This is a genomic window from Pelagicoccus mobilis (assembly GCF_016595505.1).
GTDB lineage: Bacteria > Verrucomicrobiota > Verrucomicrobiia > Opitutales > Opitutaceae > Pelagicoccus > Pelagicoccus mobilis.
Map to the genome: position 1 here is coordinate 1 of NZ_JAENIL010000027.1, position 56,322 is coordinate 56,322.

Below are 56,322 nucleotides of genomic sequence, written 5' to 3' on the forward strand. Positions count from 1 at the left end.
TCGAAGGTTCTAATCCTTTGGTACGGACACAAAAAAGCCGCCTATCGGATTTCTCGAATAAGCGGCTTCTTTAATGGTCGGGGTGAAAGGATTCGAACCTTCGACCTCCTGGTCCCAAACCAGGCGCTCTACCAGGCTAAGCTACACCCCGTAAAAAGGACGGCCAAAAGATTCAGAATCGCGACTCCTGTCAAGAACAAGTTCGAATTCTTTGAGGCTATCTGTCGATTTTCGTGGGATCTCTTGTGAAATAAGGCATTGCGCCTCTGCGGGAAAGCCCTTCTTGTTTCTAAAAATCGCCCTTTGTGGACGCCCTCTTTTGGAAAAAATGGAAAACCTATCTTCTTCAGAACTCGATTCTCCTTCGAAAACGCCCCTTTTCATAGCGATCTCAGCGGTTCTCGTCGCCTTGGTCTCATTGGCTCTTGGCTGGATGGGCCTTTCTCGCGCGACGGCCTTGGAAGCGGAAATTAAACGCTTGGAGGAAGCGGCTAGCGCTGACACGGGACTTGAGCAATCTGTCCAAGCGAATACTGACCGCATCCAAAAGCTGGCGGAGGACACCAATAAATTCTCGAAGGGGGTAAGCGATGCCCTCAAGGCTGCCAACACCGACATCAAGAAATCGCAAAGCGATATCCGCAAGGTGATGATGACTGCGGGAGAGGCGAAGAAGATGGTGATGGATCTTGAGAAGAAGGGCGTGAAGGTCGCGGTCGTGCCGAGCAGCTCCTCTACAACGAGCTCCTCTAAGCCTTCGACCTCGACTCAGCCGGCGGCTCAAAAGGCCCCTGACGCGAAGCCGGGCAAGGCGGGCGTCTACACAATCAAGAGCGGAGACAATTTCAGCAAGATCGCGGCTGCCTACAAGGTGACTTTGAGCCAGCTTCAGGCGGCCAACCCGGGAATCGACTCGCGTCGCTTGAGAATTGGCCAGCAGATCGTGATCCCTGCTCCGTCCAACTAGGCGGCTTCCTTGCTGAGGTTGTAGCTATCGCGACACCAAGCTTCGATGAGTGGTACTGACACGGTCGGATCGTCTTCGGACGGTGATATTCACGCTTGGGACATCCTGGATGAGAAGGATCTGCTTTCCTGTCCGGTGTTTGATCTGGTTTCGCGTCGTTTGCGTCATCCGGTCCGTGGATCGGAAGGGGATTTCTACATTTTAAAGACGCGGGACTGGGTGAATGTCGTGCCTGTGACGCCGGACAATCAGATTGTCATGGTTCGGCAGTATCGTTTCGGGATCGAGTCCGACTCTTGGGAAATCCCGGGCGGGGTAATGGATCCTGGAGAGGATCCGCTCGAGGCGGCGGCCCGCGAGTTGAGTGAAGAAACTGGATACGTGGCTCGATCCTGTCGCTTGATTGGCGAGGTCGCGGCGAATCCGGCGATCATGAACAATACCTGCCACTTCGTCTGGGCGGATGCCGTGACTCTGCAAGCGGAGCTAAATTGGGACGAGCATGAGGAGATTGAGACCCGGCTGTTCCCCATCGACGACGTTTACGCCATGGCCCACCGAGGTGAGATCAAACATTCGCTGGTGGTGGCGGCTCTTTTCCAGTTTTACCCCGAGTGGCTAAGGATTAGAGCGCGTCGTAGATAGTTCATGAATAGAATTTCTAATAGCCCTGATGTTATTAGCTAATCTTTTGTTTGGCTTGGGGCTATAAGTCCCATTCCTAATTGACCCAATAAAGATAAGACAGTACTCGTTTCGGCCCTTGCTAAGGGCGGTCCGTGTTCGGATCGTTTGGACGCGAGTTAATTGACTAGTTTATCCGATGAATATCCTAAACGCCCTCTTCAAGACCTCGCTGGGGAAGAAAGTGATCATGGCGGTCACTGGCTTGATCCTGGTCGGGTTCGTAATCGGCCATTTGGTCGGCAATTTGCAGATCTTCTCTCCGCCGGAAAAGATCAATGCGTACGCGCACTTCCTCCAGTCGCTTGGGGGAGCCCTTTGGGCGATCCGCGGATTCCTGCTGCTGACTGTCGTGCTCCACATCTGGTCAGCGATATCTCTCGTTCTCGAGAACAAGGCTGCTCGCGGAGCTGAAGGCTACGCGGGCCAAAAGACGCTTCGCGCCTCTTTCGCTTCTCGCACGATGAAGTGGAGCGGCTTGATCGTCCTCGCCTTCATCATCTACCACATTCTCCACTTCACGACTAAGCATGCCTATGGTCCTGAGTTGTTCATGGTTGATCTGCACGGCGAGCAGGTTCTCGACGTCCACACCATGATGGTGCTCGGCTTCCAGAAGCCGCTGGTTTCGATCTTCTACTTGGTAGCGATCGCTCTGCTGAGTATCCACCTCAGCCACGGCATCTCTAGTATGTTCCAGTCGGTTGGCCTTCGCACTCGCGCTTGGTCGAACTGCTTGAACAAGATCGCGGTCATCGTGAGTGTTCTCTACTTCCTAGGGAATGCGGCAATCGTCGGAGCGTGCCTCACAGGGGCCGTTGAAGTGCAGAACGCCAAGGTGAAGGCAGCCCTTGCTGCTTGCCAGGCCGACTGCGAAGTCTGCGAATCTCGTATCGCTTCAATCAACTAGATTTTCCCTCCGATGAAACTCGATTCAAAAATTCCATCCGGCCCGCTCGAGAAGAAGTGGGAGAAACACATAATGGAGGGTAAGCTCGTCAATCCCGCGAACAAGCGGAAGTACGAGATTATCATCGTGGGATCCGGCCTCGCCGGCGCGTCCGCAGCTGCCACTCTCGGCGAGCTCGGCTACAAGGTGAAGTGCTTCACTTTCCACGACAGCCCACGTCGCGCTCACTCGATCGCTGCTCAAGGTGGTATCAACGCCGCTAAGAACTACCAGAACGACGGTGACAGCGTGTATCGACTTTTCTACGACACGATTAAGGGCGGTGACTTCCGCGCTCGTGAAGCGAACGTCTACCGTCTCGCTCAGGTCAGCGCCAGCATCATCGACCAGTGTGTCGCTCAAGGCGTCCCATTCGCTCGCGAATACGGAGGCATGCTCGACAACCGTTCATTCGGTGGCGCTCAGGTCTCTCGTACCTTCTACGCTCGCGGTCAAACAGGTCAGCAGCTGCTGCTCGGCGCTTACTCTGCGCTGAACTGCCAGATCGCTGCCGGCAACGTTGAGATGTTCAACGACCGCGAGATGCTCGAGCTCGTCACTATCGACGGTCAAGCCAAGGGCATCATCACCCGTAACACGATCTCCGGTGCGATCGAGCGTCACTCCGCTCACGCGGTTGTGCTTGGTACAGGTGGTTACGGAAACGTGTTCTACCTCTCTACCAACGCTCAGAACTCAAACGCGACAGCGGCTTGGAGAGCGTACAAGAAGGGAGCGACCTTCGCGAATCCTTGTTACACTCAGATCCACCCGACCTGTATTCCAGTTTCTGGTGACAATCAGTCGAAGCTCACGCTCATGTCCGAGTCGCTTCGTAACGACGGTCGTATCTGGGCTCCGAAGAAGAAGGGTGACAAGCGTCCCGCTTCTCAGATCCCTGAAAGCGAGCGCGACTATTACCTCGAGCGTAAGTATCCAAGTTTTGGTAACCTTGCTCCACGTGACATTTCTTCACGTGCCGCGAAGGAAGCTTGCGACGATGGACGCGGCGTAGGTGAAACCGGTCTCGGCGTTTACCTCGACTTCTCAGACGCGATCAAGCGTCTCGGCGAAGACACAATCCGTGCTCGCTATGGTAACCTCTTCGACATCTACAAGGAGATCACTGACGAGAGCGCCTACGAAGTTCCAATGCGTATCTTCCCTGCGGTTCACTACACAATGGGTGGCCTCTGGGTTGACTACAACTTGATGAGCAACGTTCCAGGTCTCTTCGTGATGGGTGAAGCGAACTTCTCCGACCACGGTGCGAACCGCCTCGGAGCTTCCGCTCTCATGCAAGGTCTGGCGGACGGTTACTTCGTTCTTCCGTATACAATTCCTCACTACTTGGCCGACGTACCACGCGAAGCTGCTCCATCCATCGACTCTCCGGAGTTTGTGGCAGCCGAGCAGGATGTTATCGGCCGCACGCAAAAGCTGCTTGATAACAACGGTAAGCAAACCGTTCGCAGCTTCCACAAGCGTCTCGGTAAGATCATGTGGGAATACTGTGGTATGGCTCGTAACAAGGCCGGCCTCGAGAAGGCTCTCAAGGAAATCCCAGCCCTCCGCGAAGAGTACCACGCAGACGTTCGCGTTCCAGGTACCGCAGACAGCCTCAACCAGTCTCTCGAAGTTGCGGGCCGCGTAGCGGACTTCCTCGAACTCGGCGAACTGATGTGTCGCGACGCGCTTGCTCGTGAAGAATCCTGTGGTGGTCACTTCCGCGAGGAACACCAGACAGAGGACGGCGAAGCAATGCGTGACGACGAAAAATTCAACCACGTTGCCGCTTGGGAATTCAAGGGTGTGGATGCCGCTCCGGAGCGTCACCAGGAAGCTCTCGAATACGAGTCCGTCAAGATGGCAACTCGCAGCTACAAGTAATCTTCAGCCAAAGCTATTGTAATGAAAGTTAAACTAAAAGTCTGGCGCCAAGAGAACGCTGACGCGCAAGGCGGCTTCGAAGAATACGAGGCTGACAAGGTAAATCCAAACATGTCCTTCCTCGAGATGATGGATGTCGTCAATGAAGGCATCATCGAGGATGGAGGTAATCCGATCGCTTACGCTCACGACTGTCGCGAAGGTATTTGCGGTACGTGTAACTGTATGATCGACGGCAAGCCACACGGTCCTGAAAACGGTGTTACCACCTGTCAGACCTATATGCGCAGCTTCAAGGACGGCGACACTATCACGGTCGAGCCATTCCGCGCGAAGGCCTTCCCGGTACAAAAGGATTTGATCACCGATCGTTCCGCTCTCGACAAGATCCAGCAAGCTGGCGGTTACGTGACCGTTCGCACCGGTTCTTGCCAGGACGCGAACAACTTGCCGATCGGCAAGGACATCGCTGACCTGGCCATGGATGCGGCAGCCTGTGTGGGTTGTGGCGCGTGTGTGGCGGCCTGTAAGAATGCGTCTGCGATGCTCTTCGTATCCGCGAAGGCAGGACAGCTCAATCTCCTCCCGCAAGGTGCACCAGAGAAGGACAAGCGCGTCCTCAACATGGTAGCGGCAATGGACGAGGCTGGATTTGGTAACTGCACCAACCAGTACGAGTGTTCCGCAGCGTGTCCGAAGCTCATCTCCGAGGAGTTCATCGCCAAGCTCAATCGCGACTTCATCGGCGCGACGCTTCGCAAGAACTTCCAGGCGAAGGCTCTCGACTAAGCCGAACCGCGAAATTTCATTTATCTCGAAAGGCGACTCCTGAGTGGGGTCGCCTTTTTTTTGGTTCACCCCGATTTTGGGGGAGTTTTTTGCCCACGAATTTTTGGATGAGAACGTTTGGCAATGCCAAAGGTGATGGGGATCGGCTGATGTTTTTTGGGGTGGGTGACTGTCCATCCGTCTCCGCTCTTCTGAGACAAGCTTGGCCCGGCAATGACGGAGCATTGCCCTCCTGGCGTCGTTGTTGCCGCTTGGGGCGCGGGGTGCGTTCCGCATTTCTACGCGAAGGGATTTACGAAGGGAGTGGTGGAGAGTTGGTGTATCAGCTTATTGCTTAAGTGCCTCATGAAGAATTTTCTGCTCCCACCGCTTTTCGTTCTATTTACCATCGTTCTGCTCGTCGGTTGCTTGACGACGGATTTTGGGGGAAGCGGGAGCTCTGAGGTTTCCGAGCCGGTCGAAATCTACAAAGGGATGAAGGCGGAGGATTTGCTGGCGGCTTTGGGGGAACCGTTCGAGGTTCGCGAGGCGACTCCGCCTACTGATGGTACGGAGATTTGGGTTTATCGAAAGGTGAGCGAGAATGTCGCTCTGGCAGTTTCTGGCATGGTGGAGACTCCGGGGCCGGAAGTCGGTGGAGTCAGGATGACGATTACGGATGCGGTCTATACTCCTTCTTCCACTCGGTCGGTTGAGGAGACGCTCTTTTTGATGGCGGACGGGGTGATGGTCGCCTGGAAGATCCAGCGGGAGAGTTCAGAACGCTTGAACTAGAAAAGTTCGAGCGCTTCGGCGCTTTCGTAGGCGATCCAGCCGCAGGCGATGAGGAAGCTCCAGATGGCGGCGAGGGCTACGAATTTCTTGAATCGCTTCGTCTTGTCATGACGAGCTAAAGCCTGTTTGCGGAATCCGCTCTGCTGCAGAAAGCTGACGAACTGGACGTTTTTCACGCCATCGTTCTCCTCGTAGCGCCTAAGCATGGCATCCTCCCGAACGGGGGAGCGTCTGAGGCGTGACTTGAGATATTGCAGCATTTTAGAGGGATTAAAACTTTAGAGCTATTTTTAAAGACGACATTTGTTCAGAAGCGTTCAACAGAAATTATTAATTAAGCGCTTATACACAGAACTTTCTGCAGTTTTTTACAAAGACGTGCGGTTTGGGTTCGACTTTGCTCGCTCGTCGGCGGGGGCAAGCAGAGTCGATGCGAGCGTATCGCGAAACTTGATACGGCGATTTTGAAGGGCGAGTTGCCGGAGGCGATTGTGGGGCGTTTGTTGGGAAGCGGAGATCGAGCTTGGAGACCTTTTGTGGTTTGAGCGGTTTGGGGGATCTGGTGGCGACTTGTCATGGCGATTGGAGTCGAAGCCGCCGATACAGACCCTGTTGGGCCTGATGAGTCGCGACTTGAAGAGGGAATGAAGCGTTCTAATGGGCTCTATTGAGCGAGCTAAAAAGAAGTAGTCTCAATCGGGCTGGGGTATATTTTCGTCCCTTTAACGTATAGAATATTCAAATGAGACTCTCGAACATGACATCTCGCACTTTCTTCGCTCTGCTATTTTCGGCAGTTTGCTCCATGCTCTTTGTAGGCTGTGAAACCACGGATTCTGCAGGCGGGAAAAAGGAGGAGCCGCCAGCGACCGTTACGAAAGGGATGACTGAGGCGGAAGTGATTGCCATCCTTGGAGAGCCGCATTCGGTGGATGAAATCGAGCAGGACGGGGTCATTGCCCAGATCTGGCACTACGAGAAAGAGTACGTGCAGAGCTCGACGATCGAGTCGGATGGGGAGCAGGAGCGTTCTTATGTCGACCACAAGACGGGGCAGCTGGTGACGGTGCGCGAGCAGATTTACCGTAACGAGCAAGTTAAAGGAACGCTCGTGGCGGAGCTGCTGATGATTGACGGGAAGGTGATCGCTCTGAAGGAGTCGGAAGGCGCGGTTTCCTACGATGTGAATCACGGGCAACGCTAGTTCGGTAAACGTTTCGTAGGCAAGGGGCTGAGTTGGCTCGCTATTTTCGTGCGAGTCGCTAGGCCCTTTTTTTGTGCCTGAATCTTCCCCTAAACGCGTTTGGTCCTGGGCCTTCTTCGATTTTGCGAACTCGGCTTTCGGGACGCTGGTTCTAACGTTTGTCTTCAATAGCTACTTTACCAAGGCGATAGCCGAGAGCGAATCCGTGGGGACCATGCTTTGGGGTAATACGGTAGCGGTGGCGTCGATCTTGATCGCGGTGTTGTCACCGCCTCTGGGCGCGGCGGCGGATGCGTTTGGCTGGAAGAAGCGTTTCATGGTGGTGACGGTGACGGCTGCCAGTCTGCTGACGGCTGCCTTGTATTTGCCTCAGCCGGGAGATGTGTGGATGGCGCTATTGCTGTTTGGCGGAGCGTTGGTGGCGACCGAGCTTTCGATCATGTTCAACAACGCGTTTTTGATCGAGGTGGCTCCTAAGCAGGCGCACGGGAAGGTGTCGGGGATGGCCTTCGCTCTCGGTTATTTTGGGGGCTTGGCGTGTTTGTTTATTGCGATGATGGGATTCGTTCCGGGCGAGGGTAAGGAGCTTTGGTTTGGTCTGACGCGGGAGGCTGGCCAGAATGTGCGAGCGACGAATCTGCTGGTGGCTCTCTGGTTCGCTGTATTCAGTTTGCCGTTACTGCTTTGGGTGAAAGAGGCGAAAGCTCCGCAGCATAGCGCGGGGCTGATAGCGGTGGCTCGGCAGTCGTTTGGTAGAATCAATGCGACTTTCCATCACTTGCGGGAATACCGTCAGCTCTTCTGGATGCTGATCGCTCGGATGTTTTATAATGACGGGCTTGTCGCTATCTTCTCGTTTGGCGGGATTTACGCGACGGTTGTTTTTGGGTTCACTTTCAAGGATCTGATGGTTTTTGGGATCGCATTGAATGTGTGCTCTGGGGTGGGATCGCTCGTTTTCAGTTTTGTGGAGGACCGTATTGGCAGTCGTATTACGATTGTTATCTCTTTGATCGGCTTGGTGATTGGAACGGTCGCGGCTTTGTTTGTCACGACTCAGTCTGGCTTTTGGGTGTGCGCGATTATCATCGGCTTGTTCCTTGGTCCGAACCAGTCGGCGAGCCGCGCTTATTTGAGCCGTTTGACCCCGGAGGAGAAGGCGAACGAATTCTTTGGCTTCTTCGCTTTTTCGGGAAAGGCGACCGCGTTTCTGGGACCTCTGCTTTATGGGCAGATGGTTAATCTTTTCGATTCGCAGCGGGCGGGTATGACGGTGATCCCTGCCTTGATGGCGCTGGGGATGTTGATCTTTATCTTCAAGACTCGTGACGAGGCGAAGCCTGCCAGTTAGATGGAGTTGAACCAGGCTCGGGCGGGCTTGGGGACGATGAGAGCGTCGAGCTGGTCTGCGAAGGCTTGTGGCCGCGTTTTGAGTTTGCTGGCGAGAGGGGCTACATCGAGAGCGAGTCGGGCTTGGCGGTGGGCGAAGCGAGGATCCTCGCCGCGTTCTGAGGCTTGGATGAGGGATTCGGGCAGGCCGAAGTGTTGGAGTAGGCGCTGGCCCATTTCGTAGCGGGAGAGGCATTTTTCGCCGGCCCAGTGGTGGACGCCTTTGAGGTCTTGTCGCTCGCAGAGCTCCACCATGGCGGCGGCGGCGTTTTCGACGAGGCAGGGTTGGCGGTATTCGTCGGTGAAGAGTGGGGTGGGCTTGCCGGCGGCCCAGCTGAGGAAGAGGCGTTCGTGCAGACTGCGTTCTCCGGAGAGGCTGTTGCCCATGAGGAGGGGAAGGCGCAGGGTTGTGGCGAATTCGGCGGCGAGTTCGTGTACGCGTTGCTCGGATTCGAGTTTTTGGCGGGCGTATTCGTTGGGTGGGGACGGTTGGGAGTCGCGGTAGTAGAGCTCAGCCTTGCCGTCGAAAATTTGCTCGGAGGAGATGTGGATGAGGGTGGCGAAGAGATGGCGGGAGAGTAGGGCCAGCTTTTGTGGAACGGCGACGTTGATCTGGCGGGAGGAGTCGGGATCGGCGTCGCAATTGCCGGGGTCGGAGATGGCGGCGCAGTTGACGATGGCGTCTGGGAAGAGCTCGAGAGTCAGGGATTCGAGGGCGTTTAGATCTGCGAGATCGAGGGTGCGTTGGGTGGCTAGGCCGTCGACTTTTCCGGAATAGCTAACGACGAGGCCGATGACTTCGTGGCCGCGACGATTGGCGGCTTGAGCGAAGGCTGATCCGAGGAGGCCGGAAGCTCCGGTGAGGAGGATTTTCATGGGTTGGGATGAAGTGGGGAAGGGTGGATCGGGTTGTGCTTTTTTTTTACCGCGAATGTTGGACTGGAACGTTTGGCAATGCCAAACGTGGCGGGGAAACGGCTGATGCCGTTTGGGAGGTTTTGTGGTGTTGGGTTGAGTGGTTGGATTTTTTGGGTGGATCCTGCATTGGGTGGCTACGACGGAGCGTAGCCCTCCTCTGGGGGAGTTGGTTACTTGAAGTGTTTGTGGCTGAGGTGCCACTCGATTTGCCAGTCGGTGGATTGGGAGCCGACTTTCATTCGGCTGAGGCAGAGGATGGAGGCTTTGGGGAAGACGACGCGTTGGAAGTCGCCGTTTCCGGTGAGCAGCAGGGAGGCGAGGTAGGACATGTTTGGCTCGTGACCGGCGACGAGGCAGCTAAGGCTGAGCTCGTTGAGCTGGGTGGCGATCGCGATGGGGTTGTCGAAGGGGGCGAGGCCGTCTTTTTGAGTGAGTTGAGCGTCGAGTTCGAGTCCGGTGGCGAGGGCTTCTGCTGTCTCGTAGGCGCGAACGAGTCCGCTTTGCCAGATGGTGTCGACTTGGATGAGCCGGTTCTTGGAGAAGCCTTTGACGAGGCGGGCGCATTGCTTGTGTCCTTTGGGGGAGAGGGGGCGGAGCTCGTCGCTCGGGGCGTCGTCGAGGGCGTGGGCGTGGCGGACGAGGTAGAGGTGCTGGAGCATGGTGGGGGTGAGGTTGCTAGGCTTTGGATGCTGAGTTCTTTGTCTTACTCATGCTCGTTCTCTTAATCGGATTGTGGAGGGGGATTAGGATTAAGATTAAGATTAAGATTATGATTAGGATGAAGAGGGCGAGGCGAGGAGGCGGGTCATGCCTTCGGACATGGAGGTGCGGGGGTGGTAGTGGAGGTCGCGTTTGGCGGCGGAGATGTCGAACCAGTGGTCTTTGGCGAGTTCAGAGGCGACGAAGCGGGTCATGGGGGGCTCGCCTTTGAGGCGGAAGAGTTTCCAGATGCCTTCCATGATATGGCCGATTTTGTAGGCTTTGGAGAGGCTCATGCGTCGGTGGATCTTGGATACGTCGTGGTTTTCGAGGAGCTCGTTGATCCAGTCCCAGAGGTTTACGGGTTCGCCGTTGGAGATGAAGTAGGCTTTGCCGCCGGGATTGTTTTGCTCGTGGTCGAGGGCGATTTCGGCGAGCAGGTGGGCGTCGACGACGTTGTCGACGTGGGTGAGGTCGACGCGGTTTTGGCCGTCGCCGACGATGCGGAGTTTGCCGGCTCGGGCTCGATCGAGGACGCGTGGGACGAGGTTGGGGTCGCCGTCGCCCCAGATGAGATGGGGGCGTAGGGCTACGGTTTTTAGGTTGCCGGGTGGGAGGCCGTGAGCGGCGAGAACGGCTTTTTCGGCGATGACCTTGGTGGTGGGATAGGGGCAGGGGATGTCGGTGCCGTAGGGGAGCGATTCGTCGTCGCCGGCGATATTTCGCCCGTTGAAGACGACTGAGGGGGTGGAGGTGTAGACGAGTTTTCGGACTCCGAAGTCGCGACAGCCGTTGATGATGGCCTGGGTGCCGTCGACGTTGGCCTTTTTGAATTCTTCGTAGTCGCCCCAGATGCCGACCTTGGCGGCGACGTGGAAAACGGTGTGCTTGCCTTCGCAGGCGGCTCGGATGGCGGGGGCGTCGGCGAGGTCGGCGTAGATCATTTCTATGCCGAGGGACTCGATGTCTGGGCGGGGGCGTCGGCAGACTCCGGCGACTTGGCAGCCTTGGGCGAGGAGGCGTTTGGCGAGGGCGAGTCCGACGAATCCGCTGACTCCGGTGACGAGCACGGAGCGGGGCGGGAGAGCGGGTGGTTCTGGGATGGATGGCATAGGAAGGGGGGAATGGTGAGTGGTGAATGATGAGTTGGGAAGAATAATTGGGGGAAGAAGTCGAAGGAGAGGGTGAAGATGGTGGAGAAGAGTTTTTTGGGGGTTGCCTTTGGGGGTGGGGCTGTTGGTAGGTTGCGGGGAGATGAGTGACGAAGGTGCGAGAGCTAAAGTGAGTTCGCTGGCCATTGTGGGCAGGACGCGGGGTGAGGTGCGTCGACTGGCTGCCTTCGACAAGAAGCGTCATACGGTGCCGGATCGGGCTTGCGGGGCGACGCAGGCGTTTTTGGAGAAATTGTGCGAGGAGGAGTTGTCGGAAGAGGCGGAGGCGCTTTTTCAGTCGGCGCGCGAGCGCTTTGGATACAAGCGCCGGGAGATCTCGCTGAATGTGGACTCGGGTTTCGCTCGCTTGGAGACTAAGGACTTTGCCCTCGAGCTGCGGTATGAGTTGGACGAGGAGGAGCCGTCGGAGTACGTGGTGGAAACCTCGGTGCGCGAGGTGGCGAGTCGCGATTTGCTGGAGTCGGAAGCGTTTAACGCGTCGGTCGGAAGTCGTTTTGACTGTTTGCGTTGCGGCTTGGCGGGGGGCGTTTCGGTGGAGTCGGTAATCGACGCGGTGGAAGAGGAGGAGAGTGGGGAGTTGTCGGTGGATTATCCGTCGGATTGCTCGCATTGCGTGGTAAAGATCGAGGGGATTGCCGGCGAAGTGTTCGTGGATGGCGTGGTTTTGGAGGTTCGCTGCGGGAAGAAGGCGTCGGCGGGGCGGCTGATGGAGTCGTTTGAGCGTATCGGCGAGCAGGTGTTTGCGTCGGCGGGCTTGGGGGAGTTGTTGAGCGAGGGCGGTTTAGGCTGATTTTTGATCTATGGACGAATTGGAGAAAAAGACGAAGGCATGGGTGGGCGACGCGGTGTTGGCCCTGTATGCTAGGGAGTGGATTTTGCGTCAGACGGATATACCGGTGGCGGATCGTGCGACTGTGTTCAAGGCGATGACGAGTAACCTGTTTTTGTCGGCGATGGGTCAACCGACTCAGGTGGAGGCTGACATAGGGATCGTCTACGAAAAGGAAGGCTTGCAGGCGGCGTTCGATTATATGGAAGAGCGGCTGCTTCCTGTATTCAAGAAGCAGAGACGTAAGCCGAAGCCGCCGGGGAACTGGAAGCGGAAGTAGGGGGGAGTGCTCAATCGCTTGCGTTGGGCGTGACGCGGCGGTCCTGCCTTGGCTAGGGAACCATTGTGGATTGGGGGTTGTCTTCTGCCTAGGATAGGCAAGTGTGTGGCTTCTCCTAAAAACCTATGTGCTTTCTTATGCCCAAGAAATCTGTTCGTGCTCTCATTTCTTTCTGTTCTGTTTTCGCTCTGGCGATCCCCTTAATTGGTAAAAACGTATTTGATACGCCTTGGCCTTTGCTCCCGCAGGGAGTTGCCCCTCAGGAGGGAGAGGTTTGGAAGGAGCTTCCCAATGGCTTGCGGTATGTGATTGTGCCGACGGAGGCCCCGAATGGGGCTGTGAGCATGCGTTTGGTGGTAGGCGCGGGACGGGCTCAGGAGCCGAAGGGACAAGCAGGCGTGGCTGACGTGGTTTCGGAGATGTTGTTGTCCGGCACGGAGGGATATGACGAAGACGAGATGCTGCGTTTTCGCTTGGCGGCGGGGATGGATCCGTATTCGAGCTATCGGGCCGATGTGGAAATCGACTATACCTTGTATCGGGTCGAGTTGGAAGAGCCGGTGGAAGGCGCTCTGGAGCAGGGGATCAAGATGTTGGGCGAGTTTGCGTCGGCTCCGGGATGGGACGGCGCTCGGTTTGAGCGAGCGCGCAAGGCTTTGGCGAACATGGCGGAATCGAGTTATTCGTATTTTCAAGGGAAGCAGTCGATCGAGGAGCGGGCTTTGTTGCGTTCGAGCGTGTATTCTGAGATTGGGGACGAAGAGGCTGCCGAAGGACTGGGTTCAGTTTCTCTCGATGATGCAGCTGCGTATTGGTCGAATTGGTACAAGGCGGACCGGATGGTTCTAGTTGTCGCCGGCTTGGTAGAAACGGAAGCTGTGGACGCTTTGATCGCGGCTACTTTTTCGGGACTGTCTTCGAGCGATGCGCTTGAGCCGCTTCGTTCTTCCGATTTGCGATTTCGTGGCACTGGTGATTTAGCGACGGGCGATTCTCCTGACAGTTTTGGTCGGGTTTCGATCGCGAACGTAGAGGAGGGGATTGACTTGTTCGATCCCGCTTCGGAGGTCGCTTTTTACCGCAAGGATTTGATTTCTCGTTACGCGATGGCGGATTTGGCCGCCAATGGTTTGGGCAAGTCTGCGGTGGACATTGTCGGCGATGGGGTTGCTATCAATTTGTATCGCCAAGACAACGTGATGCAGGCGATGGAGAAGCTGACGACTTTGGATAAGACTGTTTTCCGTCTTAAGGAATTTGGCATACCTGGAGAAGAGTTGGAGCAAGCGAAGGCTTTGTATTTGGCTTTGTGTTCTTCGTATGACGCGGAGTTGAGCACTCGGGCTTGGCCGGGAGTGGTGGCGGATCGCCTGGTGCGGAGTACGCTTGACCGGTTGCCATTCCGTTATGGGGAGTCTTTGGGGACGTTTATCGAGGGCGTGGTTGAAGGTCTTAGCGTTGATGCGACCATGGAGATTTGCGAGGAGGTGTTCTCGCAAAAGGCGTTGAGCTATTATGTGGAGCTTCCGAAGGGATTTGGGATTGGGACGAAATCGATCAACAAGCGTTTGAAGGGGATGCGTAAGAGCTACGATTTTACGTGGGAGCAGGCGGGTGAGTTTGACCAGCAGTGGAACCTTGGATCTGGTTTTGATAAGACGGGAATGGTGGAGTCGACCGAGATCATCAGGATCGAGGAGTATCCGGTTTTGCAGTACGAGTTTGCGAACAATTTGCGTATGAACCTTGTGCGTACGGATGAGTTTCCGGGTGATGTACGTGTGATGGTTAGCTTTGGAAATGGAACCACGGACGCGCCAGGTCAGGGTCGAGCGTTTGAGGCGTTGGTTAAGTCGCTTGTGATGAAAACGCGCGTGGGGCTTGGCGGTCAAAATCCGCTTTTGAGAGAAGTCTTCGATTCCAAGGGTATCGAGAACTTGGATGCGGGAGTGAATTTGGATCGCCTTTATTGGAGCGCGACTGCGGACGATGAGTCCGAGGTGGCGGACTTCTTGTCGGGTATCGTGATTTGGATGGTCACTGGCAACGTGTTGGAAGACGACTTCGATGATGCGTTGGAGAAACTGAAGGAGGTTACGGAACGTGGTTTCGACAAGAGCGACAGCGTTGTTTTGCAGGGCTTGCTCTATGGCGAGGACGAGCGGATGTTGAATTTCTTTACTTCCGAGGATTTGGAAGGTCTCGACTACGCTGGCATGAAAAATTGGGTACAGAAGACTCGAGAGGAGTCTTACATCGAGATTACGGTGGTGGGGGATGTGACCCCGCGTACTTTGATTCGAGATGTGCGTAATTCCTTTGGTTCTGCTCCTGATCGGAAAGGGAAGGTGCATCAGCCGCGTCATGCGGAGCCAGCGGGCTGGCGTGAAGCGGGCGTGCAGGAAGGTACCTTGAAGCGGTCGACTGGGAATGGATACGTGACCTTGATTTTCCCTCAGGTGGAGGAGAAGGGGTGCGAGGCGGACCGACGTATGGAGGTTTTGAGGCCGCTGCTGGAGGTCCATTTGCGTCGGGCTTTGGAAGAGAGACCGGATTGGCAAGGGCGTTTGCAGGTGTCGCTCCTAGGTAAGGGCATGGTGCCGCGTTCCAATGCGGTGCGGGTTCAGCTACGTTGTCCCGCAGAGGAATTGGAAGAGGTGAAGACTACTTTGCTCGCGGCTGCCGCATCGTTTTCTGAATCGCTCGAACCTGAACTCGTGCAGGCGGCGGAGCGCGCGGCCTGGATTGACCTGAAGCGGATTCCTCGCAGTCCGGATCGTCTGTTGAAGCTTTTCGCTCAGTCCCAGGGTAAGCCTAACGATTTGCGTTGTGTGCTGGAGCTGTTGGAGAAGGGGATTTCGGAGGATTTGGAAACGTACAAGTCGGTGGCGGCTGCTCAGTTTGCGGAGTCGAACGTGCGCGGCGCGGTTGCTAAGCCGAAGGGCTGATAGTGGCTTTTGCCGGGAAGGGGGATCGCTCGGGCATTTTTCATATAGTTGTACTCACGTACAAAAATGAGGCGTGCCCGGTCAACGCTTGGACCTACAGGTAGAGAGTCCCATATTTCTGTAGGTCGTCGCGCCAATGCGCGCTGAGGCGACCTTCAAGATGCGACGAAACAAAAGTGAAATGCCCGCTAGGGACAGCGGGCTCTACCTTTTGAAGATGGGCGGCCAAAAAAGACCGCTCGGTGAGGAGCGGCCTTGGAAAGGGTTTATTTGGACAGCGTTAGTCTATCTTTTTGGGGAGACCTTGCATGACGTTTCGCGCGTGGTTGGCGATGCGTTCGAAGGTGTTGACGATGTCGAAGTAGAGCAGCTCGCCTTTTACGTTGTCTGGAGACTCCATCATGCGGCCGACGGAGCGTTTGCGGAGTTCCTTGCGCTTTTCGTTGATGGCTTGCTCGAAGTCTAGAGTCATCTCCATGTCGGCTGCGGATACTTCCGAGTCGAGCTTGGAGCTGTAGAGTTCGATGAAGCGTTGGACGAGCTTGCCGAACTGGATGACTTCCTTTTCCGCGGCGTCGGTTACCAGGCGGTTCTTCTTGTAGCGGCGTACGGCGCGATTGGTCATGCGGTGACAGCAGTCGCCGATTTCCTCGAGCTCTGAAGCGACACGCATGTAGGAGAAGGCTCGCTCGCGGGTCTCTTCGGAAACTTCGTCGGACGTACAGCGGATGAGGTACTCGGTGAGCTCGTCGGTGAGAACATTGCTCTCCTTTTCGAGGGCGTTGAGTTCCTTGACCTGGGAGGACATGTCCTTGTCGGGGTGCTCGTAGACGTCGATGAACTTCTCGAACATTTCCTGGGTGATGCCACCGAGTCTTTGGACGGCGCGGGTGGCTTCCTGGAAGTTGAGCTCGCCAGCGCGAAGGTTGTACGAGTGCAGGTACTGGAAAGTGCCTTCTTGCCCGGTGTCCTTATCCTTCACCATGCGAGTGACGAGGGTCGCGATGCGTGGGACGAAGGCCACGAGCAGGATGATGTTCGCGAAGTTGAAGGTGGTGTGGAAGAGAGCGAGCTTGTTGGTGAGGTCGGTACGCTCGCTGCCGAGCTTTTCCCAGGGGAGGAAGCTGGTGGAGAAGTCGTAGAGCCAATGGATGAAGTTCGAAAACGGCACTATGAGTATCAAGACCCAGATCACCCCTATGATGTTAAACATGAAGTGGGCTCGGGCGGCGCGTTTCGCGGCGGTGTTGGCCGGGAGAGACGCGAGCCATGCGGTGATGGTGGTGCCGATGTTTTCGCCGAGGATGATGGCGATGGATTGCTCGAAGTTGAGCCAGCCCAGATTGGCCATCGTGAGAGTGATCGCCATGGCGGCGGAGGAGCTCTGCACGACTACGGTCAGCAGGGTGCCGAGGAAAACGAAGATGATGATGGAGGCGAAACCGTATTGGGAGAAGCTGGCGAGCCACTCGAGGACTTCGGTGTTGCTCTTAACGTCTGGAACGGAGTTCTTGAGTTCGCCGAGGCCGAGGAAGAGGAGACCGAATCCGGTCAGGAAGCCGCCGAGGTGGCGGCGTTTGACGCCTTTGAGGAAACTGAGGGCGACGCCGATGCCGATGATGGGTACGGCGATGGCGGTGACCTTGAACTTGAAGCCGAAGAGGCTGACGATCCAAGCGGTGATGGTGGTGCCGAGATTGGCTCCCATGATCACGCCGATCGACTGGGTGAGGTTGAGCAGTTGGGCGTGCACGAAGCTCACGACCATGACGGTTGTCGCCGAGGAGGACTGGACCAGGCAAGTGATAAAGAAGCCTGTGATGATGCCGGCGAAGCGGTTGGTGGTCATGCTGCCCATGATGGAGCGAAGCTTCTCGCCGGAGAGCTTGAGGATGGACTCGCTCATCAGCTTCATGCCGAAGATGAAAATTCCCAGGGCGCCGAGGACCTGGAGGAGGAGCAGGAATGTGTCGTACATTTTTTGGCTAGTTAATGGGTCGGTGCGCCATGAGGGTGCGCGGGGAGGAAGGAGAAGTCAGGGATTTGGCCTAAGGCAACGAGAAATGTTACATTTCTGGGACCTTAGCTCGGTTTTCTCGTGAGAGGGGAAAGTGGGCGGGCTGGGTTTTACAATTTGGCGGTTGTTGGAGACTTGATCTGGGAAGGGGAATGCGCGATGCAGGTCGCCTTTCTTTTCATGGAGAAGCCAGCTCAGAAATTTGGGACCTTTGGCGGGGTGTTCGTGCCGAACGTGCTAACGATCCTCGGGGTCATCCTCTTCCTTCGTTCGGGTTGGGTCGTGGGGAATGCGGGGCTGACCGACGCCTTGCTGATGCTGTGCTTGGCGAATGCGGTGACGTTTATCTCGGCCTTGTCGCTCTCGGCGATCGCCACCAATACGAAGGCGCAGGGCGGGGGGGCGTATTTTCTGATTTCGCGTAGCCTTGGCTGGGAGTTTGGGGGAGCGATCGGTTTGCCGCTTTATCTGGCGCAGGCGATTTCGGTCGCGTTCTACGTGGTGGGTTTCACGGAGTCGGTGCAGTACCTGTTTCCGGATTTGGACGCGCGGGTATTTTCGCTGGGGACTCTGGGCGCGATCACGGTGGTGGCCTGGATCGGGGCGAGCGTGGCGGTGAAGGCGCAGTACGTGATCTTGGCGACTTTGGCGGTTTCGTTGGCCTCGTTCTTCATCGGCTTCCAGATCAGCGATGGCTGGGAGGCTCGGATGGAGCCTGGCTATGAGGAGGGGCAGAATTTTTGGAGCGTGTTTGCTATCTTCTTTCCGGCGGTGACGGGCATCATGTCAGGGGTGAGCATGTCGGGGGATTTGAAGGATCCGACCCGGTCGATCCCGCGCGGTACGCTGTGGGCGGTGGCCTTCACGTTTTTCGTTTATGTGCTGCAGCTGATCTGGCTAGCGATGGGCTCGAATCGGGATGCGTTGGTGGGGGACGCGTTGGTGATGCAGACGCTCTCTGTTTTTCCGCCTTTGATTATCGCGGGGCTTTGGGCGGCGACGTTGTCTTCGGCCTTGGCGAGCTTGGTTGCGGCGCCTCGCACGATGCAGGCCTTGGCGAAGGATCGTGTGGTGCCTCGCTTTTTGTCCAAGGGGCATGGGGCGTCGAACGAGCCGAGAATCGCGTTGGTGTTGAGCGCGGGGATCAGCGTGATCTGCGTTTGGGTGGGCGACCTGAATTTGATCGCGCCTCTGATCTCGATGTTCTTTTTGGCGACCTATGGGGCGGTGAATTTGGTGGCGGCCTTGGAGAGTTGGACGAGCAACCCGACTTATCGACCGACTTTCAAGGTGCACTGGCTGGTTTCCTTGGTGGGAGCGATTGCCTGTTTCGGCATCATGCTTTTGCTCAATCCGTTGGCGACGGTGCTGGCGGTGGCTCTGATCGTGACGGCCTACACGATTCTTGCTCGTCGGGCGTATCGGACGGCATGGGGCGACATGCGCAGCGGCTTTTGGTTCGCGGTGGCTTGTATGGGCTTGCTGAAGCTTTACGCGTCTCGCCAGCACCAGCGAAATTGGCGCCCGGCTATCCTGGTGTTGATGAGCAATCTGAAGCAGAACAATCAGCTTCTGCGGTTTAGCCGCTATCTGGAGGCGAACAAAGGGGTGCTGTTTCTCTCGCACATTATTTTGGGCGATTGGAAGACTTCGAACGATCGGCAGAAGGCGTTGACGCGGCAGATCGACGACCGGATTCTGGAGGAGCGGATGTCGGCGTTTTCCAAGGTGGTGATCGCCAAGGATTTTGAGCAGGGCGTTACCTCTTTGCTCCAGGGGGCTGGGCTGGGGAACTTGCAGCCCAACACGCTGATGATCGAGTGGGGAAGCGGCTGGCTGCGCGACCACGATTTTCCGCATACGGTGCATCAGGCCTTGGAGATGGAGGCGAACTTGATCGTGTATTCCAAAGCGAAGGAGCCTGACTCTCATCTCTACTCGGTGATCGACGTCTGGTGGTCGGCTCGGGCGAACGGCTCGATGATGATCACCTTGGCTCACTTGCTGCAGAGCAATCAGGCTTGGCAGGAGTCGCGTATCCGTATCCTGCGGATCATTCGGGACGAAGGCGGACGCGAAGCTGCGGAAGCGGGCATGGCCGAGCTGCTCAAGGACTCGAGAATCGAGGTGGAGCCGGTGATCGTGGTTTCCAAGGATCCTCCCTTGGAGTCGATCGCTCGGGAGAGCGCCCGTTCGGCGGTGACGTTTGTTGGCGTTTCGGTTCGAACTTTGGAGGAGGAGGCCGGGCCGCTGTCGAGCTACGCGCCTCTGGTGGATTCGGTGCAGGGGCATCTTTTCCTGACCAAGAACTGGCACGACTTGGAGCTTTAAGTTTAATCCCGGACAGGGCCTAGCCGAAATGCTGTTTCGCGCTACACTAGAGGGGTTCGAAGCTTGCCAAAATCTTGGTAGCGCTGTTGTTACTGCGTTTCCTGTCGTTTGATCCAAGAGCCGAGATTTGCTCTGCGGCGCTGCGTTTGGCGACGGATTTTGCCTACTGCCTTCGACCTTGGTCGGACCCAATTTACGCTTATGAGCACCACGCCTAACCAACTTATTCCTGCCGATGCTCCCTTTGCTCCGGAGCAGGCGGCAGCGCTGAATTCTCTGCTGGGTTCAGCTAACGCCCAACAGGCCGCTTGGCTGAAGGGCTTTTTCGCCGGCCTTGTGGCGGGCGATCAGGGATTCGGTCAAGGAGCGGGAGCGCCCGCCGCTGGATCTGCACCGTTGACAATTCTCTTTGGCTCCGAGTCTGGAAATGCCGAAGGGCTTGCCGAGCAACTTAAGGAAGCTGCTTCTGCGGAAGGCTTCGCGTGCCAGGTCCTGGACATGGCGGATGCGAAGGTGGCTTCCCTCGCGAAGGCGGAGAATCTCTTCGTTTTGGTGAGTACTTGGGGGGAAGGTGAACCTCCGAGCCGAGCGGCGGATTTCTATGACGAGATCATGGGGAAGGATGCCGGGAAGCTGGAAGGCGTGAATTTCTCGGTGCTCGGTTTGGGCGATAGCTCGTACACGAATTTCAACCAGATGGCTCGCGAGTTCGACAAGCGGATCGAGGAGCTGGGCGGCAAGCGAATTTTCGACAAGGTCGAGTGCGATGTGGATTTCGAAGCTCCTTACGCGGGCTGGGCCAAGGGAGCGATCGGCAAGCTCAAGGAAATCGCTAAGCCGGCCGCGGCGGCGGCAGCCCCGGTTTCGGAGGCTGCAGTCCCGGCTGCTCCCGAAAAGCCAGCTTATAACAAGTCTAATCCGTTCCCGGCGAAGATGCTCAAGAGCTTCAATCTCAATGCTGAGGGTTCGCTGAAGGAGACGATCCATGCCGAGATTTCGCTGGAGGGGTCGGGATTGACCTATCTGCCTGGCGACGCTTTGGCGGTGGTTCCGGAGAATGCTCCCGATTTGGTGGAGGAGTTTCTCGCGGTGGCTAAGCTTGATGGGCGGGAGAATGTTTCGTTCAAGGATGAGCTTTCGGTTCCCTTTGGAGATGTGCTCCGCAGGAAGCTTGACCTGCGGACTTTGAATACGTCGATCCTCAAGAAGTACGCGAAGGCCTGCGACCACAAGAAGCTGCTTGAGATCGCAAGCGATAAGAAGACGGCTACGGATTGGATCTGGGGACGGGACGTGGTGGATTTGATCAAGGAGTACCGGTCTTCGTTGAGGGCGGGAGATTGGGTGCACTTGTTGCGTCCGCTGGCTCCCCGTCTTTATTCGATTGCCTCGGCGATTTCGGCCCATCCGGAGGAGGTGCACCTCACGGTGGGGGCGGTTCGCTACGAAACGAACGGACGTGCCAAAAAGGGAGTCTGCTCTACCTTCATCGCTGACATGTGGAAAGAAGGCAGTACGGCGGGAGTCTATTTCCACGCCAACAAGAATTTCAAGCTGCCGGCCGATCCGAGCACGCCGATTATCATGGTGGGACCCGGCACGGGGATCGCGCCTTTCCGCTCTTTTATCGAAGAACGGGTGGCTACCGGAGCGACGGGGGAAAATTGGCTCTTTTTCGGCGATCAGCGTCGTGATTACGATTTCCTCTATCAGGGGGAATGGAATGACTATCTGGAAAAGGGCGCGCTGCAGAAGCTCGACCTAGCGTTCAGTCGTGATCAGGAGCACAAGATCTATGTGCAGGACAGGATGCGCGAAAATGGTAAGGAGCTCTGGCAATGGCTTGATCGTGGCGCCTACTTCTATGTTTGTGGCGACGCGTCCCGTATGGCCAAGGATGTGCATACGGCCCTCCTCGAAATTGTGGAGGAGCATGGCGGAATGAGCGCGGAGGATGCGCTCGCTTACGTCAAGAAGATGACCAAGGAGCGCCGTTACGGTCGGGACGTCTACTAGGATTCCCCCTGTTCACAGCTCTCAGCTTCGAAGTCCGGCGCTCGGTGGTGCCGGGCTTTTTTGTATCTGAGTGGAGTCTGTTTGGGACATAAAATGTATACGTTTGTTGTCCTTTATTTGTGTACTTAGCCTGGCTTTAGAGTTGATGGATTTTGTAAGCCGTTGATTGGCAGGGGTTGTGCCTCCGTTGGCGCCGTCGCTGCAAATAGGTAGGCAGTGAAAATATCGTCTACTATGAAAAACAAAACTAACTCTCTCGGTCGAAGCCTACTCTTGGGCTTTGGCCTTCTTGCCAGCGCTGCTGCGTCACAAGCTGCGGGATTGCTGACTCCCGTATCGTCTAGCGATCAGTTGCTGGATTTGCGGAGCCATCATGTCCGAGTGGTGATCAACAATGGCTTCGCTCGCACTGAGGTGGAACAGGTGTTCTCTAATCCGAATGCGTACGAGCTGGAGGCGATCTACTCGGCTCCGGTTCCGGAAGCGGGCGCTTTGTCCGAGTTGACGATCCATGCCGGTGAAAGAGTTCTCAATGGGGAGGTCGTGGCTAAGTCGGAAGCGGATCGAATTTACCAGGAGGAAAAGAGCCAAGGGAATGAGGTTGGAAAAGCGGACAAGAATTCGTATCAGAATTATGAATTCAGTGTCTACCCGGTGCCCGCTCAGGGTGAGGTTCGTATGAGCTATGTGTATTACGAGCCGCTGAAAATCGATACTGGGGTTGGGCGTTACACCTATCCTTTGGAGGAGGGCGGTACGGATGATGGGGCGACCTCCTTTTGGACAATGAATGATGTCGTGAGTTCGGATTTCAGTGTAGAGGTTGTGCTTAAGTCTGCGTACCCGGTGACGCGGACTCGAGTGCCGGAGTATGGAGGAGTGGCCCAGAAGCAGGAGGATGGAACGCTGCTTTACCGCTATGAAAGCCAAGGTGAGCTGCTGGATCAGGACTTCGTTTTTTATTACATGCTCGAGGAGAATTTGCCGGGTCGTTTGGAGATGCTCACGTATCGAGAAAGCGAGGACAAGCCTGGGTCTTTCATGATGGTGATGACTCCTGGCGTTGACTTGAAACCTTTGGAGGGCGGTGCTGACTATGTTTTCGCCCTCGATGTTTCCGGAAGCATGAAGGGGAAACTTCATACTCTCACCACGGGAGTGAAAAAGGCGATCGGGCAGTTGAAGCCAGAGGATCGGTTTCGGATCGTGGCCTTTAGTGACTCGGCCTATGATCTTAACCGCGAGTGGGTGAACGTGACCGAAGCGAACGTTCGGGAGTCGCTCCATCGGCTGGACCAATTGGCTTCTGGCGGCGGTACGAATGTGTACGCAGGGGTGAGCCTAGCGATGGATCGATTGGATTCGGATCGGGTGGCGACATTGATTCTGGTGACGGATGGCGTGACCAATCGTGGGATCGTTGATCCGAAAGAGTTCTACAAGGTGATGCACCGGCAGGATTTCAGGTTCTATGGTTTCTTGCTTGGCAATAGCAGTAACTGGCCGCTCATGCAGTTGATGTGCGATGCGAGCGGGGGAAGTTATCGTGCGGTGTCGAATAGCGACGACATCATAGGGGAGGTTCTGATTGCGAAAAACAAGATCGCCTACGAGAGTTTGAGGCAGGCTGAGTTGAGTATCAAAGGTGTGAATACCTATGACGTCGGTGATTTCAAGATCGGGAAAATCCACTTCGGGGACCAGCTTGTTCTCTTTGGACGTTACGAGGAAGGTGGCCCTGCAAAGGTGACATTGAAGGCAAGGGTGAACGGGCAGGATCAGACCTATTCGACGGAGATCGATTTTCCTGAAATAGATCGAGCTCATCCGGAGCTGGAGCGCATGTGGGCGCTGGATCAGGTAAGGAAGATCGAAGTGAACAAGATGGCTGGCTTTGTTGAGGAAAGCGAAGCGAAGGTAGCGATCCGAGACATCGGAGTGGCTTATCAGATCGTGACTGATGAGACCTCGATGATTGCTCTGGACGATGACGGATTCTCGCGGCATGGAGTCGAGCGTCGTAATTTGGAGCGTGTTGCTCGGGAACAACAGGCTCGCCAGCATAGTCCAGCGTCGAATGGAGCGCAGCGTGTGGATGCTTCGGCGCCGATGTATCAGAGGAAAGCTCCCTCATTGGGAGGAGGAGGAGCTGGCGCGATCGAGCACTGGTTTCTGGGCCTGATATTGGCTGGAGGAGCTGTATTGGCAATTCGGGGACGAAAGAAAGGGAGCCAATCCAAGGCATTTCTTTTGGTAGGAGCATTGACTGCGGGAGCGGTTACTGGGGATCGATTGGAAGCGAGCGGTGTGGATGGCTTTCGCTGGACAGATCGAGATACGCGCTTGCCGGCAGGCGAGAGTTCTATCGACCAATCGATTGCCAATTTTTGGGAGGTGAGTGAAGAGGAGGCTAGGGAGGACGCTCCTGCGCGGAGGCTATCGGCGACCCCACGTTATGTCCCGCCTCCCGTTAGCCATCCTGGCTGTTCACCAAGCAGGGTTGTTTATGAAATCGAGGACGGCCGGGATACGCATCGCGTGGACCAGCGTCGTGATAGGAAGAATAGTCGAGGTCACTTCGGATTGAATCTGTTTAATGCGATTTCGGTATTTGACTTCGTTTGGGGCGAAGAGAGCCGTAGTGAATCGGATAGTTATTCTGGAAAAGTTAAACGATAGGTAGGAAAACGTTGGATACGGAGGTATCGGCGAATGCCGAGATACCGATGATCTTCATGGCCCTCGCTCAGATGCTGTACTTGCTGACGGGGGCTTTGAAGGTTGAAGGTAAGAATGGTTGGAAGTTATGAATGTGTTGAGTCGCGGTTTGCTTAGGGTTCCGTTCCTAACGCTTCTGATGGGAAGCGTTGCTCTCGGTATCCACTTTTTTGGGGAAACCGCGTTTGCGGCTCTTTGCTGGAAGCAAGCGTGTGTGGGTGCGGGCGAGGGATGGCGTTTGATGACGGGGCATCTTGTTCACGTATCGTCTTCTCACCTCGTCTACGATTTAGGGGCGTTTCTTGTATTGGGGAGCTTCGTAGAAGTGAGGGGCCGAAGTCGGTTTGTGTGGATCGTGCTTGGGACGGTTGTTTTGAGTTTCTTGTTCTTGGAGTGGAACGGTCGGTTTTCGGTCTATTGCGGGCTTTCCGGGATCGACATGGGATTGCTTGTCGGGGCGGCGACGATTCTTGTGCGAGACGGTTCTAAGGGTGGCGATCGGGTTCTGAGTGGATTGGGTTGGCTCGGGCTTTTCGCAGCGCTGGCGAAGATTGTCTGGGAGCTTTCTCGAGCGGAGGCGGTTTTTCTAGCTGGGGAGATGGGCGGATTCGAGGTCGCTACGGAGGCTCATTTGGCAGGTGCGGCGGCCGCGCTTGCCGCGTTGCTTCTTGACAACATACCAACTGGTCGGTTTAAAGGTCGGCAATGGCAGCGACCCGACAGGCTGAAGAGACTCGACAACGCATTCTAAGCACTGCGTTGGAGTTGTTCCACTCCTGCTCCTTCAAGGGCACGAGCGTGAATCAGATCGTCGCGGAGGCGGGCATTACCAAGGGAGCGCTTTTTCATCATTTCAAAGGCAAGAACGAGCTCGGCTACGCGATTGTCGACGAATTGTTGGCGGAAGAAATCAAGGCGCTCTGGGTGACGCCTCTGGAAGGGACGACCGATCCTGTGACGTCCATCCGCGAGATTCTCGAAAGGATGGGGGAAGAGGTGCGACGGGATCCCGAGGCCCTTCGCCGAGGGTGTCCGGTCAATAATCTCAGCCAAGAGATGTCGGCGGTGGACGAGATCTTTCGGGAGAAGTTGAAGGCTGTTTACGCTCTTTGGCTTAGCGCCTTGGAGGAAGCGTTCCGAGCTGGACTTGCCGCTGGCACCGTCAAGGAGGGGATTGATCCGTTCGGGACTGCGACCGTGATCGTCGCTCTTTTCGAAGGGGCTGCCGGGCTCGTCAAAGTGCATCGCGAAGAGGAGTTCATCAACACGCTGGGGGAGGCTCTCCACTCCATGCTCGAGGGGCTTAGACCATAGCCCCTTTCATTTTGCCAAAAAAACAGACCAACTGGTCGGTACTTAATTTAAAACCCTAATCCAACCTATCTGGCTTCCCTGAGCCGGAGACAGAACAATGAACCAAGAAAGACCTAACCCTCGGGCGGGACGTGTTGAGCGTTTCGCTGCCTGGACCTTAAGAAATCGCTGGCTGGTCCTGCTCAGCTCGCTCGTTTTCGTAGCTCTCACTTTGGTGGGGACGCGAAACATTCGCTTCGACAACAGTTACCGGATCTTCTTTTCGGAGGAGAATCCGCAGCTGCAGGCTTTTGACGCGCTGCAGGCTATTTACACCAAGGATGACAACATCCTTTTCGTCCTTACCGCTCCGGAGGACGATATCTACGAGAAGTCTTTCCTCGAGTCGGTGCAATGGCTCACGGAGGAGGCGTGGAAGTTGCCGTTCACGACTCGGGTGGATTCGCTGACGAATTTCCAGAATTCGGTTTCTCAGGAGGACGATATTTTCGTAGCGGATCTTGTGGAGGGAGACGTTCCGTCGGACTCGAGCGAACTGTCTCCGATTCGCGACACCGCTTTGAATGAGCCGCTGCTCTATAACCGGCTCATTAATGGGCAGGGACGTACGACGGGAGTGATGCTGACTCTGACCTTGCCGGAGAAGGACATCAACGAGGTCCCGATGGCGACAGCGGCGGCCCGAGAGCTGGAAGCTCGATTCAATCAGAAGTATCCAGAAGTAGATACGCATCTAGCCGGGATGGTAGTGATGAACAATGCGTTCTCGGAATCCACGATCAACGACATGGGTACGATCGTATTGCCGATGTTTGCAGCGATTTTTTTGGTGATGGCGTTCCTGTTGCGATCGGTCTGGAGCACCTTAGCGACCGGGGGCGTCATCATGCTGACGCTGCTCACCTCGTTTGGGATCATGGGATGGATTGGCATAAATATGAGCCCGCCTTTAGGAAGCATGCCGATCATGATCATGACGCTCGCGGTAGCTGACAGTATCCATATTCTTGTCACGTTTCTTAATGAGATGCGAAATGGTCGAGACAAGCGGGCTGCTCTGGTCGAGAGTGTGCGCATCAACTTCTCTCCAGTGTTTTTGACGACTGCGACGACTGCGATTGGATTCCTAAGTCTCAACTTCAGCGACGCTCCACCATTTAGGGATCTCGGCAACGTGGTCGCGATAGGCGTAGTGGCTGCTTGGATATTTTCGATTCTTTTTCTGCCCGCGTTTATTTCGCTGCTGCCGGTTCGCGTTTCTACTGAAAAGAAGGCGGGGTGGAGTTTCTTCGACTCTTGGGTGGACGTTCTATTGCGTCGCCGAGGCACTGTTCTAGCGGGATCGGTCGTTGTTGTTGCGTTCATGGGAGTGATGGTTCCGCGAATGGAATTGAATGACCAGTGGACCAAGTATTTCGATACATCGCTCGATATCCGCGTGGATATGGATTACGCGGAAGAGAATCTGACGGGCATGACCAATATCGAATTTTCGCTCCCAGCTGCGGAGAGTGGTGGCATCAACGAACCTGCTTACCTGGAACTGCTCGACCGTTTTTCCAAATTCTACAAATCCAATCCAGATGTGCTGCAGGTGAATTCGATTGTGGATACGATGAAGCGCCTGAACAAGAATATGCATGGCGATGATCCTGCCTACTACCGGATTCCGGATACACGGGAGTTAGCTGCCCAATATCTTCTGATGTATGAGTTCTCGTTGCCGTATGGTTTAGACCTCAATAACCAAATCAATGTAGATAAGTCGTCCACGCGAGTCACTGTTACGGCTCGGGATGTCAAGACGAAGGAGTTGCGGGAATTGATTGCGGAAGGAGAGCAATGGCTCGTGGACAACGCTCCTGACTACATGCATGTGAAGGCGGCGAGCCCCACTGTGATGTTCGCTTACATTTCCGAGAGAAACATCTCTAGTATGGTTACGGGAACCGGGCTCGCTTTGTTTTCGATCACCGTGATTTTGATTTTCGCCTTGGGAAGCTTTAAGTACGGAATGTTGAGCATGATCCCGAACATGGTCCCTGCGATTCTAGGGATCGGAGCGTGGAGTCTACTCTACGGCGAGATGGGAATGTCGCTTGCGGTTATCACCGGAATGACGCTTGGCATCGTGGTCGACGACTCGGTGCACTTTCTTTCCAAATACATCCGGGCCCGTCGCGAGAAGGGGATGGATGGCGAGCAGGCGATTCGCTATGCCTTCCATACGGTGGGTAAGGCCCTTGTAGTGACGACGGTGATACTGACAGTCGGGTTTAGTATCTTGGGGCTTTCGTCCTTCCGTCTGAATAATTGGATGGGGCAATTGACGGCGATCGTCATCGTGTTTGCCCTGTTGGCCGACTTTATTCTTCTCCCTGCTGTCCTGCTCTTTGTGGACGGTAAAAAGAAGCGTAAGAGCGAACTTGTTTCTGAAACGGAGGTCACTGCAACCGCCTAAAATTTTTCCAATAGACTTAACGATTACGACAGATGAAACCAAGAACGAGTAAGGTACTCGCCTTCCAACTTGCAGCCCTTTTAGCGGGACTTGCGAACGGACTTAACGCTCAGTCCCCCGAGGAACGGGGACTAGAAATCGCCAAGGAGATGGATCTTCGAGATACGGGCTTCGGTGATTCGAAAGCCGAGCTGGAGATGCAGCTAACCAATCGACACGGAGAGACGAGCTCTCGTCAGATGGGCATGAGGACGCTCGAAGTTGTGGGCGAGGGAGATAAGACGCTGATTATCTTTGACCAGCCGCGTGATGTGAAGGGGACGGCCTTTTTGTCTTACACGCACAAGGTGGGACCTGATGACCAATGGCTTTACTTGCCTGCTCTGAAACGCGTCAAGCGCATCGCTTCGAACAATAAGAGCGGCCCCTTTGTCGGCAGCGAATTCGCATACGAGGACTTGTCCTCTCAGGAGGTCGAAAAGTACACGTACAAGTATATCAAGGACGAGGTCGTCGATGGAATCGATTGCTTTGTCGTTGAACGATATCCAGTTGATCCGAAATCCGGATACACGCGTCAGATTGTGTGGGTGGATAAGGAACGGTATATTTCGATGAAGCTTGATTTCTACGACCGAAAGGGGGCTTTGCTCAAAACGCTGAAGTTTTCCGACTATAAGCAATACCTCGGCAAGTATTGGCGGGCGGATCAAATGAATATGGTCAATCACCAGACCGGGAAGGCGACCCGCTTGCTGTGGCGTGACTATGTATTCGGAAATGGCTACAAGGCTCGCGATTTCGATCAGAGGAGCCTGCAGAACGCTCGTTAAGCAGCAGATTGAGAATGGCTAGAGACCGAATCTGTAAAACGTACGACCGAGAGGTCGTCCTTCCAATTCGAGCAATTTGGAGGGCAACGCTCCGTCGTTGCCGTGGAGACCAGATCAAACAGTTGCGGCAACGACAGAGCGTTGCCCTCCTATCTACAGGGGCCGTACTAGCGGCGTTTTTGCTGGCGCCGTTGTCCTTTGCGTCGAGTGCGGAGGTCTCCGGGTATATTTCCGCGGAAACGCGGGTGTTCGAAAATGCCGCCTCCTATCCGGGACAAGAGTCCGGTCCTACAGGGGCAGTGATCTTCGAACCAGAGTTCTATCACGAATGGGACGGCGGGGAGTCGGCTTTCGAAGCGATTGCCTATTTGCGTAAAGACAGCGCCGACGAGGAGCGTGATCTCTTCGACCTGCGGGAGTTCTCTTACCTGTGGGTAAATAGGGATTGGGAGCTTCGAGTGGGGATATCCAAGGTCTTTTGGGGGGTGGCGGAGTCGCAGCATCTGGTCGATACCATCAATCAGACTGATCTCGTGGCGAATCCGGATGGTGAAGACAAGCTTGGCCAGCCGATGGTGCAAGCGGTCTATGTGAGCGATCACGGAGATTTTAGCCTTTTCGTTCTGCCAGGGTTTCGCGAGCGAACCTTTCCGGGAGAAGAGGGTCGGTTGAGAGGTCGTTATTGGGTCGATACGGATAACCCGATTTATGAGTCATCGGGTGAAGATGAGCGTGTCGACTTCGCGTTGAGGTGGAAGCACTATATAGGCGACTATGATGTCGGGGTGCACTATTTTAGGGGGACGAATCGGGATCCTGGATTCGTGCCGGGGTTCGATTCCGAGGGGAACGTCGTGCTCCGTCCTTATTATGAACTCATGGATCAGGTCGGCCTGGATCTACAGCTTACCCGTGGAGGTTGGCTTTGGAAGCTGGAAGCGATCGCCCGCGAATCTGAGGTGGATCGATATTCGGCGATGGTCGGAGGTTTCGAATATACCTTGTATGGGCTTGGAGGAAGCGTGATGGATCTTGGTTTGTTGGCCGAAGCTCATCTTGATTCGAGGGGAGAGAATGCTCCGGTGGCCTTCAATCGTGACCTCTTTGTGGGCGGTCGGCTTACTTGGAATGATGAGGCGGATACGAACTTGGTCGCGGGTACGTTCTGGGACGCTGAGAACGGATCGACTTTTGCTCGAGTGGAGTTTGAGCGGCGCTTGGGTTCGCGTCACAAGTTGGAGGTCGAAGTGCAGAAGCTAATGAATATCGACGGCTTCGATCCCCTGTATCCGATTCGACGAGACAGTTTTCTTCAGGTGGCCCTTAGTCGCTATTTTTAGGTTGGGGGCTCGTAGTCAATTTTGCGAGAGAGTGGACTTGGGTATCAAAGATAGCGCGGCGCTTTAGCCCGCGGGTCAAGATGGGGATTCTGGAGGTGTGACGCGGGCTAAAGCTCCGCGCTACGGGTGATTCGCCTTTTGTGCTCTTCAGTAGGAGTTTCTCTGCAGTTGCTGGGACGGCGGAATCGTCTAAGCTCTCCGCATGAAGTATAGAGAACTTGGCAAGACGGGTATTGAGGTTTCTGAAATTTCCTTTGGAGCGTGGGCCATCGGTGGTGGTTGGGGCGAGCAGAGCGACGAGGAATCAATTGCTGCCTTGCACAAGGCGATCGACTTGGGAGTACGCTTTATCGACACGGCCGCGGGGTATGGAGACGGCCGGAGCGAGCAGGTTATCGCTCGCGTTTTGAAGGAACGTTCTGAAGAGGTCGCCGTGGCGACTAAGACGCCTCCTGCGGCAGGGCCTTGGCCGCCTTCGCCCTATTGCGATTGGGAGGACCGCTATTCGGAGACCTATCTTCGAGAGAATATCGAGCAACGACTCCGCTATCTGGATACGGATTGTATCGACCTTTTGCAATTGCACACGTGGACGCGGGCTTGGAATCGGGATCCGAAACCGTTTGAGATCCTCAAGAAACTGAAGGAGGAAGGTAAGATTAGGGCTGTCGGTATCTCAACGCCGGAGCATGATCAGAACTCGGTGATCGATCTGATGAAGGGCGGCTATGTGGATTCCGTGCAAGTGATCTACAATATTTTCGAGCAGGAACCGGCGGCGGAGTTATTGCCAGTCGCCCGAGAGTGCGGAGTAGGAATCATCGTGCGAGTGGCTTTTGATGAAGGGTCATTGACCGGAAAATTCGAGCTGGGGCATCAGTTCGGAGAAGGGGATTTTCGAGGGAACTATTTTGCAGGCGATCGATTGGATCGCAGTATTCGCAGAGTGGATGCGATCAAGGCTGACATCGAAGGCAGTGGCCTGACCATGCCGCAGTTTGCCCTGAAGTACGTGCTCGAGCACCCAGCGGTGAGCTGCGTGATTCCTGGCATGAGAAACGTGAGGCAGGCGGAGTTGAACTGCGTGGTGTCGGATTTGCCGGGCATCTCGGAGGAGCATTTGCTCAAGATGCGTGGCCACGCCTGGAATCGAGGCTTCTGGTACGGCGGAAAGTAGGGCGTTCTAATTCCAACGGGCCGTTTCGAACGGATTTGAAGCAGCTTGAGGTTGTGTCTGCGGAGCTGTGTGGGCCGCTGTCATTGGTGTGGCAGCGACCTTGAGATGCTCAGTTTTGACTGATAGCAGTCCTTCTAGCTCCTGCACCGCGCGGTAGACTTGATCGGCTTGGGTTCTCAGTTCGTTTGAGGCTCGAGCGCTCTCTTCGGAAGAGGAGGCGTTGTTTTGAGTGACCTCGTCCATGTGGAGAACGGTGTTCCTCAATTGCTCGATGCCTTGGTTCTGCTGGACGCTCGCTTCAGCTACGGATCCGGCAATCGTATCCACTTTTCGGTTGCTCTCGACTATCGCTTCTAGGCTTGCGACTACTTTGTTGGTGAGTTCGACCCCGAGGTTCGCTTTTTGGATGGCGTCTTCTATTTTTTGAGTGGTCTCGCTCGCGGCGTCGGCGCTGCGTTGGGCTAGGGAACGGACCTCATCTGCTACGACAGCGAATCCAGCTCCGGACTCTCCGGCGCGAGCGGCTTCGACGGCTGCGTTCAGGGCGAGGATGTTTGTTTGGAAGGCGATTTCGTCGATGGTTTTGACGATGTCCGCCACTTCATCGCTGCTCTTTTGGATGTCCTTCATGGCTTCGCTCATCGCTGCCATGTCTCGCGCTCCATTGTCGGCCGCTTTTCGGGCTTCGGAGGTGAGCTCGTTCGCCTCTTTTGCGTGGCTGGCGTTTTTGGCGGTCATGGCAGCCATCTGTTCGAGGGAGCTGCTTGTTTGCTCTAGGCTGGATGCTTGCTGGCTCGCACCATTGGCGGACGACTGGCTTGAGGAGGCGACCTGTTCGGCGCCGGAGAGCACGTTTTGGGAGCTTTCTCGAAGTGAGCTTACGATGTTTGAGAGGACGGTTGAAAGCGTCTGCGAAACCCAAAACATCGCTCCAACGGAGATGATCGTGCCAAACGCTCCCACGCCGATAATGGTTTTGTAGGCGTTTGAAAACTCGGCCGCGTCGATGCTGCCCTTTTCTGCGGCTGATTGAATCTCTTGCACCTGCCAGAGCGAGAAGCTCGCCAGCAGGCCTGCTGCGGCCATGACGATGCCAAATCCGATGATGATCTTAGTCCGGGGTGACCAACTTTTCATAAATTCCAAAAATAATCCGAGTACGCTTGCGAGTGACGCAGAGCGTCCTCGCGCGGTAGATAACGGAGGGATCGCTCTTTTTTGAAGAATTGGGTGGTGGCTTGACTTCGAATTTACCATTGAGCCTTGCTTTGGCTTTTCCGAGAGGATCGAAGGCGGTTGGGACAGGGGGGATGTATCCAATTAGTGATGATGATCTTTGAGGGGGGGCGGCATGGCATGAATTGCGTTTTGGGGGCAAAGGCGCTGGATTAATTGAATGCAGATCTTCACCGACGCGCGTTGCTTGACCTACGAGGCTCCTGGGCATCCTGAGAGGGTGTTTCGGGTGCGGGAGACGGATCGTTTGCTGAGGGAGCGTTATCCGGATTGGGAGTGGCCGAGGTTCGGATCGGCTGTGGATGAGGACTTGTTGCGAGCCCATTCGCCAGCTCACCTGAGGCGTCTGGAGGTGCCGGAGGATTTTGACGGGGATACGGCGTACCACGATGGAATTTCCGGTATTGCTCGTTTGGCTTGTGGCGGAGCGCTTGCGGCGACTAAGGCGGCGTTGTCGGGCGAGAAGGCGTTCTCTTTGATGCGGCCGCCTGGGCATCATGCCGAGCGGGAGCGTGCGATGGGATTTTGCTACCTCAATCATGTGGCGGTTTGCGCCTTGTGGGCTTTGGCGAAGGGGATTGGAAAGGTGGCGGTGTGGGACTTTGACGCCCATCACGGAAATGGGACGGAGGCTATTCTGAAGGGGGTTAAGGGGGCTCTTTACGTTTCGGCTCATCAGGTCCCTTGCTACCCGGGAACAGGCTTGGCCTCGGAGGGGAATTGCCTGAATTTTCCGGTCGCTCCTTTGACGCCGGCCGAGTCGCACATGTCGATCTTGGAAGATTCCTGGAAAGCTCTCTTGGATTTCGACCCAGAACTCGTTCTTGTATCTGCGGGCTTCGATGCCTATGAACACGACCCTATCACCCAGATGAGTTTGCGCATGAACGATTTCAGAACCCTTGGCCACTGGCTGGCTGCGAGCGGAACGCCCGCCGCCGCTTTGCTGGAGGGGGGCTATAGCGAGGATCTGCCAAAGTTGGTAGAGGCCTTTCTCGCCGGGTGGAACGAGTAAGCATCCAGTATGGAAGAAGACGGATTTATCTACGTAGACAAGCAGGACGATTTGGAGAAGCTCTGCGACTGCTTGGAAAAGCAGGAAGAGGTGGCCCTCGATAGCGAGGCCGATAACCTGCACCATTTCGAGACGAAGCTCTGTCTCTTGCAGCTGCGTTTCGATGAGGACATCTACCTCTTGGACGTGACGGCTGACCTCGATCTTGAGCGTTTCTGGGAGATCCTGTCCGGACTGCATTTGATCATGCACGGAAGCGATTTCGATCTTCGCTTGTTCGAGGAGTTTTGCGGGTTTGAGGCGAAGAGCATTTTCGACTCGATGTTGGCTTCCCAGCTTTTGGGGATTAAGCGGATCGGTCTGGCGGCTCTGCTGGAGGAAAATTTTGGCGTCAAAATTCCCAAGGATAGCCAGAAGAGCGATTGGTCGCAGCGCCCGCTCACTCCGAAGATGCTCAAGTACGCGGCTACCGATGTGCTCTATCTTCATGAGTTGCGAGACAAGCTGATGGCTCGAATCAAGGAGCTCGGGCGTGAGGAGTGGCTTGAACAACGCTGTGAAAACCAGATCCGTATCGCGAAGTCTGGGTTTCCTCGTAACAACGAAAACTCGTGGCGAATCTCAAGGGCGGACCGGCTCGATGAGCGTGGGCAGGCGGCTGTGTACGAGCTTTGGCATTGGCGCCAGAACTTGGCCAAGCGCTTGGATCGCCCTCCATTCAAGGTTTTGGGCAACGATTACATCATCCAGCTCGCCGAGGGCGTTTCGGAGGGAAATTGGGAATTCGTGTTCGAGGGGCTGCCTATGGGGATTCAGCGTCGAGCTCGTCAGGGACTGAAGGATGCTCTCAAACAAGGGGCGTCGCGTGATGTATCCACTTTGCCAAAACGTCCGCCTCGTCCCGAGCGTCGTGCTCCGCTCTCGCAGCAAGAGCTCGATCGGCAGGATGCGATCAAGGCGTTTCGTGATAAGCTCTCGAGGGAACTTGAGATCGATCCTACTTTGATCGCGACCAGAAGCCAGGTGGCCCAGGTCGCTCGCGATCCGGAGGATATGGATGGTTTTCTTCCTTGGCAGAAGGAGTTGCTGACACCTTGTGTGGAAGGGCTGAGTGAGGAGTAATCGAGCCTTGGGCGATGGCGGGTCAGCGCCCCGCCCTACAGGGGTGGACAGACTGTTTTTAGGTTGGTGCGGCGATGACGGTACCGAGGAATGAAATGACGACAGTCGAGCGGAGCGAAGACATGTTGACTTCTTTTTTGTAGCTAGAATTTAAATACGATTGGTTTTATGGCGATAGCGAACGTATCACGTTTTCTAGATGAGAAGGCGGAGTCTCAGTCGGAGGTCGCGGCCCTTATGGTTCCGCGCGGCCGGACTTCTGATGGGGCGATCGACTATTTGCGTTTGAGCTTTCGAGAGCTCGCTGCGGAGCAAAACGAGTGGGCGCGTCGCTTCCGATCGCAAGGGATTGGCAAGGGATCGCGTGTGCTGCTGATGGTGAAGCCGGGGTTGCCTTTGATCGCTATCTGTTTTGCTTTGTTTAAGATCGGGGCGGTGCCGGTGGTGATCGATCCGGGGATGGGGCTGAAGAGCTTTCTCAACTGCGTGCGGCGCTCGCAGCCGGACTTTCTGGTCGGGATCTCGCTTGCGATTTGGGTTTCGCGTGTATTCAGAAAGTCATTTCGTAGCCTCAAGGGGAAAGTGAAGGTTGGCGGGCCTCTTGGTCGAGTTGCGGCTGAGTTCCGGGAGGAGGCGGCTGAAGAGACGCTGGTTGATGACTTGGCGGCGGTTTTATTCACCTCCGGATCGACGGGCGCTCCCAAAGGCGTTTGCTATGAACACGGGATGTTCGAGGCTCAAGTAGAGGCGATTCGCGCCCAGTATGAGATCCAGCCGGGGGAGGTTGATTTGCCGATGTTGCCCATCTTCGCCTTGTTTAATCCTGCCTTAGGGATGACGACGGTGGTGCCTGAGATCAATCCCAGCAAACCTGCGACTGTCGATCCAAAGAAGATCGTGCAGGCGATTGAGCAGTGCGGGGTGACAAATTCATTTGGTTCTCCGGCTCTCTGGTCGAAAATCGGGGTGTATTGCGATTCTCATGACATTGAGCTTCCAAGTTTGAAGCGAATCTTGATGGCTGGGGCTCCGGTGCCGCCAAGCATGATGAAGCAGTACCGTCGTATTCTTCCGAACGGGCATGTGCATTCGCCTTATGGCGCGACGGAGGTGTTGCCGGTTTCATCTGTAAGCGACGATGAGGTTCTCGAGGTTGCGGCTGAGCGCTCCGCTAGAGGAGAGGGGACTTGTGTGGGGCGTTTGCTTCCGAAGGTCGAGGCGAAGATTCTACCGCTTTGCGAGGACGCGTTGGGGGCGGATGCTCTGGCGAACCCGCTGCCAGTGGGCGAGATCGGTGAAATCGTAGTAACGGGACCGAGCGTGACTAAGGCGTATGATAGGCTGGAGGAGGCGACTCGTCTTTCTAAGGTGATCGATGGAGATCGTGTTTGGCACCGAATTGGCGATCTAGGTTACTTTGATGGGGATGGGCGACTTTGGTTTTGCGGTCGCAAGGTTGAGCGGGTGGTGGCTGAATCGGGAACCTTTTATACGGATCGCTGCGAGGGGGTGGTAAACGTGCACCCGAAGATCTTCCGCTCTGCTTTGATTTCCTATTCCGAAAATGGAAAGACTGTACCTGCTTTGGTTTTGGAACCGTTTGCTGGGATGTATCCGAATGGGCATGACGAGGAGGAGACTTTGCTAAATGAAGTGCGTGCTTTGGCTACAAAGAGCGAAGTGACGCAAGGGATTGAGCACTTCTTTTTGCACAAAGGTTTTCCGGTGGATGTGCGGCACAATGCCAAGATCCATCGCCTCTCTTTGGCTAAGGAGTTTGCGGGGAAATAGGGTTTGGGATCCTGCTGGCGCGGCAACGACGGAGCGTTGCCCTCCTATTTTCTCTTGTAGTGGAGCTGCCAGAGAAGGTTCCACTCTCCGGTGGGGTCTTTTCGGCCTTGCCAGTCCCAGATGAGTGAATCGCTTTTTATTTCACGGAATATCATTCTGGTTTCCACGTTTTCGCCTTCCTTGTTGATGTAGCTGCGGGAGAATGTGAATGTATTTCCTTCTTGGGTACCGACGAAGTCCATATAGGATCCGTTTGAGTCGACCCAAGTTTGCTTCCATTTTCCGGTAAGGCCGTCGAGGACGCTATGGCTTTTGCCGGTGAAGCCCAGGGTGTCGCTGGCGTCGAACTCTTCGAGAATTACCTTCCCGTTTAGGATGCGTTTCACGGAGTTGCTGGCTTGGTGAGTTTTTCCTTCTTGGTCGGTCCAGCTAACTTCCCATTCGCCTATCCAAAAATCGAGGGCGTTTGGGTTGGCGTCTTGGCTTTGAGAAACGCTTGTTGCGAGCAAGGCTGCCAGTAGGAGGATGTTTGGTCTCATCATCTAGACAGGAGCGGAGGCGGGGAGGGTGAGGTGGACTCGGGTTCCTTGCCCGTATTCGGATTCGAGTTTCAGGTCTCCGTTAAGTCGTGAGGCGAACTGCTTGCAGAGATTGAGGCCGAGGCCGGAGCCTTGTTCGCCTGCGGTACCGACGGTGCTGTGGGAGGCGTCTAGGGCGAAGATCTTGGGGATGTTGTGCTCCTTGATTCCGACGCCGAAGTCCTCGACGAGGAGGGTGACGGAGTCCGAGTCGCTCCGAGCTACGATGTTGATTCTTCCGTCCGGATGGGAGAATTTGAGGGCGTTGGAGAGCAGGTTTTGGACGATCGATTGGAAGAGTCTTGGATCTGCCCAGACTTGCAGAGCGGGCTGGCACTGGGTTCGGATGGTGATGTTCTTGCTCGAGCTGCGACCTGCGAGGGCGCCTTCTGCGGCGCTGAGTATTTCGCGAAGGTTAAGGAGTTTAGGTTCGAAGGTGAAGCGGCCTTCCTCGAACTGGACCATTTGCAGCAAGTTTTCCGCGGTGCGGCTGGTCACCTGGGCGTTGGTGAGCAAATGGCGGTGGAATTCCTCGACTTCTTCGGCGCTCAGGCCCGAGTCCGGATCTGCCAGCAGGTCGGCGAGGGAGAGGATGGAATTGATGGGCGAGCGCAGGTCGTGGGAGAGGATGGAGAAGAACCGGTTTTTCGATTCGTTGAGCAGCTCGAGCTTTTTGTGGGCGAGCCTTAGCTCGAGGTTGGCGCAGACTTGCTTGGAAAGTCGGGTGAGCGCTTCGCGTTGGCGTTCGGTTATCTGGTGGGCTTTGGTGTCGATGACGCAGAGCGTGCCGAGGGCTTGCTTGTCTTTGGTCACGATGGGGGCTCCGGCGTAGAAGCGGATGTCGGGCGATCCGGTTACGAGGGGATTATCGTGGAAGCGGCTGTCTTGGGTGGCGTCGGGGACTACTAGAAGCTCGTCGGGATTGAGGATGGCGTGGGCGCAGAAAGCGAGGTCGCGACTGGTCTCTTGGGCTTCGAGCCCGACTTTGGCCTTAAACCACTGACGGTCTTCGTCGATGAGGCTGACCAGAGCGATCGGGACGTCGCATACGGTCGCGGCTAGGGTTGCGATGCTGTCAAAAAGTTCATCGGATTCTGTATCCAGAATCTGGTAACGCCTAAGGGCTTGCAGGCGATCCTGCTCGTTTTCAGGCAGAGGGGCGATGGTCATGGTCTTCGGTTGGATTTCGAGGCTCAATCAATGAATGCGCTTTTGTGGCCTTGGCAAGTGGGGTGGTGTTAAGTTTGGCATTTGTGGGCGGGGTTGGAAACGTAGTTGGATTGGGTTTCGGCGACGAGGAGATCGTCTTCGATTTCCTCGGGCAGCTCGATTTGTGGGCTGCGGGGCAGCTCTGAGATGAGGTGGGCGGCGACTGAGTCGAGCTGCTTGAGTTGGCATTCCCACACGGTGATGACGTGCCATCCTGCTTCTTGAAGGCTCTTTTCTGCCTCTTGGTCTCGCTTTACGTTTCGTTCAAATTTTGCCTGCCAGTAGGCGACGTTGCTTTTCGGGGTGGTGGCGGTTTTGCAGCCAGGGTGTCGGTGCCAGAAGCAACCGTGCACGAAGATGACCGCTTTTCGGCTGGGGAGCACGATGTCGGGACGTCCGGGGAGGGTCTTGTTTTTGGGTCCGTTTACGGTGAAGCGGTAGCCGAGTCGGTGGAGCAAGCTGCGGACGAGACGTTCCGGTTTGGTGTGTTTGCCGCTGACTCGCGACATGACCCAGGAGCGTCGGGCCTTCGAGATCTTGTCCGTCATCAAGGTTAGGATGGCGGATGTCGCAGCAATTATGAAGCTTTTCTTAGAGCCAGCGGATGATGGCGTGGACGAATGCTAGATTTGAAAGGAAAAGGCCGCTCCAGAGCAGCGTTTTGCTTTTCGGGCTGTAGAGGATGTTGAAGGCGATGCTTAGGGGAAGGGCGATGCGGCAGCCGGCCCAGTAGCCTCGCCAAACGGCGTCGCCGAGGGTGAGGAAGAGTATGCCGTAGACGATGCCGAGCGCCCAGAGTCGGCTTTTGAGCTGTGGCTTGGCGAGTAGATAGCCGAATTGGAAGAGCAGCCCGAAGATGGCGAGGATACGGAAGAAGTAGCGGTCGGAGAATCCGTTTGCCGCGAGCTGCTGGAAGGCGTCGACGATTCCGCGGTAGAGGCCGGAGAATGGGAGGCCGATGTTGTCGTTGGCGTTGAGTGTGACGGGGAAAACGTAGGAGACGTAGGCCATCCAAGCGGCGAGACTGGCGGTGGCGATTGCCCCGGCGAGGATGCCTTGTCCGAGTCGTTGGCGGAAGGGAGCGGACGGTTTTTGGCCCGGGCTTAGGAAGACGACGGCGTTTATGAGTGAGGTTTCTTTGCTGAGAGCGGCGAGGGCGTTGCTAGTGACGGCTAGTTTTCCTCGGCCTTTTTCGAGGAAGGCGATTGTGGCGAGGGCGAGGGTTAGGGCAGGTAGATCGGCGAGGGAGTAGCGGACGCTTTCCAAGGCTCCCATGGAAAAGACGCAGAGGAACCAGCGGGCGAAATTTTCCCAGTTGCCGATGGGGATCCAGAGCAGCAGCAGCCAGCCGCAAATGGCGAGGCAGGCGACGTTGATCAGGGAGTGCGCTTGGAGAATCGCGGCGGGGTGCCCAGCTCCGAAAAGCCAAGCCAGAGCGGGCTGCAGTATGCGGCGGGCTCGATAAGAGGGGTGGTCTATGGCTTCGGGGAAGCCGGGATCGCGAAGCGTGGGATCGAGGGCGATCTGGGTGTAGAATTGTCCGTCGTAGCCGGTCGAGTTTGGCTTATGGTAGATAGAGAGTGCCGCTGCCGCTTCGATTTTAGGGCGATGGTAGTCTTCGCCAAATCCGGCTAGTTCGCTGAATCCTGAGTCGGCGTGGTGCTTGCCGAGCAGGAGGGCGAGGAAGAGGGTTGAGGCTAAGAAGTAAGGAAGGAGAGTTTTCACGCCGTTTGGGTCAGGAACGGGGGAAACTTTTATACAGGCGTCCGCTTGGCGAGTCCAAAGAGATGGATCCGCGGAGGGGCGTGTCCTCGGGAGGAGGCGAGAGTTGGAGGGAAAGGGGTTAGTTGAGCTCGAACGAGCGTCCCAGCATGACGCGGGTGCTGTCGCAGATGTCATCGTCAACCGACATCACCATGCAGCGCTGCATCAGTGAGATGCGTGCCAGCTCCTCTGGTGAGGATTGGATGCTGTCCGCCGCGGCGTTCAACATGGACCATTCGTCTTCGCTTAACCGGATTTCTATTCTTGTGTTCACGGTAGAAACCATCGGTTGGCAGGTAGAAGAATTTAGGCTTTAGAGAAATTTTCTGAGTAATTCACACTAGTGTAACATGAGATGAATCTCCAAGGCCCATTCGCTGGATCTTCCATACCTAGCTCCTTCTCCTCAGAAAAGCGCTTCATCGAGGCTCAACTTTGTGAAAATCAGGCCGATGTGATGCTACAACCTATTACCGGTCCACAAAGATGAATTACCCGCTAAACGTTGAAGAGCTTGCCTGCGACCTGGAGGAGATGTCGGTCGCCCCACAGATCCTGCCGCAGATTCAAGGGATGGTTTCCGACTGCAATACCAATCCCGACGAGATTCGCGACACGATCCGCATGGACGCTGCCCTCAGCTCCATGATCCTGAAGACGGCGAACAGCGCGTACTATAATCCCGGATACCATATCGATTCGGTTGACGATGCGATCATGCACCTCGGGTTCAACGACGTGTACCAGATCGTCACCATGCTCGCCTTTTCCGATGTGATGGCCAAGCCGCTCGAGACCTATGCCTTGAGTTCCGGCCAGTTCTGGCGTCGCTCGGTGGCTTGCGCTTTGGCGATGGAGCGTCTCGCTCGCAAGTACGGGGAGGAGCCTGGCGTGGCCTACACGATTGGCCTTCTGCATGGCATCGGCATGGTCTTTATCGAGAAGGAGCTGGAAGATCGCGGCCACAAGGTTGCCTTCCAGAATTCGCTGCCGGAAGACGTGGCGATAGCCTCCGAGGAAATGGAAATTTTTGGACTGAACCACGCCAAGGTTGGCGCGTCTATTATGCGTCGCTGGGGATTCTCGGATGAGATCGTGGTTCCGGTTTACTGCCAGTTCGAGCCGTCGGAAGCTGGAAACTACGAGCGCATGGCGTGTTTGATCTCCTTCGCGAAACGCATGATCGGCACGATCATCGACGATGGGCTTGGCGGAGTGGCGATGCCAGGTCCGGATCCTTTGCTCATCGCGTTGCTGCACCTGAGCAAGGAGGAGTACCAGAAGGTCGTGATGGCTTTGCGAGGCAGTTTTGCCAAGGCGCAGGGCTTGGTCGGCGACGTGACGCCAGGCGCGAAAGGCTCCAAAAAGGTGGTCGAAAACAAGCTCGGCTATGGAAACCGCCGCATCCGCGGCTAGGCTCGATCCACTGCAATTTTCCCACACATTGCCCCAACTGATTCAAAGGCCCCTAAGCAATATAGATATCATGAGCGACTCAGAACTTATAGACTGGGAACAACTAGAAATGATCTTTGGCGAAGACGAAGAAGACTTCGACGAGGATATGGCGGAGCTTTTCCACGAGTTCGTGGAGGATGGAAACATCCAGTTCGGCAAGATCAACGAGTCCGAGTTCGCGGCGGACAAGACGAAGGTGGCCAAGGAGTCGCACAAGTTGAAGGGCTCCGCGAGCAACTTTGGATTCACTCGGGTCGCTAGCTTGCTGGCTCATATCGAGGACGAGATCGAGAGCATCACCCGCGATGACTTTTTGAGCAGCTTGGAGCAGGCTCGTTCGGGTTTCGACCGGAGCATCGCGACCGTGATGGAGCGCTACCCGGCTCTTGGCGTTGGGCAAAACTAGGTCTCCGAGATTATCTATCACTTTTCTGAAAGCGACTGGCTGCGGCCGGTCGCTTTTTTTGCGTCGCTCGAGTTCTCTTGGCCCGGCGTTGACCCGAGCGGGGCTGGAACCTTGAATGGGGGTTAGATGAAGGAAACGTTGGGGCAGTCTGTATTGTTGGTGGGATTGGCGGCTGTGCTGGCGTTCGCTGGCTACCTTTGGCGTCCGGATGCGTTGCCTTGGGATGTGAGAGCGCTGGAGATCGAGCTTGCTGCGGCGAACGAGCTGGAGGAGGCGCTTTGGGTGGACGCTCGCGTTGAAGAGGATTTTCAGCAGGCTCATTTGGGAGGGGCCTTGTTGCTCAATGAGGAAAGTTGGGAGGCAGGCTTTGTGGGGCTGCTTGAGGTCTGGTTTCCGGATCGGCCGATTGTCGTTTATTGTTCGAGCCAGTCCTGCTTGAGGTCTCACCATGTGGCGAAACGCCTGAGGGAGGAGTTGGGTGTGGAAAATGTCTTTTCGCTCAAAGGAGGCTGGGAGGCTATGCTCGAGACTGGAAAAGCGAAGGGTGGCGAATCATGAAGCTGCGTGTCGTAAGCTGGGGGCTCTATTTGGTCGTGGGCGTCTTTTTCGGGCTTGCGGCCCAGGTGAAGCTGGTGGATCCGGAGGCATTTCTCTCTTCGATGCTCACCTACGAGCTGTTCCCGTATAAGGTGGCGGCTGGGCTGGCTCTGTTCGCTCCGGTGCTCGAAGCGTTGTTGGCGATTTGTCTGGTGACGGGCGTGCTCCGTAAAGGGGCGAGTTTTTTGACGGCGGCGATGCTGCTGGTGTTTATCGTGCTGGTTCTCCAGGGCTTGCTGCGAGGGCTGGAGATGGACTGCGGGTGTTTTGGTTCGAACACTTTGAGTAGCGTTTCGGATTATTTGCTGAAGATCGGGCAGAACCTGCTGCTGCTAGGAGCGGTTTTGCTGGCTCGCTTTTTGGAATCAAAGAGCAAAGCTCAGCCCTCATGATTTCAGTTGGCCAGAAAGTGGACCTCTCGATTCCGGTGCGAGCGGCTGTCGATGGAGAGAAATGGGAGGGATTGCTTTCCCAGCTTATCACGCGTCCGACGGTGGTTTCGGTCTACATGCGAAACAACACCAGCAGCTGCGATAAGCAGACGCAGCAAATGCAGGTGGTAGCGCCCGAGCTCGAAAAGGGAGGGATCGGGTTGATCGGCCTCAGCAAGGATACTCCAGGCTCGCATGTGAAGTATGGCTGCAAGCTCGAGCTCTCTTTTCCTCTGGTTTCCGATCCCGAGCACGCTTTCGCCTCTGCCACGGATTCCTTGGTGGATAAGAAGATGTACGGGAAGGTTTTTGTGGGACCGACGCGTTCGGCTTATCTCATCGACGCTGACGGAACAGTTCTCGGAATCGTGGAAAAGGTCGATTCAGCCAATCACGGGGAGCAGCTGAAAGCGCTTGTTAAGGAAATTTGATTTTAAGGGAACTTTCTTTGTTAAGCGGTTTCTTTTTTTAGTTTACTAACGGCCGAATTTCCTGTGTTTCGGAGGTCTTATGATCTCTGTATCACAACTGAATCCTTACTTGAAAGGGAGCGTCTTTGCGGCATTCGCGGGTGCGAACGGTCTTGTTTCTCAGGCGCAAGTCTCTGAGCCGCAGGCACTCGTGGAGCTTCCTGAGCTTTATGTGACTAGCTCGCACACGGCGACGGTGGAGCCGGCTTCTACTTTTGGAGCTCCTGTTTCCCGCTTGGAGCTCAACCCACAATTCGATCTGCAGGTGCGAAATCTAGCGGAGGCGCAGGGGGACGTGAGCATCCGCGGCGGAATTTTCGAGAACACTGGCTTCCGTGTGGGAGCGGCAACCTTGTTGGATCCGCAGACGGGTCACTACTTCGCGGAGATTCCGATCGCTCCGGAGATGTTGCAAGGGCCCGGGCTTTTGATAGCAGGAGACAACGCGTTTGCCGGATTCAACAGCACTGTAGGAACCGTTGACTACTCATGGTCTCAGGTTTCCGAGGGCGGAAGCGTCGCGGTCGGTTTTGGCGACAACAGCTTGAACTACCAGCGCTTCCATCAAGGTGCGATCCTTTCGACGGATGGGGATGCGAGCTGGGGGGCGGAGTTCGAGTTTTCCCGTTCCGAAAGCGCTGGCACAGTGGAGAATGGAGATCACGACTTCGTGCGCTACAGCGGTCGTGTGCAACGCTCGGCTGAGGACTCCCAGACTGATATCTTTGCGGGTTACCAGTCCAAGTACCTCGCTTGGCCGGAGCTGTATGCGGCGCCTTATGGTTCGAATGAGTCGGACTCGGTACGCACGACTTTGCTGATGTTTAATCATGCGCAGAGCTACAGCGCCGATAGCGGTTGGGAGGCTACGGTCTATTATCGCAAGCACCACGACCATTATTTGTTCAACCGCTTCGCGGTCGACAACCGTTCCTTCGTGCACGAGACGGAAGTTGGGTCCGCAGCGATCAACGGGGTACAGGCCGTCAACGATACGGTGAAGGTGAACTACATGGTGCAGCTCACGACCGACGAAATCGAGTCCACCAATCTCGAAAACAACTTCACCAGCCGCGACTACATGAAGGTTTCGGTTTTGCCGGAGTTCTTGCTTTCGGAAAACGGGGAGGAGCGTCTCAGCTTCCGTGCGGGACTGAGCTACGACGACACGAATCGCAACTCTTCTGAGGTTTCGCCCATCGCTGACCTGACTTGGACAAACGGGGACGACACGTACTATATCTCGGCAGCCCAGTCGTCGCAGGTATCCGGATACACAGCGGTCGGTGGCGCGACTGGCGGATTGTTCGCCAGCAATCCGGATCTCGAGCGCGAGGTGTCGAGAAACTTCGAGGTAGGGGCGACGTTCCAGCGATCTGACTGGAGTTTGAGCGCGGCTGCGTTCTTGCGCGAGGACGATGACTTGGTGGATTGGACGTATTCTTTTGACGCGACCAGCGCTCGCTCGGCCAAGAATGTAGACATTGATACGGTAGGCCTAGAGGTGATCGCCTCCAAGCGCATCAACCAGCTCGAGCTTTTGGGTAGCGCCACGATTCTCGATAAGGACGAGAACTACGGTGATGCGTCAGTCGATGCCAGTTTCTACGCTCTCAACTATGCGAAGCTTCGCCTGACTGCTGCAATTGTCTGGAATGTGACCGAACAGATTCAGGCTCGTTTTGACAACGAGTATCGTGAGCAGCAGGACAACGTGCTTCGCGAAGGCGACGACGAGGCCTTCTTCACTCACGTGGGCGTTTATTATGCGGTTCCTGAAGTGGAAGGGCTCGAGGTTAAGGCGGCTGTGGAAAATCTCTGGGAAGATGACTTTCAGGAGATTCCTGGAACTCCGGGCCGTGGCCGTCAGCTAAGCCTAGGAGCTCGCTACAGCTGGTAAGCGGAGACTTTAGTTCAGAAAGATAAATGGGGCGACGCGAGCTAGGCTTGCGTCGCCTTTTTCTTGGAAGGCTAGGCTTTCGACTCGCGTTGGCCCCAGGCCATGGCTGCGAAGATGAGGGTGGCTCCGATCGCTAGTTTGATGAGAGCGTCGGTTGTCGTGGCCCCGGCTTCGCCGAAGAAGAATAGCGAGGCTGCCATGGCGAGAGGTACGACCGCGTTGTTGGCGGCGGCCAGCGTGCCGGCTGTTGTGCGGGCTGCTCCCTTGTTCCACAAGAAGAAGCCAAGGCCGGAAGCGACGGCTCCGAGATAGATCAACGCGTACCATTGGTCGGGGCGAGGCGAGATATTGTCAGAGTTTCCGAATACGGCGAATCCAATCCCGGCGAGTATCGCTCCTCCGAGATAGAGAGCCGCGATTACTTCGCTGTCTCCGGTTTCTGGGCGTTTGCGTTTCCAGGAACGGTAGAGCAGTTGGCCTAGGCCGAAGGCGAGGTTGGCTATTTGCATCAGGATAAAGCCAGTCCAAAAAGAGCCGCTGGGCTGGCTGAACTTTATGACGACGGCCCCGGCGATCGAGATGACTGCGCAACCGAGCAAGCTCCATTGCCAGCGGCTTTGCATTAGGTTGTAGGCAACTGCAATATAGAGTGGAGTGAATACAGAGAACAAGGCGACGAGATGGGAGGGGAGGTAAACGAAGGCTCTCATGTAGCTGATGTACATGACCCCGAATTGTAGTGCTCCGATACCTACGAGCGTTGCGAGGTCGAGTTTGTTTACTCGCTTAAGGCGAAAGAGCGGAAGGAAACAAAGAAAGGCTATGCTGAGGCGTACGGCTGCGCTGAAGTTCGAGTCGACCCCGGCGAGGCGCGAGCCGATGATACCGAAGGAGAATGCCCAGAGGAGGGAAACTATGATGAGAAAAAGCATGCTGTGAAATGGGGAGCGGGAGGACCGGGCGGCGGTTAGCCCCAAGGACCTTGGAGGGTTGGGTTTCGTTGGGAGGAGGCGAGTTGCTTGAGGAATTTTGTACGGGGAACTTCCTCGGCGCCTAGGCTGGCCAGATGTTTCGTGGGTTGTTGAGCATCGATGAAGTCGAAGTGGTTCTTGACCGCGAATTCGACGAGAGCGTTGAAGGCGAATTTAGAGGCGTCGCGGGCGTGGTGAAACATCGACTCGCCGAAGAAGGCGCTGCCAAGAGAGACTCCGTAGAGGCCGCCCACAAGTTTCCCATCTTGATAGGTTTCGAAGGAGTGGGCGAGCCCGAGCTGGTGGAGTCGGATGTATGCGTCCTGCATGTCCTGAGTGATCCAGGTGCCGTCTTGTCCGGGACGTGGGGTTTTAGCGCAGGAGGCGATCACGGAAGGGAAATCGTGGTCGATGCGAAGTTCGTATTTTCCCGATCTTACGAGTCGAGCGAGGGTGTCGCTGCGTTTGAATTTCTCCGGATAGAGAACCATGCGAGGGGTGGGCGAAAACCAGAGGATGGGGTCGCCCTCCGAGTACCACGGGAAGATGCCGCAAGAGTAGGCGGCCATGAGTCGCTCGGGGCGGAGGTCGCCCCCGATAGCGATGATGCCCTCTTCCTCTGCGAGTTCAGGGTCCGGAAAGATCGGATCTTCTCGTAGTTGGAAAATGGGCACTGGTTGTTTTGCCTTAAGGTTGGGGAAGCTCGTCGGTGTCGCCGAATCGCTCGACGAGCCGGTCGTAGGAGATCGTCTTTGCGTCAGGCGTGACTTTTGAAGCGAAGAGTTGGCTCCAGATTTCACGAGGGATTATGTCGGTGGAGGCACTGGATCGGCTTGCGGAGACGATGTCGTCGTTGTTGTCAAATGTCAGTTTCCAAGGGAGTTGGAAGAAGGCGTGGGATTTGTCGGCCGTGATGAGCAGGGCCTGTAGTTGGGTGTTCCCTTTTTCTTCGTCTTGCATCCGAATCGCGGATACGAAGGAGATGAAGCGAAGGTTGTAGACCCAGATGAGGTCGGCGACCGTTTGTAGGAGCGCTTCGCTGCTCTCTGTAACGGAATTGGGGAGAGTCAAGGAGATGAAGGGTCCTTGGTCGCGCTTGCCGAGAAAGAAAGGCAAAATGCCTTTGAACTCTTTGAAGATGGCCTCGGTATGGAGGGCCATCGCTTCGTGGTGACCGGAGCTGTTGGGAGGTTGTTGCGAGAGTAGCTGCTGCAATGAAGCTGACATGTCCGCCAGCTTTTAGGAAGAGCGGGCGATGTCCAGCCGTTTGACCTCTCTTGCTTCTCCCTCCGGTTTGAGTCTTGCGCAGAATCATGTCGAACGTTCGACATAAAATTGCGCAGAGTTCGAATGAGCGGGATTGGGGTACTGGTTTTTCGGGGAGGCTATTTGGCGTGTTTGGCGAAGGCGCTTAGGTGGCGTTCTTCGAGGTCTGCCTTGGGGACGAATTCTAGGGAGGCGGAGTTGATGCAGTAGCGGAGATTGGTGGGCCTTGGGCCGTCTTCGAATACGTGCCCGAGGTGCCCTCCGCAGCGGCTGCAGTGGACTTCGACCCGGGTCATGCCGAAACTGGTGTCGACGGTGCGTCCGACGTTCTCTGGGGCGATGGTGTCCCAGAAGCTGGGCCAGCCGGTTCCGGAATTGTACTTTTCCCCGCTGGCGAAGAGGGGGGATTTGCAGCCGGCGCAGAGGTAGAGGCCTTTGTCTTTGTTGTTCCAGAAGGCGTTGCGGAAGCTGGGCTCGGTGCCGTGCTCTCGCATGACGCGGTACTGGTCTGCGGTGAGGAGCTCTTTCCACTCGGAGTCGCTTTTCTTGAAGGCTTCGAGGGCAGTGGTGTTTGCGTGTGATGGAAGAGCGCAGGCTTCGGCGTCAGGGACGGGCTGATCGGGTGCGGGAGAGGTGTCTTCTGTGGCCATGGCGATGAAGGTTGTGGCTGCGATGATGCTGGTGGCGAAAAGGTTACGGAGCGTTTTCATGCGAGTTTCGGTGCTGCGTGTTTTGTTTTGGGATGATGTCGATCTATCGCTAAGAGGCAAACGGATAGCGTTTTATTCCGATTGCCGCACGCGAAAATGTGGAAGCCGCCAAGCGTTTCGGAGCTTGGCGGCTTTGTTCTAGCGAGCTCGGGGGCAATCTCGCTATGGTTTGGTCACCGCTCGTCTGAGCTCGTTTGAAGCCCAGTCTCTCACGAGTTCGGTGATGTAAGGAGCCTCTTCTTCTGGCGGTAGACTGGCTCCGTTAAGTTGGTAGAGGTAGGCGAGATCCGTCTTGTTAGCTTCTCCTTTTGCGAGGAGCTGTTCGCTGGGGGAGTAGACTCTGTAGGTAAAGGAAATGTGGGGAGGATAGATCTCTCGATAGACACGAATGTCGCCGAAGGTGGAGCTCATCATGGATCTGTCGCCCGCTAGGTCGATGTCATCGATCGAGACTTTAAGGGTGTATCCGCGAGGCAGATACTTGTTGGCCGCCTTTTGAAAGGCTGAGCTGATGGACTTTTCGACGATTGCTGCGCTTGACTCGGGACTGCCGTGGTCGGTCTCGATGTCGGTGTATTGTTCGTGCTCGACGAATTCGATTTGCAGCTGGTTGTTCGGCCTTGATGTCTCTATTGCGTACGTAGTTGTTGAATACGCGGCCATTGCAACAATCGCCACTGCTGCGAGTCGCTTTTTTGTTTTCATGTTCCCTCCTCTTTTTCTGTTGAAGACTGCTGGAGTTTGGGCTCCGGGCTTCGGTAAAGGAGTACGCCTCTGGGGGCGAGTTGGATTCAGTTTTGCTAAGCGATTGGCCGTTGTGAGCGAGGGAGAATGGCTTGACAGGCAAGCGTGCTCTTACTTTTTTGCGCCTTCTAAACAAGGCATCCTTATGGCAGACGAAAAGAAAAGCACATCGACTTCCGCAAGTAAGAGCACTTCTCCTAAGTCCTCATCTCCTTCTAGCTCAGGAGGAAAGAACGGAAAGGGCGATGCCCCGCGCAATTGTTTCAGCGACGAGTACCGCAGCAATTTCGATGGTATCGATTGGAGCAAGTAGGTTTGCTCCGTTAGAATTTTGTTAATCAGCCACCGCAGTATGCCGGTGGCTTTTTTGTGTTTGGTTACTCGCTCCAGATTTCTTGGGCGAGGAGTTGCTTGCTTGCGGCTTCGGCCCAACCGCGATTGGCGGCGGGGCTGGCGGGTGAGGGGTGAAGGACTTTGCCGTGTTTGAGTTCGATTCCCGCTAGCGCTTCTTTGGCTTGTGCTTGGGCGAAGCCGCCTACGCCTACGATCCACTCCGGTTGGAGGATTTCGATGCACTTGCGTAGGTGCTGGTTGCATGCTTCGAAGAGGGGAGCGCTTTCTGCGACGGGGAGTTTGTCCGGGGTGCGGTTGCGCGAGCTTTCTTCCATGAAGACGAGCGGGCAGTAGTTGAGCACAAAGTGCTCCGCGAAAAAGTCTTCGGCATTGGGGTAGCGTTCGGAGAAGAGCCCCCAAAGTCGGCGTCCGGAAACCTCGGACTTTTCGCAAGCGAATCCGAGGACGGGGCGTTTGGGGTGTTCGGGAAAGGGGATGTCGACTTGTTCTTCGATTCCCATCCAGTTTTTTACGGCATCGATCTCGCCGAAAGGAACTCCTGTCTGGGCCATTCCCCAGGGGCCGGGGTTCATGCCCATGAATACGACACGTTTCTTCTTGGCTGCGAAGCGTTTAAGGTAGGTTTCCTGCGGCTTCCAAGCGTAGCGTAGGGGATTGTAGACGTAGGCTACGGGGGAGGCGAACTGAAGGGCGTCGACTGAGTCGCAGAGCTCTTTGGCGGCGGCGATGAGTTTGGGAGCGAGAGACATGCTCGCATTGGATGTGGTGCGGGTTTGCGGGTCAATTCTGTTCCTGAGAATCGGAAGTGTAGAATTTTTGGTAACCAAGTGGGGCGGGCTGTGTATTCGATATTACAACACCAACGAAAAACCTAATCACATTAAAATGAGCATCGTAATTTTTTCAGTCCTGATCTGGTCGGCTCTCGCTTCAATGGCGGTCGTAGACGGAAACGTAGGACAGTTCGAGCGCTAGGACGCTCCGTAAATGACAAAGACAACGTATCCAATAAAGTGGGACGCGTTGTCTTTTTGTGTGTTGTGACAGGTAACTTTTATTCGGGAGAGTAGCCCGATTGCCTAGAAGGAGTAGGCCATGTAGTCGAAGCGCTTTGGCTCGCTCGCGTTGTAGGATTTTTTCCGACCTGAAACTGGGAGAGCTGGAATTTCCTCTTCGTGGACCGGGACGCGTGAGCAGAGTTTTTCGAGCTCGGGGTGGTCCTGGATACGTTGGTAGATGTGGGCGAGCAGGATAGCGTCGCTTTTAGCGTCGTGGCGACGCATGGAGGAGAGTCCGGCCGCTAGGCGTTCGGCGATATCGTCGAGAGAGTTTCGCAGGCGCGAGAAGTCGGGCCACATGACTTCGAAGATGTCCATGGTGTCGACGAAGCGGACTTTGCGGGTTTCGACGCCTTCTTGGCGGGAGTACTTGCGGATGAAATTGAAGTCGAAGCGGTAGATGTCGTGCCCGAAGAGGGTGGCGTCGCCGGCCCAGTCCGAAAAGGCTTGCAGGGCTTCGAGTGGTTTTGGGGCGCCCCTTACGTGTTCGTCCCGAACTCGGGTGAGTTTCTGGATCTTTTCTGGAATTGGTTTTCCGGGGTCGACGTAGGTGTTGAAGCTGTCTTCGACGGTCATGATGACGCCGCCGAGCCTTACGCCTGCGATTTGTGTGATTTCCTCCTGCTTGTAGCGCAGCCCCGTGGTTTCGAGGTCAAAAGCAACCAGCTCCCTGACTCCGAGGAGCGGGTGGAAGGATGGCATTTTTCTTTCGTGTAAAGGTTTCACAAGAGTAACAAAGCAGGACTTGTTCTTTTATCGACCAGTTGACTCAGATTTTTGAGATTTCGTTCCGTTTGCGCGTAAAATTGACAATTTCTTCTCAGGATTTGGCCGTATTTGGGTAAGGTGTGTTGGAAGATCCGACATGGGATACGAATGGCGAGCAAAATCCGAGGCGCCGTGGGGGCGTTTTTTTCCGATTTCTTTTATTCGCGCGGTAATAATGTCGATTTAAGGGCGGATCCTTTCAGGCCTCTGCCCACAACTCTGAGCGTCTGGCGGGGTACTTCTCTTGCAATGACCGAACTGAACAGAACCCAACTTTGTTGGAGCCTTGCCGCTCTGCTTGTGACCAGCCTGGTAGGCTTGCTGGGCTATGAACTTGTGGTGAAACGCGTGATTGTGGCTTCCGAGACGGATCGACTGAAGCTGTGGATGGCGAATCCGCAGGTGAGCGAGGTGGATGGCTTTGAAGTCTACAAGGTTTTAGCGGATGGCAGTCTGGCTTCGGACGAGACGATTGCGATCGATGGTCTCAGCCCCGAGGACACTCTCGAGCTGGTGTTTGATGGGAAAGGGGAGCTAGGCGTTTTTCGCGGGGGGTGGATTTACGTGTCTCAAGTTGGAAGCTGGGGCGGGGAGGCTGTGAGCGGTTGGAACTTGGCTCGCTCCGACGCAGGCGCGCGTCTGGAGAAGGCTAGCCTAGCGATCGGGGTGCTGACGCTTGGTTTTTGGGCGGGCTTCGTTTTGCTCTTTTACTTTTTTCACCGCCGTGTTCGGCGGATCCTTTTTGACGATTTGTCGCATTTGCGTGAGCGTCTGGGGCTTGAGAAGGACGAAGCGGATCGCGGATTGCGGGAGCGTTTGTCTCACTTTTCGGAACAGATTGTAGCGGCGCGGGAGCAGGAGGGGTTGCTGATGCACGAGATGGGCCGGTTTACGGCGATCGCTTTGAATGCTCCTGACGGGATCTTTATTTGTGATTCGGAAGGGCGCATCGAGTGGGCAAACGCAGCGTTTGAGCGGATGATTGGCTACTCTTTGGAAGAGATTCAGGAAAGGGAGCCGTTTGCCCACCTGCGCAATGAGCTCAACGATCCTCTCTACCTTGCTCGTTTGGGTCGGGCGTTGGAGCAGGAGGATTCGGTTTCTTTGGAGCTGGGAGGCTGGCGGCCTGATACGAGCGAGTATTGGACCTCAATGCAGCTTTCTCCGCTGCCGACATCGGGTGAACAGAAGAAGTGGTTTTTCGGTATTCAGAGCGACATTACGGAGAAACGTCGAGCGAGTCTTGATTTAGAGGAAGTCTCTAGGAGGTTCGCATTGGCGATGGAGAGCGCGAGTGTTGGGATCTGGGATTGGGACGTTAAGCGCGATGAGCTGGTTTGGGACGACCACACCTACGGGCTTTACGGCGTTTCGCGTGCGAATTTTCGGCCGAGTTATCGGAGTTGGATGAACTGTATCGATCCGGATGATACGAATCGCGTGGTGCGTTCTATTGACGATAGTCTCGCTCGGGGCAAGAGTATCGAGCTTGTGGCGTGTGTGCAGAGGCCGGACGGGAAGGAAGCCTATGTGAGAAGTGTTGGCCGGGCGTTTTTGAATGAGTCTGGTGAGGTGATGCGTTACATCGGGATCACCTCCGACGTAACGGCGGAGCATAAGGCGGAGCGGAATCTAATCGACCAGAAGGATGAAGCGGAGACCTTGGCGGAGCAGCTCGCGGTCGCGGTTAAGAAATCGAAGAAGGCTGCGACTGAGGCGGAGCGGGCGACGCGTGCCAAGAGCGCGTTTCTGGCGATGATGAGCCACGAGATTCGCACTCCGATGAATGGCGTGATCGGGATGGCGAGCTTGTTGTTGGAAACGGAGCTGGATGAGCATCAGCGTGATTATCTGAATACGATTCGCGTCAGTGGTGACACCTTGCTGACGCTGATAAACGATATCCTAGATTACTCGAAAATTGAGAGCGGAAAGCTGGATATCGAGCATGTCCCGTTCAGTATTCGCGAGTGCGTGGAGGATGCGGTTGACTTGCTGTCCTCCAAGGCTGCGGAAAAGGGGATCGACCTGTTGTGTCGGGTGGATTTGACGACTCCGAAAGAAGTGGAGGGTGACATTACCCGGCTTCGTCAGATCTTGGTGAATCTGATTGGCAATGCGATCAAGTTTACGGAAGTGGGCGAGGTCGAGGTTTCGGTTAGCGCTCCGGAGAACGGTAGGATTCACTTTGCGGTTCGCGACACGGGAATTGGAATTCCAGAGGACAGAATGAATCGTTTGTTCGAGGTTTTCTCGCAGGTTGATTCGTCAACGACGCGAAAGTACGGGGGTTCGGGCTTGGGGCTTTCTATCAGCAAGCAGCTAACCAATCTGATGGGGGGCGAGATGTGGGTGGAAAGTTCTTTGGGCAAGGGATCTGTTTTCCATTTCGATATCGCTTTCGATCATCTCGAACAGGCGTTGCCAGATCCGATCTTTGGGGAGCAGACGGAGCTCGTCGGACGGAAGCTCTTGCTGCTGGTTCCGAGCGCGGTGCGCCGGGAGAGTCTGCGGCGGCTGTACGTGCGCTGGGGGCTTGAGGTGGATTTCCAGGGCTCTGTTGAATCGATGTCGGCGAAACCCAGAGACAGTGGAAAATATGACTTCGTGGTCGTCGATGAGGGGGCTTGGGACGCTGATGGAGGAGACAATAAGCGTATTTTGAATACATGCAGTGGGAGCGATAGTACTGCTGTGATGCTACTCAATCACGGCTCGAATCCGGAGCGATTTGGTAGGAGTCAGTGTGTTTTTAAGCCTTGTCGAGTGGGTGCTATGCTTGATGCGCTGCTCGCTTCGAAGCGCTTGCTTCGAGTTAAAGGGAAGCATTCTGGGTCGAAGGAGAGAGTTGGCGACGAGAAGTTGGCATCGCGAATGCCGTTGAGGATTCTGGTCGCGGATGATAATTCGGTGAATCAGAAGGTGGCTCGTATGATGCTTAAGAAATTTGGATACACTCCGGATTTGGTGGCGAACGGACTAGAAGCTGTAGAGGCGGTGAAGAAGCGGGACTACGATCTGGTGTTTATGGATTGCCAAATGCCTGAGATGGATGGTTTCGAAGCGACTTGTGTGATTCGCCAGATCGAATTGGAACGCTCTTCGAGTAGGCGGTCGTTTATCTATGCGCTGACTGCTAATGTGCGAGGCGAGTCGCGAGAGATGTCGGTGGAAGCGGGAATGGACGGCTTTCTCGCGAAGCCGATCAAGCTGGATGACATCAAGGCGTCTTTGCTGGAGGTTTCGGAGGAAATCGCTTCTAGAAACTAGCGGAAAGCGTTTTGGATTGTAGCTGGTCCTGCGGGCTGCTCTTTTGGGTGCTTCGATGGAAGAGACCTCTGAGCCAGCTATACTGTACGACGCCCCCGGTTTTGTTGTTGTGAACAAGCCATCGGGGATGTTGAGCGAGGGCGGTGGCGAACGAGAGGTGGACTTGGAGCAACGTGTATCCGAATTAGTAGGACGTAAGGTTTGGTGTTGTCACCGTCTAGATCGTTTGACGAGCGGCGTGCTTGTTCTGAGGAAGGGGAAGCGTTTTTTGAAGGAGTTGTCTGCCCAGTTTGAGAGTCGAGGGGTGAGGAAGGAGTATTGGCTTCTGGTGGATGGCGTTTGGGATAAGCGCATCCAGAGGGTGGAGTCTCAGATCGATCGAGTTGGTCCTGGACGATTTGCTAATGTGGACGAGGGGGGCAAACGCGCGGTCAGCACCTTTCAATTGTTGGCAAGTTCGTCCGATTTGGGAGTGAGTTTGGTGAGGGGGCTTTTGAAGACGGGGAGGACGCATCAGTTGAGGCTGCATGCCCAATTGTGTGGCTGTCCGGTGTATGGGGATCCGCTCTATGGGGAGTGCCGGGAGGGCGCTGTGTTTGGCTTGCATGCTCGGAGCCTGCGGATGAGTCATCCGGAGACTGGAGAGGCTATGGAGTTTTTGGCTGAGCCGCCGGGAGTTTGGGCTTCGATGCGGCGGGAGTTGGATTTCTAGGAAAAGTGTTTTTGTATCAGAGTTTCGACGACGGGGTGGATCTCGTTGGCTAGGGTTTGATTTGCGTAAGCGATCCAGGAGACGGGCGTGGTGGTGTCGAATGGGATGTCGAGCTTTTTGCTGTGGGGCTGGGTGACGATGACTCCTGCTGCTCGGGCGACGAGGGCGGTGCAGAGGTCGTAGGGATGGCAGCTGAGGGCGAGTGGGAGACCAAGTTTCTGGAAGGCGAGGGGGCGGATGTCGATGGCGAGGCGATCGTGTCCTGCGATGAGTTCGTAGAGCTGGCCTCCTGTGCTGATGTATTGGTCGTCGAAGATGAGGGCGTCTTGTCGTTCTTCTTCTGGAGTGAGGTGGGCGTAGAGCTCCTCTTCGAAGGCGGCGAGGGCGGCTTTGGCTTGGGGGAAGAATTTGGCTACGGAGGCGAATCCGTGTTTTAGATTGGTGGCTCGAGAGGGGCTGGCTGGGAGGTCTTGGGTTTCTCCGGTGAGCAGGTTTTTGGAAATGCGGCTGAAGGTGGTTTCGCCGCTGGGCGATCGTGTTGCGGCGAGTTGCTCGGACTTGAATTGTTTCGAAGTGGGGAGCTCGGTCATGACCGCGACGGAAATGTCTTCTAGCGTCGGGGCGTTGGTATGGGCGGATGGAGTCTGGGCGAGTCCGACCAAGGCCCAGGCCGAGCGTTTGTCGTACATGAGCCCGCGTGTTCCGTCGATGGGGTCGACGATGAGCTGGCAGGCTAGACGTTGGGGTGGAGTGTCTGCTGGGAAGGTGAGGCGGGTGGCGTCGTCGATGCCTT

The 56,322-nt window shown here is 55.7% G+C and carries 51 protein-coding genes, 1 tRNA gene and 1 pseudogene (1 of these 53 only partly in view); 33 read left to right on the top strand and 20 right to left on the bottom strand.

Annotation, left to right across the window (positions count from 1 at the left end; all coding sequences use genetic code 11):
- Positions 1 to 74: 74 nt before the first annotated feature.
- Positions 75 to 151, bottom strand: a tRNA-Pro gene (locus JIN87_RS14845).
- Positions 152 to 328: 177 nt separating this feature from the next.
- On the opposite strand from JIN87_RS14845, the gene JIN87_RS14850 reads away from it, so the two are divergent.
- The 6 genes from JIN87_RS14850 to JIN87_RS14875 all read left to right on the top strand — a co-directional run bounded on the left by JIN87_RS14850 (position 329) and on the right by JIN87_RS14875 (position 6,053).
- Positions 329 to 967 (top strand): LysM peptidoglycan-binding domain-containing protein, encoded by a 639-nt coding sequence (locus JIN87_RS14850; protein ID WP_200356368.1) that lies wholly within the window; start codon positions 329 to 331, stop codon positions 965 to 967.
- A 45-nt stretch (positions 968 to 1,012) separates the two neighbouring features.
- A complete protein-coding gene (locus tag JIN87_RS14855; protein WP_200356369.1) occupies positions 1,013 to 1,612 on the top strand; it encodes an NUDIX hydrolase in 600 nt (199 codons plus the stop codon).
- Between the two features lie 178 nt (positions 1,613 to 1,790).
- A complete protein-coding gene (locus tag JIN87_RS14860; protein ID WP_200356370.1) occupies positions 1,791 to 2,561 on the top strand; it encodes a succinate dehydrogenase cytochrome b subunit in 771 nt (256 codons plus the stop codon).
- A 12-nt stretch (positions 2,562 to 2,573) separates the two neighbouring features.
- Complete coding sequence (locus JIN87_RS14865) at positions 2,574 to 4,490, top strand: fumarate reductase/succinate dehydrogenase flavoprotein subunit (protein ID WP_200356371.1); 1,917 nt, start codon at positions 2,574 to 2,576, stop codon at positions 4,488 to 4,490.
- 21 nt (positions 4,491 to 4,511) lie between these two features.
- Positions 4,512 to 5,279, top strand: coding sequence for a succinate dehydrogenase/fumarate reductase iron-sulfur subunit (locus JIN87_RS14870; RefSeq protein ID WP_200356372.1), 768 nt, complete (start codon positions 4,512 to 4,514; stop codon positions 5,277 to 5,279).
- A gap of 213 nt (positions 5,280 to 5,492) precedes the next feature.
- On the top strand, positions 5,493 to 6,053 hold the full coding sequence (locus JIN87_RS14875) for a hypothetical protein (RefSeq protein ID WP_200356373.1): 561 nt from the start codon (positions 5,493 to 5,495) through the stop codon (positions 6,051 to 6,053).
- Here JIN87_RS14875 and JIN87_RS14880 read toward each other — a convergent pair.
- Entirely contained in the window at positions 6,050 to 6,313 is a 264-nt protein-coding gene (locus tag JIN87_RS14880; protein WP_200356374.1) for a hypothetical protein, read from the bottom strand. The two genes, JIN87_RS14875 and JIN87_RS14880, sit on opposite strands and share 4 nt — an antisense overlap.
- Before the next feature lie 209 nt (positions 6,314 to 6,522).
- On the opposite strand from JIN87_RS14880, the pseudogene JIN87_RS29080 reads away from it, so the two are divergent.
- The 3 genes and pseudogenes from JIN87_RS29080 to JIN87_RS14895 all read left to right on the top strand — a co-directional run.
- Positions 6,523 to 6,654, top strand: a pseudogene (locus JIN87_RS29080) (hypothetical protein); the annotation flags it as partial.
- A 141-nt stretch (positions 6,655 to 6,795) separates the two neighbouring features.
- Positions 6,796 to 7,257, top strand: a complete 462-nt coding sequence (locus JIN87_RS14890) for a hypothetical protein (protein WP_200356376.1) — start codon at positions 6,796 to 6,798, stop codon at positions 7,255 to 7,257.
- A 73-nt stretch (positions 7,258 to 7,330) separates the two neighbouring features.
- Positions 7,331 to 8,608, top strand: a complete 1,278-nt coding sequence (locus JIN87_RS14895) for an MFS transporter (RefSeq protein ID WP_200356377.1) — start codon at positions 7,331 to 7,333, stop codon at positions 8,606 to 8,608.
- On the opposite strand, the gene JIN87_RS14900 is transcribed toward JIN87_RS14895, so the two are convergent.
- From JIN87_RS14900 to JIN87_RS14910, 3 genes are all read right to left on the bottom strand, one after another.
- The gene (locus JIN87_RS14900) at positions 8,605 to 9,522 is read right to left on the bottom strand and encodes an SDR family oxidoreductase (protein ID WP_200356378.1); all 918 of its coding nucleotides are present in this window, start codon (positions 9,520 to 9,522) and stop codon (positions 8,605 to 8,607) included. The two genes, JIN87_RS14895 and JIN87_RS14900, sit on opposite strands and share 4 nt — an antisense overlap.
- 212 nt (positions 9,523 to 9,734) lie before the next feature.
- Complete coding sequence (sixA, locus tag JIN87_RS14905; RefSeq protein WP_200356379.1) at positions 9,735 to 10,223, bottom strand: phosphohistidine phosphatase SixA; 489 nt, start codon at positions 10,221 to 10,223, stop codon at positions 9,735 to 9,737.
- Between the two features lie 114 nt (positions 10,224 to 10,337).
- On the bottom strand, positions 10,338 to 11,375 hold the full coding sequence (locus JIN87_RS14910) for an NAD-dependent epimerase/dehydratase family protein (RefSeq protein ID WP_200356380.1): 1,038 nt from the start codon (positions 11,373 to 11,375) through the stop codon (positions 10,338 to 10,340).
- A 142-nt stretch (positions 11,376 to 11,517) separates the two neighbouring features.
- Between JIN87_RS14910 and JIN87_RS14915 the strand changes: the two genes are divergently transcribed.
- From JIN87_RS14915 to JIN87_RS14925, 3 genes are all read left to right on the top strand, one after another.
- Positions 11,518 to 12,225 carry a hypothetical protein gene (locus JIN87_RS14915; protein WP_200356381.1) on the top strand — a complete coding sequence of 236 codons (708 nt, stop codon included), beginning with the start codon at positions 11,518 to 11,520 and terminating at the stop codon, positions 12,223 to 12,225.
- Between the two features lie 10 nt (positions 12,226 to 12,235).
- Positions 12,236 to 12,544, top strand: a complete 309-nt coding sequence (locus JIN87_RS14920) for a ribonuclease III domain-containing protein (RefSeq protein WP_200356382.1) — start codon at positions 12,236 to 12,238, stop codon at positions 12,542 to 12,544.
- Between the two features lie 137 nt (positions 12,545 to 12,681).
- Positions 12,682 to 15,492 (top strand): M16 family metallopeptidase, encoded by a 2,811-nt coding sequence (locus JIN87_RS14925; protein WP_200356383.1) that lies wholly within the window; start codon positions 12,682 to 12,684, stop codon positions 15,490 to 15,492.
- A gap of 280 nt (positions 15,493 to 15,772) precedes the next feature.
- Here the strand turns inward: JIN87_RS14925 and JIN87_RS14930 are convergent, their stop codons facing one another.
- Positions 15,773 to 17,470: a Na/Pi cotransporter family protein gene (locus JIN87_RS14930; RefSeq protein ID WP_200356384.1), complete on the bottom strand. Its 1,698-nt coding sequence runs from the start codon at positions 17,468 to 17,470 to the stop codon at positions 15,773 to 15,775.
- Between the two features lie 120 nt (positions 17,471 to 17,590).
- Here JIN87_RS14930 and JIN87_RS14935 point away from each other — a divergent pair, with 120 nt between their 5' ends.
- The 9 genes from JIN87_RS14935 (at position 17,591) to JIN87_RS14975 (ending at position 31,699) form a co-directional block, all read left to right on the top strand.
- Positions 17,591 to 19,840: an amino acid permease gene (locus JIN87_RS14935; protein ID WP_200356385.1), complete on the top strand. Its 2,250-nt coding sequence runs from the start codon at positions 17,591 to 17,593 to the stop codon at positions 19,838 to 19,840.
- Positions 19,841 to 20,041: 201 nt separating this feature from the next.
- Complete coding sequence (locus tag JIN87_RS14940) at positions 20,042 to 21,856, top strand: assimilatory sulfite reductase (NADPH) flavoprotein subunit (protein ID WP_200356386.1); 1,815 nt, start codon at positions 20,042 to 20,044, stop codon at positions 21,854 to 21,856.
- 234 nt (positions 21,857 to 22,090) lie between these two features.
- On the top strand, positions 22,091 to 24,535 hold the full coding sequence (locus tag JIN87_RS14945) for a VIT and vWA domain-containing protein (protein ID WP_200356387.1): 2,445 nt from the start codon (positions 22,091 to 22,093) through the stop codon (positions 24,533 to 24,535).
- Positions 24,536 to 24,713: 178 nt separating this feature from the next.
- Positions 24,714 to 25,325, top strand: coding sequence for a rhombosortase (rrtA, locus tag JIN87_RS14950; protein WP_200356388.1), 612 nt, complete (start codon positions 24,714 to 24,716; stop codon positions 25,323 to 25,325).
- Entirely contained in the window at positions 25,280 to 25,888 is a 609-nt protein-coding gene (locus tag JIN87_RS14955; protein WP_200356389.1) for a TetR/AcrR family transcriptional regulator, read from the top strand. Before rrtA ends, JIN87_RS14955 begins: the two co-directional genes overlap by 46 nt.
- Positions 25,889 to 25,985: 97 nt before the next feature.
- Complete coding sequence (locus tag JIN87_RS14960) at positions 25,986 to 28,349, top strand: efflux RND transporter permease subunit (protein ID WP_200356390.1); 2,364 nt, start codon at positions 25,986 to 25,988, stop codon at positions 28,347 to 28,349.
- 32 nt (positions 28,350 to 28,381) lie between these two features.
- Positions 28,382 to 29,182, top strand: a complete 801-nt coding sequence (locus JIN87_RS14965; protein ID WP_200356391.1) for an outer membrane lipoprotein-sorting protein — start codon at positions 28,382 to 28,384, stop codon at positions 29,180 to 29,182.
- Between the two features lie 299 nt (positions 29,183 to 29,481).
- Positions 29,482 to 30,522 carry a hypothetical protein gene (locus JIN87_RS14970; RefSeq protein ID WP_200356392.1) on the top strand — a complete coding sequence of 347 codons (1,041 nt, stop codon included), beginning with the start codon at positions 29,482 to 29,484 and terminating at the stop codon, positions 30,520 to 30,522.
- Between the two features lie 202 nt (positions 30,523 to 30,724).
- On the top strand, positions 30,725 to 31,699 hold the full coding sequence (locus JIN87_RS14975) for an aldo/keto reductase (protein WP_200356393.1): 975 nt from the start codon (positions 30,725 to 30,727) through the stop codon (positions 31,697 to 31,699).
- A 6-nt stretch (positions 31,700 to 31,705) separates the two neighbouring features.
- Here the strand turns inward: JIN87_RS14975 and JIN87_RS14980 are convergent, their stop codons facing one another.
- Complete coding sequence (locus JIN87_RS14980) at positions 31,706 to 32,836, bottom strand: methyl-accepting chemotaxis protein (RefSeq protein WP_200356394.1); 1,131 nt, start codon at positions 32,834 to 32,836, stop codon at positions 31,706 to 31,708.
- Between the two features lie 259 nt (positions 32,837 to 33,095).
- On the opposite strand from JIN87_RS14980, the gene JIN87_RS14985 reads away from it, so the two are divergent.
- From JIN87_RS14985 to JIN87_RS14995, 3 genes are all read left to right on the top strand, one after another.
- Positions 33,096 to 33,950, top strand: a complete 855-nt coding sequence (locus tag JIN87_RS14985; protein WP_200356395.1) for a histone deacetylase family protein — start codon at positions 33,096 to 33,098, stop codon at positions 33,948 to 33,950.
- A 9-nt stretch (positions 33,951 to 33,959) separates the two neighbouring features.
- On the top strand, positions 33,960 to 35,072 hold the full coding sequence (locus tag JIN87_RS14990) for a ribonuclease D (protein ID WP_200356396.1): 1,113 nt from the start codon (positions 33,960 to 33,962) through the stop codon (positions 35,070 to 35,072).
- Between the two features lie 168 nt (positions 35,073 to 35,240).
- Positions 35,241 to 36,863, top strand: a complete 1,623-nt coding sequence (locus JIN87_RS14995) for a fatty acid CoA ligase family protein (protein WP_200356397.1) — start codon at positions 35,241 to 35,243, stop codon at positions 36,861 to 36,863.
- Positions 36,864 to 36,907: 44 nt separating this feature from the next.
- Here the strand turns inward: JIN87_RS14995 and JIN87_RS15000 are convergent, their stop codons facing one another.
- The 5 genes from JIN87_RS15000 to JIN87_RS15020 form a co-directional block, all read right to left on the bottom strand.
- On the bottom strand, positions 36,908 to 37,405 hold the full coding sequence (locus JIN87_RS15000) for a DUF1579 family protein (RefSeq protein ID WP_200356398.1): 498 nt from the start codon (positions 37,403 to 37,405) through the stop codon (positions 36,908 to 36,910).
- Positions 37,406 to 38,611: a GAF domain-containing sensor histidine kinase gene (locus tag JIN87_RS15005; RefSeq protein WP_200356399.1), complete on the bottom strand. Its 1,206-nt coding sequence runs from the start codon at positions 38,609 to 38,611 to the stop codon at positions 37,406 to 37,408.
- Between the two features lie 68 nt (positions 38,612 to 38,679).
- Positions 38,680 to 39,198: a very short patch repair endonuclease gene (locus JIN87_RS15010; protein ID WP_200356400.1), complete on the bottom strand. Its 519-nt coding sequence runs from the start codon at positions 39,196 to 39,198 to the stop codon at positions 38,680 to 38,682.
- A 43-nt stretch (positions 39,199 to 39,241) separates the two neighbouring features.
- A complete protein-coding gene (locus tag JIN87_RS15015; RefSeq protein ID WP_200356401.1) occupies positions 39,242 to 40,375 on the bottom strand; it encodes a hypothetical protein in 1,134 nt (377 codons plus the stop codon).
- Between the two features lie 118 nt (positions 40,376 to 40,493).
- Positions 40,494 to 40,688, bottom strand: coding sequence for a hypothetical protein (locus tag JIN87_RS15020; protein ID WP_200356402.1), 195 nt, complete (start codon positions 40,686 to 40,688; stop codon positions 40,494 to 40,496).
- Between the two features lie 212 nt (positions 40,689 to 40,900).
- On the opposite strand from JIN87_RS15020, the gene JIN87_RS15025 reads away from it, so the two are divergent.
- The 6 genes from JIN87_RS15025 to JIN87_RS15050 all read left to right on the top strand — a co-directional run bounded on the left by JIN87_RS15025 (position 40,901) and on the right by JIN87_RS15050 (position 45,676).
- Positions 40,901 to 41,830, top strand: a complete 930-nt coding sequence (locus tag JIN87_RS15025; protein WP_200356403.1) for an HDOD domain-containing protein — start codon at positions 40,901 to 40,903, stop codon at positions 41,828 to 41,830.
- 70 nt (positions 41,831 to 41,900) lie between these two features.
- Positions 41,901 to 42,278, top strand: coding sequence for an Hpt domain-containing protein (locus JIN87_RS15030; protein WP_200356404.1), 378 nt, complete (start codon positions 41,901 to 41,903; stop codon positions 42,276 to 42,278).
- A 126-nt stretch (positions 42,279 to 42,404) separates the two neighbouring features.
- On the top strand, positions 42,405 to 42,836 hold the full coding sequence (locus tag JIN87_RS15035) for a rhodanese-like domain-containing protein (RefSeq protein WP_200356405.1): 432 nt from the start codon (positions 42,405 to 42,407) through the stop codon (positions 42,834 to 42,836).
- Entirely contained in the window at positions 42,833 to 43,267 is a 435-nt protein-coding gene (locus JIN87_RS15040) for a MauE/DoxX family redox-associated membrane protein (protein WP_200356406.1), read from the top strand. The genes JIN87_RS15035 and JIN87_RS15040 overlap by 4 nt, the downstream gene beginning before the upstream one ends.
- Positions 43,264 to 43,737, top strand: a complete 474-nt coding sequence (locus tag JIN87_RS15045; protein WP_200356407.1) for a peroxiredoxin — start codon at positions 43,264 to 43,266, stop codon at positions 43,735 to 43,737. The genes JIN87_RS15040 and JIN87_RS15045 overlap by 4 nt, the downstream gene beginning before the upstream one ends.
- 79 nt (positions 43,738 to 43,816) lie before the next feature.
- Positions 43,817 to 45,676: a TonB-dependent receptor domain-containing protein gene (locus tag JIN87_RS15050; protein ID WP_200356408.1), complete on the top strand. Its 1,860-nt coding sequence runs from the start codon at positions 43,817 to 43,819 to the stop codon at positions 45,674 to 45,676.
- Between the two features lie 71 nt (positions 45,677 to 45,747).
- Here JIN87_RS15050 and JIN87_RS15055 read toward each other — a convergent pair whose 3' ends face one another.
- The 5 genes from JIN87_RS15055 to JIN87_RS15075 all read right to left on the bottom strand — a co-directional run bounded on the left by JIN87_RS15055 (position 45,748) and on the right by JIN87_RS15075 (position 49,328).
- A complete protein-coding gene (locus tag JIN87_RS15055) occupies positions 45,748 to 46,608 on the bottom strand; it encodes an EamA family transporter (RefSeq protein WP_200356409.1) in 861 nt (286 codons plus the stop codon).
- A 35-nt stretch (positions 46,609 to 46,643) separates the two neighbouring features.
- Positions 46,644 to 47,321 (bottom strand): leucyl/phenylalanyl-tRNA--protein transferase, encoded by a 678-nt coding sequence (gene aat / locus JIN87_RS15060; protein WP_200356410.1) that lies wholly within the window; start codon positions 47,319 to 47,321, stop codon positions 46,644 to 46,646.
- A 13-nt stretch (positions 47,322 to 47,334) separates the two neighbouring features.
- Entirely contained in the window at positions 47,335 to 47,874 is a 540-nt protein-coding gene (locus tag JIN87_RS15065; protein WP_200356411.1) for a hypothetical protein, read from the bottom strand.
- Positions 47,875 to 48,032: 158 nt separating this feature from the next.
- On the bottom strand, positions 48,033 to 48,623 hold the full coding sequence (msrB, locus tag JIN87_RS15070) for a peptide-methionine (R)-S-oxide reductase MsrB (RefSeq protein WP_234033429.1): 591 nt from the start codon (positions 48,621 to 48,623) through the stop codon (positions 48,033 to 48,035).
- Between the two features lie 162 nt (positions 48,624 to 48,785).
- Positions 48,786 to 49,328, bottom strand: a complete 543-nt coding sequence (locus tag JIN87_RS15075; protein WP_200356412.1) for a DUF3016 domain-containing protein — start codon at positions 49,326 to 49,328, stop codon at positions 48,786 to 48,788.
- Between the two features lie 184 nt (positions 49,329 to 49,512).
- Here JIN87_RS15075 and JIN87_RS15080 point away from each other — a divergent pair, with 184 nt between their 5' ends.
- The gene (locus tag JIN87_RS15080; protein ID WP_200356413.1) at positions 49,513 to 49,680 is read left to right on the top strand and encodes a hypothetical protein; all 168 of its coding nucleotides are present in this window, start codon (positions 49,513 to 49,515) and stop codon (positions 49,678 to 49,680) included.
- A 64-nt stretch (positions 49,681 to 49,744) separates the two neighbouring features.
- On the opposite strand, the gene JIN87_RS15085 is transcribed toward JIN87_RS15080, so the two are convergent.
- Entirely contained in the window at positions 49,745 to 50,470 is a 726-nt protein-coding gene (locus JIN87_RS15085; protein WP_200356414.1) for a uracil-DNA glycosylase family protein, read from the bottom strand.
- A 330-nt stretch (positions 50,471 to 50,800) separates the two neighbouring features.
- The gene (locus JIN87_RS15090) at positions 50,801 to 51,481 is read right to left on the bottom strand and encodes a 3'-5' exonuclease (RefSeq protein ID WP_200356415.1); all 681 of its coding nucleotides are present in this window, start codon (positions 51,479 to 51,481) and stop codon (positions 50,801 to 50,803) included.
- A 315-nt stretch (positions 51,482 to 51,796) separates the two neighbouring features.
- Between JIN87_RS15090 and JIN87_RS15095 the strand changes: the two genes are divergently transcribed.
- Together JIN87_RS15095 and JIN87_RS15100 are read left to right on the top strand one after the other, a co-directional pair.
- Complete coding sequence (locus JIN87_RS15095) at positions 51,797 to 54,817, top strand: PAS domain-containing hybrid sensor histidine kinase/response regulator (RefSeq protein ID WP_200356416.1); 3,021 nt, start codon at positions 51,797 to 51,799, stop codon at positions 54,815 to 54,817.
- 55 nt (positions 54,818 to 54,872) lie between these two features.
- Complete coding sequence (locus tag JIN87_RS15100; RefSeq protein ID WP_200356417.1) at positions 54,873 to 55,529, top strand: RluA family pseudouridine synthase; 657 nt, start codon at positions 54,873 to 54,875, stop codon at positions 55,527 to 55,529.
- Here JIN87_RS15100 and JIN87_RS15105 read toward each other — a convergent pair.
- Positions 55,526 to 56,322, bottom strand: the 3' portion of a protein-coding gene (locus JIN87_RS15105) for a hypothetical protein (RefSeq protein ID WP_200356418.1). It continues 136 nt past the right edge of the window; 797 of the gene's 933 nt are visible here — the last part of the coding sequence; its start codon lies beyond the right edge, outside the window; the stop codon is at positions 55,526 to 55,528. The two genes, JIN87_RS15100 and JIN87_RS15105, sit on opposite strands and share 4 nt — an antisense overlap.

Bases quoted from the DNA above. Each gene is read 5' to 3' on its own strand.
- JIN87_RS14850 (WP_200356368.1), top strand. From the start codon at position 329: ATGGAAAACCTATCTTCTTCAGAACTCGATTCTCCTTCGAAAACGCCC.
- JIN87_RS14855 (WP_200356369.1), top strand. From the start codon at position 1,013: ATGAGTGGTACTGACACGGTCGGATCGTCTTCGGACGGTGATATTCAC.
- JIN87_RS14860 (WP_200356370.1), top strand. From the start codon at position 1,791: ATGAATATCCTAAACGCCCTCTTCAAGACCTCGCTGGGGAAGAAAGTG.
- JIN87_RS14865 (WP_200356371.1), top strand. From the start codon at position 2,574: ATGAAACTCGATTCAAAAATTCCATCCGGCCCGCTCGAGAAGAAGTGG.
- JIN87_RS14870 (WP_200356372.1), top strand. From the start codon at position 4,512: ATGAAAGTTAAACTAAAAGTCTGGCGCCAAGAGAACGCTGACGCGCAA.
- JIN87_RS14875 (WP_200356373.1), top strand. From the start codon at position 5,493: ATGACGGAGCATTGCCCTCCTGGCGTCGTTGTTGCCGCTTGGGGCGCG.
- JIN87_RS14880 (WP_200356374.1), bottom strand. From the start codon at position 6,313: ATGCTGCAATATCTCAAGTCACGCCTCAGACGCTCCCCCGTTCGGGAG.
- JIN87_RS14890 (WP_200356376.1), top strand. From the start codon at position 6,796: ATGAGACTCTCGAACATGACATCTCGCACTTTCTTCGCTCTGCTATTT.
- JIN87_RS14900 (WP_200356378.1), bottom strand. From the start codon at position 9,522: ATGAAAATCCTCCTCACCGGAGCTTCCGGCCTCCTCGGATCAGCCTTC.
- sixA (WP_200356379.1), bottom strand. From the start codon at position 10,223: ATGCTCCAGCACCTCTACCTCGTCCGCCACGCCCACGCCCTCGACGAC.
- JIN87_RS14910 (WP_200356380.1), bottom strand. From the start codon at position 11,375: ATGCCATCCATCCCAGAACCACCCGCTCTCCCGCCCCGCTCCGTGCTC.
- JIN87_RS14915 (WP_200356381.1), top strand. From the start codon at position 11,518: ATGAGTGACGAAGGTGCGAGAGCTAAAGTGAGTTCGCTGGCCATTGTG.
- JIN87_RS14920 (WP_200356382.1), top strand. From the start codon at position 12,236: ATGGACGAATTGGAGAAAAAGACGAAGGCATGGGTGGGCGACGCGGTG.
- JIN87_RS14925 (WP_200356383.1), top strand. From the start codon at position 12,682: ATGCCCAAGAAATCTGTTCGTGCTCTCATTTCTTTCTGTTCTGTTTTC.
- JIN87_RS14930 (WP_200356384.1), bottom strand. From the start codon at position 17,470: ATGTACGACACATTCCTGCTCCTCCTCCAGGTCCTCGGCGCCCTGGGA.
- JIN87_RS14940 (WP_200356386.1), top strand. From the start codon at position 20,042: ATGAGCACCACGCCTAACCAACTTATTCCTGCCGATGCTCCCTTTGCT.
- JIN87_RS14945 (WP_200356387.1), top strand. From the start codon at position 22,091: ATGAAAAACAAAACTAACTCTCTCGGTCGAAGCCTACTCTTGGGCTTT.
- rrtA (WP_200356388.1), top strand. From the start codon at position 24,714: ATGGGAAGCGTTGCTCTCGGTATCCACTTTTTTGGGGAAACCGCGTTT.
- JIN87_RS14955 (WP_200356389.1), top strand. From the start codon at position 25,280: ATGGCAGCGACCCGACAGGCTGAAGAGACTCGACAACGCATTCTAAGC.
- JIN87_RS14960 (WP_200356390.1), top strand. From the start codon at position 25,986: ATGAACCAAGAAAGACCTAACCCTCGGGCGGGACGTGTTGAGCGTTTC.
- JIN87_RS14965 (WP_200356391.1), top strand. From the start codon at position 28,382: ATGAAACCAAGAACGAGTAAGGTACTCGCCTTCCAACTTGCAGCCCTT.
- JIN87_RS14975 (WP_200356393.1), top strand. From the start codon at position 30,725: ATGAAGTATAGAGAACTTGGCAAGACGGGTATTGAGGTTTCTGAAATT.
- JIN87_RS14980 (WP_200356394.1), bottom strand. From the start codon at position 32,836: ATGAAAAGTTGGTCACCCCGGACTAAGATCATCATCGGATTTGGCATC.
- JIN87_RS14985 (WP_200356395.1), top strand. From the start codon at position 33,096: ATGCAGATCTTCACCGACGCGCGTTGCTTGACCTACGAGGCTCCTGGG.
- JIN87_RS14990 (WP_200356396.1), top strand. From the start codon at position 33,960: ATGGAAGAAGACGGATTTATCTACGTAGACAAGCAGGACGATTTGGAG.
- JIN87_RS14995 (WP_200356397.1), top strand. From the start codon at position 35,241: ATGGCGATAGCGAACGTATCACGTTTTCTAGATGAGAAGGCGGAGTCT.
- JIN87_RS15000 (WP_200356398.1), bottom strand. From the start codon at position 37,405: ATGATGAGACCAAACATCCTCCTACTGGCAGCCTTGCTCGCAACAAGC.
- JIN87_RS15005 (WP_200356399.1), bottom strand. From the start codon at position 38,611: ATGACCATCGCCCCTCTGCCTGAAAACGAGCAGGATCGCCTGCAAGCC.
- JIN87_RS15010 (WP_200356400.1), bottom strand. From the start codon at position 39,198: ATGACGGACAAGATCTCGAAGGCCCGACGCTCCTGGGTCATGTCGCGA.
- JIN87_RS15025 (WP_200356403.1), top strand. From the start codon at position 40,901: ATGAATTACCCGCTAAACGTTGAAGAGCTTGCCTGCGACCTGGAGGAG.
- JIN87_RS15030 (WP_200356404.1), top strand. From the start codon at position 41,901: ATGAGCGACTCAGAACTTATAGACTGGGAACAACTAGAAATGATCTTT.
- JIN87_RS15035 (WP_200356405.1), top strand. From the start codon at position 42,405: ATGAAGGAAACGTTGGGGCAGTCTGTATTGTTGGTGGGATTGGCGGCT.
- JIN87_RS15040 (WP_200356406.1), top strand. From the start codon at position 42,833: ATGAAGCTGCGTGTCGTAAGCTGGGGGCTCTATTTGGTCGTGGGCGTC.
- JIN87_RS15045 (WP_200356407.1), top strand. From the start codon at position 43,264: ATGATTTCAGTTGGCCAGAAAGTGGACCTCTCGATTCCGGTGCGAGCG.
- JIN87_RS15050 (WP_200356408.1), top strand. From the start codon at position 43,817: ATGATCTCTGTATCACAACTGAATCCTTACTTGAAAGGGAGCGTCTTT.
- JIN87_RS15055 (WP_200356409.1), bottom strand. From the start codon at position 46,608: ATGCTTTTTCTCATCATAGTTTCCCTCCTCTGGGCATTCTCCTTCGGT.
- JIN87_RS15065 (WP_200356411.1), bottom strand. From the start codon at position 47,874: ATGTCAGCTTCATTGCAGCAGCTACTCTCGCAACAACCTCCCAACAGC.
- msrB (WP_234033429.1), bottom strand. From the start codon at position 48,623: ATGAAAACGCTCCGTAACCTTTTCGCCACCAGCATCATCGCAGCCACA.
- JIN87_RS15075 (WP_200356412.1), bottom strand. From the start codon at position 49,328: ATGAAAACAAAAAAGCGACTCGCAGCAGTGGCGATTGTTGCAATGGCC.
- JIN87_RS15080 (WP_200356413.1), top strand. From the start codon at position 49,513: ATGGCAGACGAAAAGAAAAGCACATCGACTTCCGCAAGTAAGAGCACT.
- JIN87_RS15085 (WP_200356414.1), bottom strand. From the start codon at position 50,470: ATGTCTCTCGCTCCCAAACTCATCGCCGCCGCCAAAGAGCTCTGCGAC.
- JIN87_RS15090 (WP_200356415.1), bottom strand. From the start codon at position 51,481: ATGCCATCCTTCCACCCGCTCCTCGGAGTCAGGGAGCTGGTTGCTTTT.
- JIN87_RS15095 (WP_200356416.1), top strand. From the start codon at position 51,797: ATGACCGAACTGAACAGAACCCAACTTTGTTGGAGCCTTGCCGCTCTG.
- JIN87_RS15100 (WP_200356417.1), top strand. From the start codon at position 54,873: ATGGAAGAGACCTCTGAGCCAGCTATACTGTACGACGCCCCCGGTTTT.